Here is a 56,552-nt window from a genome sequence, read left to right on the forward strand (position 1 = left end):
CCGCGGACGAACGAGATCTCCTGATCGCCGAAGCGGATTAGTCCGCTTTGCTGTGCATTATCGCCAAAGATCACGTCGGTAATCTGGGTGGCTAACGACGAAAGCAGTCTGCTCTGCAGCGTCCGAAGAAACTGCGATGCGGGATCGCTTGAGTTCAGCGCGGTGGGATCTTTGTACTTACTCTGTGCAGTGGCGACGCCAAGCAGATGTGCCGAGTTGAAAGGATTACCGCCAAATGAGGGATTGATAGGAGTATAGACGAGTTCAGATGCTGAGGCGGGAATCGGCGCCACTGACAATCCTATTATGGACGTCGCCGCAACGAGATGTCTGGTCCGCATCGCTCTCTCCCTGTTGCGAGCTGGGCTACTCCCGCTTTTAATCGGCGAAAATCCGTGTGATTACGGATGCCGGTACGTCCCACATTCGTATTATTACGGACTGTCGTGGTTCACCTATCCGCGGCTACGTTAGCTCACCTGCTCGGCAGCGCCCGATCCTCGAGCATCGCCGGCTAACGAGGAGATGGTTAGGTGGATGCGCGGCACTCTGACCGATCCGGCCTTACCCCGCCTGTCGAACCTTGGGTCGGGATTGCCTTATCGGATATCTCAATCCCCGCTCGACTGCTCGATGGGGCGGACCAGGTGATCTGGCGTACATCGGGGTCAATTCCGGCGCACAACGCCGCAGCAACGATCCCCGCGTTTGGTCTTGCCGGCGAATCCTTAAAGCTATGCCTCGAACTGACGACCACCGATTCTTCAGTTGATATGATACGCGAAGTTACCAACCGGGAGGGCGAGCATCGCGCGCGCAATATCGTCGCATTGGCGTTGGCGATCGCTCACCAGTCGCTTGGGAAGCTAATCGACGATCCCGTGGTAGACCGCTTCCTAGATCGTCTGCGAAGTTTAGATGCAGTAGCTAGGGTTGGATGTGAAGTTGAAGGCGATCGCTGTGCAATCGGTGTCATTGCTCGGCAGGTCATGAACCGGTTCGACGATCCGCAACAGCCCAGGATTCATCATTCTGGTTCGCCCGTATCAATTCCGGCGCGCTGGGCGCATCTGGTTGCGATCATACTGCATGAGCTTGGCGCAAACGCGATCCGACACGGCTCGCTGCGCGGACGATTTGGCGAAGTTCACCTCCGATGGTGCGTTGTATCAAATCGAGATTTAGGGAGGTGCACCCTGCAACTGTCATGGCGTGAAACTGGTGGCGCACCGGTGCATGCGATGGGTCCAAAAGGTTTCGGTAGTCGCATCCTGCGCGACGTCGGATCGGTGAATCGCCGTTGTAACGCGGTTTTCAAACTGCCTTCAACAGGGCTCGATTATCAACTTTCAATTGAGTTCGAAGACAACGAAGTGTCCTATGGCTGACGTCAATCGATGTGCACCTCAATGCCGAAACGCACGAGCTGTGAGAGGCTGGTGGCGCCTGTCTTCTCCATTAGGTGCTGACGATAGGTTTCGACTGTGCGTGGGCTGATTTCCAGTTCGATGGCGGTCTGCTTGGCGGTCAAGCCGCGGACGATATGCTTGAGCACCTGACGTTCGCGCCGAGACAGGGATGCCATGCACTGTTCGCGGGTGGACAAGCGCATCACGACATCGTGTACCGCATTGACCGACTCCAACAGCCTAGCCGCTTCGAAAGGCTTCTCAATGAAGTCGGCAGCACCGGACTTGATGGCCGTCACAGCGAGTGGGATGTCGCCGTGCCCTGTGATGAGGATCACGGGGTCGGTACGGTCGAGCGACGGCAAAGCCTGCAATAGATCTAGACCGCTCATTTCCTTCATCGCGATGTCGCTGAGAATGATACCGACCGGAAGGTGGGGCATCTGCTCGACGAATGCCTCGGCGCTGGAGAAAGAGCGAGTTTGGAAGCCTTCGATAGCGAGAAGCAGCTCGATTGACCGGCACATTTCTGGCTCGTCGTCGATGATGTAGACGATGTGCTCACGCTGCATAAGCCATCCTTTCAGGCGTCGCGCGTCGTGGCAGTGTGAACCAAAAAATTGCACCACCTCCCTCGTTTGTCTCGCCGGCAATCGTCCCATGGTGAGCTGTCACGATTGTCCGTGATATGGACAATCCGACGCCCAAGCCGTCAGGTTTGGTCGTACGGAACGGAACGAAGACGTCGTCTTCGAATCCGGGCGCAATTCCCGCACCGGTATCGATTACCGTAATCGTGCATCGGTCCGGTATGTCGGCTGTCGCTCTCAATTCGATGCGTCGTATCTGGGCATCGGTGACCGCCTCCGCCGCATTGGACAGGAGGTTGAGGACGACCTGCTGGATCTGCGTCGCGTCAATAAAGACTTCGCCGAGATCGTCAGCAATCAAGAGGGTTAGCTCGGCATCCGCACGTCGAACCGCCATAGCTCCAATCCTTGTACTATCCATAATTACTTGGCGAGCATCGACCCATTGTGGCTGGAGCGGGCTGCGCTGAATGAAGTCACGGAGCCGTCGGAGAACGGCAGCAGCGCCGAAAATCTGGCGTAGGGCGGCATCGAGCGGCTCACGAACTTCTGCTTCCGGGCACCCGCGCTCAAGAGCGACCTGCGCAACTTTCGCATAGTTGGCGGCAGCGGCAAGCGGCTGGTTCACTTCGTGCGCAATTGCCGATCCGAGTTGCCCCAGCGCCGTCGCACGCCCCAACTGGAGTAGCTCGGCCTGCAGTTGGGCAAGCTGATCGGCTGCCGTGATGGCTTCCGTCTCGTCGTGAATATAGATTGTCTGCAGTTCCGACGTATCTAACGCTATTGCCACGCTGGAAACAGAAAGTGTTAGACGCCGCCCATCACCGCGATCAATGACGCGAGATCCGCTAATGTTCGTTTGGTCGCCTGGAAAAACATTTGCAAGACGAAGATTAGTACCTTCGTTCATATCAATGCCAAGTATCAAGCGTGCACTGGCGTTGATGGCCACGACCTCGCCTTGTGTGTCCGCAATCAACATGGCGGCTGGCGTTGCGCTGAAAATCGACTGGAGAAAAACTTCGCGCCGGCTGCAGCGCTTTGCTTCAGCGTCAGCACGACTGCGCAGCGTGGTTATGCGGCCGCCGAATATTATCAGCACGGTGGAGAAGAGTGCTACGGCGACGGTGTTGGCTGGCGTCACGAAGGGGTGATCGGCGTTGAGTACCACAGCGGCGGGTATGGTCGTCATAGCAACTACGCTCGCGTTCAGCGCGCCGTACCAAAAGGCGCCAAAAACGACGGTGACAAGAGCGAACGCGAAGGGCAAATCAATGCCTGCGAGCCGACTGCCGATTGTCGATAAGCCGATGCAGCAACCGCTCAGAAGAACAGCGGCGAGCATCCTGCTTGGTCGTTCCGGAACCTCAAGCCGTTGGTCGACGATGCCCAAAAGACGGTGCATGGTGTCCCCAGTTCCTCTACCTGCAGGTCTTTGATTGTGACCCATTTTTTCGGCGAGTTTACGTGAACGACGCGTCAGGTCTATGCGTATAATTACGGAGTGTGAGTAGCCTCGCCTACACTGCGCCGCGGCCACCTAAAAAGGGACCTTTAGCTGGATTGGCACCTAGCCGGAAACGGCGGGCCGATCATAAACATGCTGGCGCGTACAAGGCGGTCGGCACGCCGTCAGGAACTGGTGGCGTGATCAATCAGAGGAGAGCGCTCGCGGGAGCAATCGACTTTCGGGAATGTCCAAGCTGGAGAGTAAAGCGGACTGGTTGCTTTCGATCAACGCTCCCCGTAACCACACAATCGCCTGGGACGCGGGGAGCTGGGTTTCAGCGCCTGCCGGACGCGTAGCGCTACGATGCCGTACGAACAGCATTTCGGCCAGCTGCCTTAGCGGCGTAAAGGGCTTGATCGGCGCGGCGGGCAAGGTCGGCAAATTTCTCGCCTTGCAATGCCGCGGCGATACCGATGCTTAAGCTGAGCAGTGCAACCGAAGTCTCATCGATCGCAAACGGCTCGTCACGAGCCGCGTCGCAGATACGCCGGCCAATGATATCCGTCTGACGTAGATCGCTGTTCGGGAGAAGTATCAGAAATTCGTCGCCACCTAGCCGCGCAATTACGTCGTTTGAACGGACCTGCGCTTTTAGGATGCCGGCAAGGTGGCATAAGGCAAGATCGCCCGTGTGATGCCCCCAACGATCGTTAATCGACTTAAAATAGTCGAGGTCGATAGCTATCAGGCTAATTGGAACAAATTCATCACGGCGGTGGAACTGGTGATTTACCATCAGGTCGAACCCAGCGCGATTGAAAAGTCCGGTCAGGGGATCTGTAATAGCCTTTTCCATCATTTCCTTATCATGCTCGGCAAGCGCGGCGGTGAGACGGGCACGCTTCGTCACCTCGGCAGCGACCGGAAGCGAAGTGACTAGGAGGACTGCAATAAACGCTTGGAACAGCTGCGCCTGCGCGATCGGACCATCAGCGATCATGGCGATCGGCCCTTGCGCCGCCATTGTGGCGGCGCCGCCGATCAGCGTGACAATTACTAGCGCTAACTTAGTTCCAAGCCGACCAGCGCGGAATGTCACGAGCATGATTGGCGGGAAGAGCGCAAATAGGAGTGGCCGGGCTGCGATGAAAAATACTGCGTACGCGATGAGACCAGTTAGCAACAAAAGTGAAATCATCTCAAATCGCAGCCGCCATGTTTTGCTGCGAAAACATTCGATGAACTCGCGTCGAAAGGCCGATAAGAAGATTGGCGTAAACACAATTAGCCCAAGTCCGTCACTAACGACCCAGACCGGGAAGGATTTGCCGATCGCTTCGCCGAAAACGAAAAAGGCGGTGGCGGCGCCAAGTAGGCCGCTAATACACGGCGCGATTAATCCCGCTGCAATGAGAAATCGCAGCGTAGCCTCAGTCGATCCTAACAAGCCGGCCTTTGCACGAGCAGGACCGATCAACTGTGTTGCGATCACAACTTCAACAAGATTGGCAACTGAGAACATAAGTGGCGCAGCGAGCGTGCCGCGCGTCAACATATTCGCGGCGACGTTGCCAAAAAAGCCTGCAGTAAGGATGGGTAGCAAGCGTGGCTCGTCGTCCGCCAGTAGCAGCGCGAGCAGAATTGCGTTGGCAGGCCAGATGGTCGCGATGTCGCGACCGTCGCTTGTCAGGTGAATCGTAGCGGTGGCAGCAATCAAATAGAGTGAGAGGGTTACAAGCCAGGACCGGACAGAAGTGCTGTCGAAGTGCTTGATAGACCAAGGTTTGTGAGCCATCATCCGTTGATGCGGCCGGATCGGTTTCAACGTAGTTAAGAGGATCGCTGCCGCATTTCGATCGGGGGTGCGCCGGCAAAGATCACAACCCTACTTGGCTCGACCCTCAAAAATCTGAAGCTGAACGAATTGCCGTTGTCGGGGGCCGGCTTACCAGCCTGAGCGTCGGGTTGTGGGCGTCAGCGGTCCGGCCTCTTTTGAACTGCCCGCGCCGCCCTGTCGCAAAACACACGATAGTCGCCACTCTGGGTTAGCGACGGCGTTTTTCGACGATCGACATGATACCGTCCGAAATCACCCGTTTGTCGTGCATCCAGGATGGCGACAGGGTTTTCCGCCGTAATCGATGCCTTCAGGGACAAAGGCGTCGTCCCGGCACGGTCTGCTGAACAACAGCTACTGCCAGATCCGGCCGCTCGTGGGCGATGTCCCGTCCTACTATGGCGCAAATCTGGTGGAGTGCGGTCAGACAGGTTTCAGCAAGGAGATGGCGATCGCGGGCGGTCCCACAAAGGATGGCGTTTTGAGAATGCCGATGCGTACCTACCGCCGCTGCAACCCGATCACGTCCAACAGCGCATCCGCGGCTTTCGTGCGATAGCGTTCCTTATGCCGCAGCCCGAAGAAGGGGCGAGGAGCGAATGTGATCGGTGCGACGTGCAACAGACCTGCCTTGATGGCCGGGTCGACCACCAGCGCCGACAGGACAGCAACGTCCACCCCAGCCTCCACGGCCGTTCGGACGCTTTCATTAGACGGCATCGTCAGCGCCACGTCGAGGGCAGCCGGATCGACCCCAAGCCGCGCAACTCGCTATTCAACGTCGATCGCGTGCCTGATCCAGGCTCCCGTTGCACCCAGCGCGCTCGTCGCAGCCATGTCGCGTCGATGTCGATGTCGGCGAAAGGTTGTGCTCCGACGAGCAACAGCTGGTCTTCGCCGATCGGCCAATGCGCCAACGCTGGATCTTCGATCTCGCCCTCGACAATACCCAGATCGGCCTTGCCGTCATTGACGTGTACCGCGGCCTGCCCGGTGTTGCCGATCGACAGTTCGATACTGATCGCCGGATAGCGCTCATGGAAAGTTGAAAGGATGGGCGGCAACCAGCAGACGGCGATGGTCTGGCTGGCGACGAGGCGCAGCGTGCCCCGCTTCAGTCCGCCAAGCTCCTCCAGCACCGTCTCGGCCGCGTCGGCCCGCGCAAGAACTCCGCGAGCCTCGGTCAGGAACAGCCGTCCGGCCTCTGTCAGAGCGATGCCGCGCCCGACGCGGTGGAAGAGCTTGGTTGCGTGTCGCTCCTCAAGCGAGGCGATGGCTGCGGAAGCCTCTGACTGCGTGACGTTTAAGGCCGCGCCGCGACGGTCATATGCTTGCGCTCGGCCACGCCGACGAAGATGCGCAGTTGCTCCAGTGTCACACCGCACCTGATATAGAAACCGATCACGATTGACGATCGGAATGACAACAAGGCTAAGTTGGAGCGATCGGTAGGCAGGGTTTAGATCGTGCGACGGAAGGAACACCGCCGTGGCCAGTTTTGCCTATCCCGATCGTATATTCCCGACCGTCCAGACTAGCAGATTGCCCGCGCTGCTGCCCGGCGTCGGCCTCTGCCTCGCCGTCACCGGCTCGGCCTACGCGCTGGAGGTGGGCGAGCGCGCACTGGCCGGCAAGGCGTGGCTGGAGGCGCTGGTGCTCGCCATCCTGATCGGCACCGCCGTGCGCAGCCTGTGGACCCCGGATGAAAGGTGGCACGAAGGCATCGCATTCAGCGCCAAATACTTACTGGAGGTGGCGGTCGTCCTGCTCGGTGCTTCGGTCAGTGCCGCGACCATCTTGGCGGCCGGGCTGCCGCTCCTCGCCGGTATCGCCGGCGTGGTCGTGAGCGCAATCCTGCTCAGCTTTGGGATCGGCCGATTGCTCGGCTTGCCAACGCGGATGGCGCTGCTGGTGGCTTGCGGCAATTCAATCTGCGGCAACTCCGCCATCGCGGCCGTGGCACCGGTAATCGGCGCCGACAGCGACGACGTAGCTGCCTCGATCGCGTTCACGGCGGTACTGGGTGTGGTGGTAGTGCTTGGCCTGCCACTGCTCGCGATTGCGCTCGGCATGGGCGGGCTCGCCTTCGGGGCGCTCGCCGGGCTCACTGTCTATGCCGTGCCGCAGGTGATCGCAGCCGCCTCGCCGTTGGGCGCCACCGCCGTGCAGATGGGTACGCTCGTCAAGCTGGTGCGCGTGCTGATGCTCGGGCCGGTGTGCCTTGTTCTGTCGCTGGTGGCGCCTCGTCTCGCGCCGCAGTCGGTTCCCGAAGGCGAGTTCGTCGCCGGTGCGCCTACGGCCAAGCGGATGGACCTCGCCCACCTCGTGCCCTGGTTCATCATCGGCTTCCTCGCACTGGTCGCCTGCCGCTCGCTAGGTCTGGTGCCGACCGTCGCCATCGCGCCGATCGGCCGGAGCGCCACGCTGCTGACCGTCGTTTCCATGGCGGCGCTCGGGCTCGGCGTGGACGTCCGCACCGTCGCCAAGGCCGGGGGCCGCGTGACCATGGCCGTCGTGTTGTCGTTGCTCGGCTTGGCCGCGATCAGCCTGACGCTGCTGGCCGCGCTGCACATCGCATGATCGGGCAAGATAGTGAGGATGAGGCCGAGGCCAAACCGATTGTCAGGCGTTACAATAGCATGAGCGAGCTGATGATAGAGCGGAACCCCGAGCCCTACAACGCCGAGCCGGTGCCCGGCGCCTTGATCGAGCGGTTTTTGACGCCACAGAACCTGTTCTATGTGCGCAGCCATGGGCCCGTGCCGGACCTGCCGGCCGATCACCGGATTGAGGTGGGCGGGATCAGTGTGGGCGAGTGCTCCATCTCGATTGCGGAGTTGAAGGCGCGCTTTCCGGTCCGGACTGTCACGGCTGTGCTTCAATGCGCCGGCAACCGCCGGACCGATCTCCAACAGGTGGGCAAGACTTCAGGCGATCCATGGGACATAGGCGCGATCGGCAATGCCGAGTGGACGGGCGTGCGGCTCGCAGACCTGTTGAATGCAGTTGGAGCATCGGACGCGTCCAACCTGTTCGTCTGCTTCACCGGCGCTGACGAGGTGGATGTGGAAGGCGAGGTGGCACCGTTCGGCGTCTCGATCGCTATGACCAAGGCGCGCGCGCCCGACGTGCTGCTCGCCTGGGCGATGAACGGCGAACCGCTGGCATCCGAGCACGGTGCGCCGTTGCGTCTGGTCGTGCCAGGCTATGCTGGCGTGCGTAGCGCCAAGTGGCTGACCCGGATCGAGGTCAAGGACACGCCCTCCGAGGCGCCGATCCAGGCGCACGATTACAAGCTTTTTCCGGCCGACGTGACCAGCGAGACGGCGGACTGGACGCAAGGGCTGACGATCAACGCCATGCCGCTCAACGCCGCGATCTGCTCGCCTGGTTCGGGCGAGAGCCTGCCCGCGGGCAAGGTCCGGATCAAGGGCTATGCCGTCGCCTATGAGCGCGGCGTGTCGCGGGTAGAGGTGTCGCTGAACGGCGGTCGAGACTGGCGGCAGGTCGATTTCTCCGACGATCCGGACGGGCAGTGGAGCTGGCAGCGCTGGTCACTCGATGCGGAACTGCCCAAGGGGCGCCAGCACCTTGTGGTGCGCGCGTTCGACGATGCGGGTCAGGGTCAGCCCGAACTACCCGATACGATGTGGAACTTCGCCGGATACCTCTGCACGGCCTGGCACCACGTCCACGTGCTGGTCGAGTGAATCCGCCGCCTTTGTCGGTCGATCTCGCCTTCTGGGTCGACGCGATCGGCAGGATGATCGTGGCGACGGCGGCCGGCATGACGCTCGGCTGGGAACGGTCACGCGAGAACCGACAGATCATGGGTCTGCGGACGCTAGGGCTGGTCGGGCTCGCGAGTTGCATCGCCGTCCAGGCGATCGTCCACAGCGGCTTGCCGAACGTGAACGCCGATGCAGCAGGTCGGGTGATGCAGGGCATCCTATCCGGCGTCGGCTTCATCGGCGCGGGCGCGGTCCTGCGCGTCGGCAGCGGGCAGGAGGTGCATGGGCTGGCAACGGCGGCGTGCATCTGGGTGTCAGCGACGCTCGGAGCGGCAGCGGGATTGGCGGTGTGGCCACTGCTTGTGGGCGGTCTGCTGCTGGCGATGCTCGTGCTGTTCGTCGGCGCACCGCTCGAACGCCGTATCCGCGAACGCGCCCGGCAGACCCCGGCCGAAGCGGACCGGCGGGACGCCGAGCAGAAACCCTGAATAATCCTTGGCGCGAAACGGTGTACCAGTAGTTTTGCAGACGGAGGACTTCATGAGCGACATCGACAAGAAGAAGCCCACTACGCAAGGATCGGCCGAGATTCTTGAGCTGGAGGAGTTGGCCCGCGCCAAAGACAAGGCGAAGGTTGACAACGTCAAGGAAGATGATCGCTCCTGAGCCGGTTGGCGCCGTTAAGCCGGGCTGAAGGAGCGAACGAGAGCGAGGCCGCCGAACAGCGCGAGCACGCCCAGCCCAACCGATCCGACAACATAAAGGGCGGCTTGCCCGACTTCGGCTCTCTCCTAAAGCACGGCCGCTTCCAGCGAGAAGGTCGAGAAGGTCGTGACGCCGCCCAGCCCGCCGGTGGTGAGGAACAATCGCCATCCCGGGCTCGATCCGCTCCGCAAGCCATCACGCCGGGTGCTGGTGATCGGCGGAGGCGTCACCGGCCTGTTGTCGGGGCTGGTTGGAAGCGCCGGGCTGCTTGGTGCTGCGGTCTTCCTAAGTCTCGGCCTTCCGCCGCTCGCTTATGTCGCGAGCGATGCAGTCGCATCTGTAGCCATGCATGGTCCCAAGACGGTCGTCTACGGTGCGACATTCGACCTCGGGCCGACCTTCTGGCCGTTGGCGATTGCGATGGGCCTGGCAATGATCGCAGGCACCTGGGCCGGACAGTTACTCATCAAACGTTTGCCGGTCGACCGCTTCCGCCAGTTCGTGATGGTGCTACTCGCGTAGATAGCAGTCGAAATGATCATTATGGGGTGACAGGGTAGAAAGGGAGGCTCTCTGCCAAATCGACCTTCCCGAAAAAGAAGGTCAAACAGGACAAGGCCGTTGATACACGCGCTGCACGTCTCTTCCGGGTACGGTTTCCCAAAATCTGTTCCCGATTGGATTTTTCCGAATTGCCGGTCGGACATGGGAAAACGCGAATTGGACGAGCGGTTTGAACGGCCGGTTTTGGGAATGCATACCGATCGAGTGAACGGCCCAAATGGGGCGCGAGCGGCAATGATGCGCTCAGTGTCACAACCGAACGTGGCTGTTGATAAAGTCGATCAATCACCGACGCGGCCCAATCGGTTGATTGTCGCTATTGTTGCGCCTCTGGCTCAAAATTCACTGATTTGCGTTAGAACCTGAAGGGTGGAAATTCGGCCACCCTGAACAGGGGTCAGCCATATGGATCAAACCGCCTTCATGATCGGCTTTACGGTCATGTCGCTCGCCTCGCTGGCGATCTACGCGAGGGGGAGCAAGGCGCCCCCGTCACTTCACCACACGCTTCTTCACGCAGCCGTGCCGTTCATCGCGGCGACGGCCTATCTCGCTATGGCTTTCGGGATTGGCACCCTCGTCAATGCCGATGGCTCGGCGACATATTTTGCTCGCTATGCTGACTGGACCTTCACGACGCCTATCCTGCTGTCGAGCCTGGTGCTTCTTGCGTTCCACGAGCGCGGCAAGACGGGTGAGGTAGGCGGCTATCTCACCTCGATCATCGTCCTGGACGTGCTGATGGTGGAAACCGGCCTAATCTCGTCGCTGGCAGAAACGCCTTTGGTCAAGTGGGTCTGGTTCCTGTGGTCGTGCGTCGCCTTCCTCGGCGTGCTGTACCTGCTCTGGGGGCCGCTCCGGTCGATGGCGACCGAGCGCGGTGGTGCGTTGGGCCAAGCCTATGGCAAGAACATCGTCTTCCTGACCGTTGTCTGGTTCCTCTACCCGCTGGTGTTCCTGATCGGCCCCGAGGGCCTGAAGATCATCACCGATCCGGCATCGGTCTGGGCGATCCTCGTCATGGATATTGTCGCCAAGGTGATCTACGCCTTCTATGCGGCTAGCAACCTCGATAAGGCGCTGCACGAACACGATCGCCGTTCGTGAGCCGCAGCATCGCACTGTTGGTAGTGGGAGGCGCGCTTGCCGCTGCCGCCGCCTTGCCGGTCCAGCTGGCCTTTGCGATTTCGGGCATCGGCGTCGTGGGCATGGTCCACGGCGCCGGTGACCTCGCCGCCGTCCCGAGAGGACGGTGGCCCTTATTTCTAGCGGCCTACGGCCTGGTCTCTCTGTCGACCTTGCTTTGGTGGATCAACGATCCGGCGATCGCGCTGCCAGCCTTTCTGCTGGCGTCCGCGATCCATTTCGGCATCGAGGATGCTCGCGATGGAACAGCGGCGGAGCGAGTTGCACGAGGCCTAGCTCTAATCCTGACGCCAGCGGCGCTGCATTCCGCACACTACACGAGCCTCCTGCGATTGGCGGGCGGTTCGGCGTCTACGTTGGCGGCGTTGACCCCTATGCTTGCTATCATCGGCGGTCTAGCCGGTACGGCTTTGCTGCTTCTCGCTTGGCGTCGGCATGATTTCCACCTCGCATTGGGTATCGGCGCGCTGGTACTGCTCCCCCACTCATCGGCTTCACGATTGGCTTTTTGGTGCTGCATGCCTTGCCACAAACCACGGAGCGCCGTGACCGACTGGGGTGCGACAGCACCTTGGTCTATCTGAAGATGGTGATGCCGATCTTCGTGGCTGCCGTGCTCCTGGCCGGCGTTGTCGAAGGGTTGCTCCTGCAGTTCGATCCGAGCGGTGTACGTGGCCTCTTTGCCGGTATCGCAGCACTCGCCGTGCCTCACCTTCTGGTTACGCCTTGGTTCGAGGCCCGATCACCGCTTTCAGCGCTAGCGGCCTCCCACGGCATCAAGGCTCAAGTAAACGCATGACGTCGGTCATTACGCGCGAAAGCAAAGGAGCTTTGTGTGAGGTCCGTTGACCTTCTGCCCGGCAAGCTGCTTCGGCGTTCTGGTGCCATTGAGCATGCCGATCACTTCCGCGGCTGCCAGATCGATGACCCCCGGCTTGCCGAGGTTCTATCGCCAGATGCACCCTTGCTCGTGCTGCATGAGGGCGCAATTCATGCCGAGGGGCCTGCCTGGCAAGGAACCCATGGTCGTCTCCTCTTCTCGGACGTTCCAAACCGCCGATTGAACGCGTGGTATGAAGAGGATGGCCGTGTCGAGGTCGCGATCGATGCAACCTGGTTCATGAACGGTAACGCTGTCGCGCCCGATGGGGCGGTCTGGCATTGCGAGCACGGCCGTCGCTGTATCAGCCGTTCGCCTTCCGACCTGGCAAGAAGTCCTGAACCGATCATCACCCACTATGATGGCAAGCGCCTCAACTCGCCCAACGACGTGACGGTGGCACCTGACGGATCGATCTGGTTCACCGATCCGATCTTCGGCATCGTCATGCCGAGCCAGGGCGCGCTCGCTGAGCCCGAGCTCGATCACCGAAGTGTCTACCGCTTCGATCCCGCAAATGGTGAACTCATACGGGTCGCCGACTTCGAACAGCCCAACGGCGTCGCGCTGTCCCCCGATGGGAAGACGCTGTACGTCTCGGACACCTCGCTGTCGCTGGGCGAAGTGCCGGGCTTTGCGGCAGGTTCGAAGCACGAGGTGTCACGCTTCTACCGCCAACCGAACGGTAGCTGGGGTAACCGAACGCGGTTCTGCCGAACCAATCACGGCTATCCTGACGGGTTCACGACAGACGCACGCGGCTGGTTGTGGGTAAGCGCAGAAGACGGCGTCCACATCTGGTCGTCGGAGGAACGCCGGCTCGGCTTTGTCCCGATCGACGGAACGGTTTCCAATCTATGCTTCGGCGGCTCTGATGGGCGCCGCCTCTTTATCGCAGCGGGCACCCGCCTGCTCGCCCTCGATCTAAAGGCTAATGTATGACCTCTCCCATCGCGGACTATGCTCTGATCGGCGACGGACGCACGGCGGCCATGGTTGCGCGCAACGGGTCTATCGATTTCTTATGCCTGCCGAATTTCGACAGCGACGCTTGCTTTGCGGCAATGCTCGGCGATCAGGGCAATGGCTGCTGGCAGATCGCCCCGACCGGGTTCGTGATGGCTGTGGAGCGCCGCTATCGCGGCGATACATTGATCCTCGAGACCGATCATTCGACCGACAGCGGCGCGGTGCGGGTCACCGACTTCATGCCGTGGCACGACGGCGAACCGATGGTCGTGCGGATGGTTGAGGGTCTGTCGGGCGAGGTCGAGATGGCCAGCCTTCTCCGCCCCCGCTTCGACTATGGCCGCGTACCGCCATGGATGCGGCCGTTCGATGGTGGCCTATGCGCCGATGCCGGGTCACATCAACTCGTCCTGCATGCTCCTTGTGCATTGGAGGCCGTTGACGGTGATGCGCGCGCGACCTTCCGCGTGAAGAAGGGGGAGCGGCTCGTATTCGCGCTCTCTTATGCACCCTCCTATGCCGAGCTGCCAAAGAAGCCTGACACGACGCGGCTGTTGAAGCAGACCGACAAGGCGTGGAGCGATTGGATCGGCCGCTTCGATGCACCCGATCGCTGGGGTGCGCCGCTCAAGCGCTCGCTTCTTACACTCAAGGCGCTCATCGACCGGCGAACCGGCGGGCTGGTCGCTGCGGCCACGATGGGTCTACCTGAGGTGCCAGGCGGCGCCATGAATTGGGATTACCGCTACTGCTGGCTGCGCGATGCAACCTTCACGTTGACCGCACTGCTGAACGCCGGCTTCGGTGACGAGGCAATCCGCTGGCGGGACTGGATCCTGCGCGCGATTGCGGGTGATCCGAAAGACATGCGCATCATGTACCGCATCGACGGTGGGCGTCGATTGCAGGAATATGAAGCGACATGGTTGAAGGGCCACGGCGGTGCGCAACCGGTCCTGGTCGGCAACGCCGCCTCGGACCAGACCCAGCTCGACGTGTATGGGGAGTTGATCGACAGCTTCCATGTTGGCGCCCGCGCCGGTGTGGAGCGCACGCCACGTGACATCGCGGTGGAGATCGCGCTGATCGAATATCTGGAGGGTGCCTGGGACAAGCCCGGTGCCGACATCTGGGAGAGCCGCGGCGACCCGGGCTGCTATACATATTCGCAGGCGATGGCGTGGGTCGGCATCAACCATTTCGTCGAGAGCGACGTCATGCGGGCCGCCGCAGGCGATGAACTGGTTGGGCGCATGCGTGGCCTAAGGACACAGATCCACCAGACCGTGTGTGAACGAGGCTACTCGGCCAGCGCAGGGCATTTCGTGCAACGCTATGATGGCGAGACGCTCGATGCCTCGCTGCTCCTGCTGCCCCTTGTCGGGTTCTTGCCTGCCGACGACCCGCGTATCGCCGGCACAATCTCGGCTGTGGAGCGCGAGTTGATGGAAGGCGGGCTCGTTCGCCGCAAGGCGGCGAAGGGCGATGGTCATGACGAAGGGGCGTTCCTTGCCTGCTCATGCTGGCTTGCCGACTGCATGGCGATGCAGGGCCGGCGGGATGAGGCAGCGACGATGCTCGACCGGGTGATCGGCCTTAGCAACGACGTCGGGCTACTAAGTGAGGAGTTCCACGTCCCCACGCGCCGGCTGATCGGCAATGTGCCGCAGGCATTGACCCATCTGGGCGTGGTCAACACTGCTCTCTTCCTATCGCGCCCGGTGGTACAGCGTGGCGCAGTCTGATCAGCCGCCGGTCTGATGTAAATGCCCGTCCGGATCTCGCAGCAGAGCCGGCGGGCCCTCATGCCAGACGATCCGCGTCGCTGCGACGTCGTTGACCGCGACGGGCTTGGAAGATGCACCGGGTGGTTGGTGATAGTGCAGCAACTCGACATGAGGAGGCGCCGCGGCGGGCTCCATCGGCACCACATCGGCGACCGGGTTTTCCAGACCGTCGAGCGCCATCTGTTCGCTGCCCTGGTTGAGCGTCGCATCGCCGCAGGTCAGGCCGTGAGCGGTGTAGAAGGCTTGGCTCGCTGAAAGATCGCTCACGACCATTGCGCTGTGATCGATGCCGAGCATCCCGCTGCCGTGCCAGCCCTTCTCTACTGCGTCGGGGAAGCTGATCAGTTCGAGCGGGTGCCCTTCCGGATCACGAAATTTGACCGCAGTGACACCACCTGATGACTCGGGCAGAGTTACCGGTCCAACCTCACTGATCAGCGTCGCACCAGCCGATCGGGCGTCCGACCAAGCCGCGTCCACATCGTCGGTGACGAGGGCGAGATGTTGGAAACAGATGGACGCAGCATTTGCATCGGCGGGATAGGGTCGGCCAAGCAGATCGTAGCAATCGAGCTCAACCGTCGCCCCACCCAGCCACATTGACCACCGCATCCCTCCGCCCACGATGCCGAGCATCGCCAGTTCACCGTCGTCGATCGTTCGCGGATCGCCAATGGTGAAGCCCAGCGCGGCATAGAAGGCGACGAGGACGTCGGGCTGCTGCGTTACCAATCGGAACGCGGCGATGCGGGCAAAGGTCATTTGAGCTCGCACGGTCCGACCGGGTCGCGGTGCAGTTGCACCGTCATCAGGCGACACGGCTCGTCCCCGATCGTACCCGACTTGTGCCCTTTCTTGCCGTCCTTCTCGATGCAATTCTGGTCACCGCCGAACGAGAATTCGCCCGGGCCCTGTTCGATGCGCGTGCCGTCCATCGCTTCGATCCACCAGCGGCCCGAAAGCACCACGATCCACTGGGGAGCGGGGTTCTCGTGCCAGTCGCCGACCCAGCCAACCGGCTGTACGGTGAAGACGACAGTGGCCTCACCGCGATCCATCTTGTCGTTCCATTGGGGATCGGCATCGCCGACGCCCTTCAGCTCGTAATCGGTCAGCGCGCATTCGCTGAAGCGGCTGACGCCGTTCTCGTCGGTGTAAAGATGCTGATAGGGGACGGAGGGTTTGGGTCCGGCATCGGACATGGTATTATCTCCCATAGGGGTGGCTGGAGGCGAACGGCGCGTCGAGGAAAGGCTGGAGCCCTGACCCATCGGTGCCGACGATGAGGAGAAGGAAACCGGCGCCAAGCGACAGGTTCTTGAGGAAGTCCCAGAACAGGGTGCGTCCCTTGCCGCCCGGATCGGCAAAGAAGTCGCCCGGCTTCCAGAACTGCTTGTACAGCACCGCCGTCACGGCGCAGTAGCCGGCAACGACGAAGGCGGCAGCGCGGTCGGCGACGCCTAGGACAATCGCGCCGCAGCAGACGATCTCGATGAAGAGCCCGACCATCAGCACGGCGATGGCGAGCCAGCGAGGAGAAAACCTGCTGTGCTTGGCTGACCGCGTGATCGAACGAGAAGATCTTGTCGAGCGCGCTGAACGGCAGGAACAGCATGACGATGCCATAACGCACGATCAGCGCGGCAACGGCCGCGGTCGTCACAGGCGGGCCTCGATGATGCTGGCGACGCGAAGTGCATTGGCGATGATCGTCAGCGTCGGGTTCACCGCGCCGATTGAGGGGAAGAAGCTGGCGTCGGTGACGTAAAGGTTGGCGACTTCATGCGCACGGCAGTCGAGGTTGAGGACCGAGGTCGATGGATCGGTGCCGAAGCGGCAGGTGCCCGCCTGATGCGCCGTCCCCGACAAGGGTATGTCCTTGCCGAGATAAAGCGAGCGTTCGATCAGCATGGCCGGCCAGCCAATATCGGACAGCACCTGCTCCAGCTTGGCCTTCAGCCGCTTGAGTGATTCTTCGTTGGTCTCGGTCACGTCGAGATGGACCTGACCATTTTGATAATAGACCCGGTTCTCCGGGATCGGCAGGTCCTCGGTCTGCAACCAGAAGTCCATCGAGTGCCGTGCCATCTCAGCAAAGGGCATGTCGGGCAGATGTTTCATGATCGAGGCCAGCGGCGCCTCGCCTTTGATCTGGTCGGCATGGCTGGTGGCGCACATCTGGATAAGGCCGAGCGGATGTGGATAGTCGGGATCGCCACTATTGAAGTAGAAGTCGCTCAGCGCCAGCGTCTTCTGGAACACGGTCTCGTTGACGTGTTTCATCACTGCCATGACGATCGACATCTCGTGGCGCATATAGTTGCGGCCGACCTGATCCGAGCCGTTGGCAAGACCATTCGGGTGCTGCTCATTGGCGGAGCGTAGCAGCAGCAGCGCCGAAGAAAGCGACCCACATGCGACGACGACCGTGTCCGCGCTATAGCGTTCCTGCCGGCCGTCACGCTGGACCAGGATCGACTCCACTCGGCGTCCGCTGGCATCCGTATCCAACCGCTCGGCATAGGCCCCGGTCAGGAGCGTCACATTTGGGTAGTCGCGTATGGTTGGGTCGACGCACATCACCTGCGCGTCGGCCTTGCCGTTGAGCAGGCATGGAAAACCGTCGAAATAGGAACAGCGCATGCACACGCTGGTGGGCGTCGCAAAGCCGTCTTCTTTTTGGTCGAGCAGAATGCCGAGCGGCAGATGGAACGGGTGTAGACCCAGCCCGGTCAGCTTGTCGGACAGCTCCTGCACCTTGGGCTCGTGCTTGACCGGTACGAAGGGGTAAGCGGTGCTGCCCGGATCGAGCGGGTCTTCGCCGCGACGTCCATGAACATGGAATAGGGCTTCTGCCTCGTCGTACCAGGGCGCGAAATCCTGATAGGAGAGGGGCCAGGCAGGAGACACGCCGCCAGCATGCTCGACCTCGTCAAAGTCGCGCTCGCGAAGGCGGAACAGCGCCGAGCCGTATACCTTGGAGTTGCCACCGACATTGTAGTGGAGCTGTGGCGCAAACGTGCCGCCATCCTTGTTCACCCACTTCTCGTCAGCTTGATACTTGCCCTCGACGAACACCGCCTGGCCGCTCCAGTTTGCCTCTTCGCGCGGCAGATAGTCGCCACGCTCGAGGATCAGGATACGCTTGCCGGTAGGCGCCAATCGCTGCGCCAAGGCTGCACCACCGGGCCCGCTGCCGATCACGATGAGGTCGTAGTGAGTGTTCTCAGCCATGTATATGTCCGCTGCGAAGTGATGCCGTTGTGGCCAAAGCCGGAACCCCGTTGACCAAGAGCTGTTCCCAACCTTGATCAATAAGGAATCAAGCATGAGCAAAGTCGTCGTCGTCACCGGAGCCGGGGCAGGAGTAGGGCGAGCTACCGCCGAAAAGTTCGCGAGCGAGGGGTATGACGTCGCGTTGCTGTCACGCGATCCCGATCGGCTGGAGCGCGCAGCCGAGCAATTGCGCCGGCATGGCGTTCGTGCGCTGCCGATCCCGACCGACGTCGCCGACGCCGCGGCGGTAGAAGCGGCTGCAGACCGCACTGAGCGCGAGCTCGGACCGATCGACGTATGGGTCAATGTCGCCATGGCAACCGTCTTTGCGCCCGTCGCCAAGCTGACGCCCGAGGAAGTCGAACGCGGCACCAAGGTCACCTATCTTGGCCAGGTCCATGGCATGATGAGTGCGCTCAAGCGGATGCGAACGCGCCGCGGCACGATCGTCAATGTCGGCTCCGCGCTGGCCTATCGTTCGGTGCCGCTTCAGTCGGTCTATTGCGGCGCGAAGGCGGCGATCCGGGGGTTCACGGACTCGTTGCGCTCCGAAATCATCCACGACAAGATCGATGTGCACCTTACGATGGTCGACCTGCCGGCGGTCAACACACCGCAGTTCGACTGGGCCTTGAACAAGATGGGGAAGAAGGCGCGCCCTGTTGCGCCAATCTTTGAGCCCGAAGTCCCTGCACGGGCCATCTTCTACGCGGCCACCCACAAGCGCCGCGACGTGTGGCTGGGCTTCTCCTCGGTGAAGGCGATCCTGGGCAATCGTGTCGCACCCGGGCTGATCGACCGCTATCTCGCCAAGGCTGGCTACAAGGGGCAGCTGACGGACGAGCCGACGCCGGCGGACGCTCCGTCCAACCTATTCGAGCCGGTGCCCGGCGACTACAGCGCGCACGGTCGCTTCGACGACAGCTCGCGTCGCCGCAGCATGGAGTTCTTCACCGACCGCCACCGCACGGCCTTCTATGCACTTGGACTCGCCGGGCTAGGTTATTTGACGCACCGGGCCGCCAAGCGCCTGGATATCTGACACCCGCAGGGAAGATCAGCGTTTCAGGACGGTGATCTTCCCGCTTGGCTCGAGCGTCACCTGGCGTGCGTCATTCACGCTCGACATCCCAGACTGACGCAGCGCTTCGTCAAGGTCGGCCTTAGACACCGAATGGCGTAGACGGGCGCCATGATCGGCCTTGCCCTCCTTGAAGATCGTGATGGCTTGTCCCTCCAGGAGGCGGGACATGGCCGGGAAGCGCGCAGCCAGATGCGCCAACAGCCAGTGGAGAAGCAGGAACACACTGGTCGCCGCAAGCGTGCTCAGCAACGGCGCGCTTCCGGTCAGCGCCCGGCTGAGGTTCGATCCGATCACGATCGAAACGACGATATCGAGCGCAGACCATTTCCCGAAAATGCGCCTGCCAACCACGCGAACCGCTAGGAGGCCGTAGGCGAGCACCAACACCGCACGCGCGCATTCCTGCGCAACGCTCAGGTCCTTGCCGCTGCCGAACGTCGCTGAGAAGGCGGTTGAAAGCCCCTCCACCGCTACATCATTCGGTCGCGCAGGTTGAACATGATCACCAGCGTGCCCGACACCATCAGCGTGACGATCAAGCTGGCGAACAACACCAGCAGCAGATCATCGCGCGACGACTTGGCAAGGCTGATGTGGAGGAAGCAGCGGAATTGCACGACCATCTGCACGAGCGCCAGGCCGAGGATGATTGCCAGCGTAGTGCTGGCCGCAGCGACCGGCCATTTGACTACCGCGAAGGCGGCCACCGTCAGCACCAGCGCCAGCACGTAGCCGATCAGATACGTCAGTGTTTCGCGGCGACGCTCGTTCACAAGACATGCCCCTGAAGATAGACGACGGTCAGAATGGCGATCCAGATGACGTCGAGGAAATGCCAGAACAGACTGAGGCGCAGGATGTTGATCTTGACCCGCGTGTCGAAGCCATAGGCGAGGACCTGCCCGCCCATCACCAGCATCCAGACGCATCCAGCCAGGACGTGCAATCCATGAAGCGGTACCAGCGCGAAGAACGCCGACAGGAAGGCGCTTCTGGTCGGATAGGCACCGTCCGAGAACATGGTGGTGAAATCATGCATCTCCATCGCCAGGAAGGCGACGCCGAGTAGGAAGGTGATGCCCATCCAGGCGAAAACGGGGCGCCGGGCGGTGTCATATTTCATGGCGAGCACCGCCAATCCGATCGTGAGGCTGCTGGTTAGCAGGAACAGCGTTTCGGCGAAGGCGCTGCCGAGCTTGAACTCGCTGGCGGGGGTTGGGCCGCCCGCTGTTGCCGCCACGGCTGTGCCATAGACAGCGAAGAGCAATGCGAAGATGATCGCATCGCTCATCAGGAACATCCAGAAGCCGAAGATGCCGCTCTCGGCATTGGCATTAGGATCCTGCTCGGTGCCGCCCAGATTGATGCCGGCGTGGCGAAGGGAAGGCTGGGTCATGCCGGGACCTCCGCCAAGCCGGTGTTGCGATGCGTCAGCTCGAGCGGACGCGGTGTCGGATCAGCCGCCTCGATCGCTGCGTGCCAGCGGTGCTCGGTCTCGGTAACGTCGGCCGCAGAGATGGTACGGTCGCTGTCACGCACGAAACTGCGCAGGATGAGCGCTGAGACGACGCCCTGCATCGAGATGCCGGCCAGCCACCACATATGCCAGACGAGGCCGAAGGCGGCAGCCGTTGCACCGATACCGATTATCAATCCGGTGATGCTGTTCTTGGGTACCGTGATCGCGCCGTAATGGGCGTGGCGCTCGTAATACCCGTCCTTGCGCTTCCCGTCGTAGAACGGATCGCGCCCCCCGACATGGGGGATGACGGCGAAATTGTATTCCGGAGGCGGTGCCGAGGTCGACCATTCCAGTCCGCGACCATCCCAGGGGTCGCCCGCGAACACCCGGTTCTCATCCCGCTCGCGGATGCTGACGACCAGCTGGATCACCAACGATGCCAGCGCCGCGAGCAGTATCAGCGCGCCAAAGCCGGCGACGTAGAGCCAGGGACGAAATTCAGGCTGAAAGATCTCGTGCGTACGACGTGCCATCCCGCTGGCACCGAGCACGTAGAGCGGCATGAAGGCGAGATAGAAGCCTGCAACCCAGCACCCGAACGATACCCGGCCCCAGCGCTCGTTCAGGCGGAAGCCGAACGCCTTGGGGAACCAGTAGGTATACCCTGCGAGCATGCCGTAAAGCAGACCGGGGATTAGCATGTTGTGGAAGTGCGCGACCAAAAACAGCGTGTTGTGGAACACATAGTCGAGCGGTGGGATCGCTAGGATGATACCGGTAAAGCCGCCGATGACAAAGGTGATCATGAACGCAAGCGAGTAGAGCATCGGCACGGCGAAGCGCACCTCGCCGCGGAACATGGTCCAGATCCAGTCATAGATCTTGACCCCCGTCGGCACCCCGATCGTCATCGTCGCGATGCCGAACACCGCGTTGATGTTGGCCGACTGCCCCATGGTGAAGAAGTGGTGGACCCAGACGGTGAAGCTCAGCACCGCAATCGCCATCGTTGCCAAGACCAGCGAGACGTAGCCATACAGCTCTTTTGACGAGTAAGTCGAAACGACCTCGGAATAGACCCCGAAGGCCGGCAGGATCAGGATGTAGACCTCGGGGTGTCCGAACAGCCAGAACAGATTGGCGTAGTTCATCATGTTGCCGCCGAGGTCGTTCGTGAAGAAGTGGAACCCCAGGTAGCGGTCGAGTGCGAGGAGCGCGGTTGCGACGGTGAGCGCCGGCATCGCGAACAGCATCAGGATGCTGGTGCAGAGACTCGTCCAGCAGAACAGCGGCATCCGCATGTACGTCATGCCGGGGGCACGAAACTTGAAGATCGTGCAGGCGATGTTGATCGCGGCGAGCGTCGAGCCGATTGAGCCGAGCGTCACCGCCCAGATCCAATAGTCTGGGCCGACGTCGGGACTGAAGGCGAGACCGGTGTAAGGTGGGTAGCCGCTCCACCCGCCGGTCGAGAATTTGCCGACGACAAGACTGATCATCATCAGGATGGCGCCGCCCCCGGTCAGCGACAGCGCGACCGAGTTAGCCCAGGGGAATGCCATGTCGCGCGCGCCGATCTGGAGCGGCATGACATAGTTGATGATGCCGGTGAGGAAGGGCATCGCCATGAAGAAGATCATGATCGAGCCGTGGGTGGAGAACAGCTGCGAGAAGTGATCGGACGACAGGAAGCCCGGATCGCCGACCGCCGCGGCCTGTTGCATGCGCATCAGCACGGCTTCGACCAACGCCCGTGACAGCATCACCAGCGCGATGACGACGTACATGATGCCGATCTTCTTGTGATCGAGACTGGTTACCCATTCGAGCAGCGTGCCCCAGCGCCGATACCGGGTCAGTAGCGTGACGGTGACGACGAAGCCGATGATGACGAGCGATGCGGCGCCGGCACCGATGATTTCGCTGGCAGTGGGGTTCTCCCAGGCGCGGACGAAGGGCAGATCGTGCCAAGTAAAGCGGCCGAGGACCTCGGGCCAGATCGGAGGATGAGCAGTCTGCACAGGCTCAGGGCGCCTTTCGTGTGGCGGGATGCTGACCGGAATGGGGGTGCGAAGCTCCGCCCGTCGCGGTCACGACGTGATTAAAAAAGTTGCGTGGGACCCGGGAGTACGTCTCGAGCCCGGTGGTATCGCGGCGCGAAAGCCTCGCCCAAGTGGCGGCATCGAGCGCCTTGGTCCCCTGCCGGGCGCGGGCCACCCAGGTCGCGTAGGCGTCCGGGGTCATGCTCACGATAGGGAATTTCTGGTGAGCGAACTTGCCGCCGTTGAACTGGACGTTCTCGCCGAGATAGCGACCGGGATGATCAGCTGCGAAATTCAGCCGCGTCCGCATGCCCGCCATCGCATAGATCTGGCCGGCAAGCTGCGGCAGCAGCAGCGACTGCATCACCGTGCCACTGGTCAGTTCGACTGCCACCGGGCGTCCCGCCGGAATGGCAAGCTGGTTTACCGTCGCAATGCCCTGATCGGGATAGATGAACACCCACTTCCAATCGAGTGCGATCGCCTGGACGCGAACCGGCGCCCCTTGTCCGGTTAGCCGGGTATAGGGATCATCCTTCTGCGTCGCCGGCCACAACAGGAAGGCGAGAAGGATGACGATGCCGATCGGCGGTATCCAGATGAAGCCTTCGAGCGGCCAGGAAAACGCCCACTTCGGCCGATAGGCGTCCTTTGCATTGGAATGACGGTAGTGCCACGCGATCAGTGGAACGAGGATCACCACCGGCACCCAGACGAACAGCAATATCCCCGACACGACGAGTAGCAGGTGCCGTTCGTTATGAGCGACCGGACCCTGCGCGTTCAAAATTCCATGGTCGAGCGCGCCGCATCCCGTCAGCAGCAATATCGCGACGATACCAAGCGCAATGCGCCCCCGCGTCAACGTCGGATCCGGATCGTCGCACGCCGGAGTTCCCGATCGTTGCGCGAATAATAGAGCCACAACGCCCCCTCGTTGTCGACCAGCGACGCCGCAAAAGCGATGTCTTTTGGACCGTCAACATCGGTTGGAGCTGAAATCAATGGCTTGTCCGAGCGTGCGACTACCCGGCTTAGGTCGGGTGAAAAAGCGACCCAGCCGATCCCCCAATCGGTGTTCTCGTCAGCGCCATTATAAAACATCACCGGCATCTCGGGATCGCCGCGCCATAACGGTCCGGTCGAGAGGTGAAAGCTGTCCCAGTGCCCTTTGCGGATGCCGAACGGATCGGGCTGTTCGTTCCACGGGCCCGCGACCCCTTCGCCATAAGCAAGGCTGATCAGCGAATGGCCCTTGTGTGCATATTCATACAAAAGCCGCCAAGTGTCGCCGTCGCGCAGGACGGTCGCTTCCTTCACGTTGTTCTCGGTCTTACTATCCGCAAGCGCGACCCCGCGCTTTTCGAGTGACGCTATAGTGGAACCGGTTGCGTAGAGCATGTGCCCGGTGCCGCTGCCGTCAACGCCGGTGTATAGAACAGTGTACCCATCCTTGGTTTGCACGACGGTTGGGTCCTCACAACCACGCACGTCTTTACCGCCGGGCCCCGGCACGATGGTGGGCGCAGCGTCCATCTGGAAGAATAGACCGTTGCTTCCACTCTGCCCATACCAGATGCGACCACTTTCCGTTTTCTGCTCATCCTTGTTCGACGGCACCGCGCGGACAAGCATGTGCAACCGCGCATCGTCCTTCTCCTGCCAGACGAAAGGGCTCATCAGTTGCTTCGACAGCAACTCGTCCGGTGCCGAAATCGAGACGGTATCAATCCGCTCGACCTCAAATTCGATGGGCATGGTGTTGCTCCCAGTGCAGAGGTTAGGCGCCCAGCGCCAGCATCTTGGAAAGGCCGCCATCAATCGTCAGTGTCGAGGCCGTGAAATAATCGCCAGCAGGCGAAGCTAGGAATACAGCGACGTTGGCCACCTCTTCGGGCTGGCCTGGCCGCCCCAGGGGTATAACCTCCCCTTTGACCTTTCGCACGATCCACCAGTCTTCGGCCGCCTTATTCATCGGTGTCAGGATCATGCCGGGCGCGATCGCGTTGACAGTAATGCCATCGGGTGCCACCTCGATGCCCAGCGTCTCCACAAAATTCTTCACGCCGGCTTTTGCCGAGGCATAGACCGAACTGCCCGAACGTACGATTTCGGCATGGATCGAGCTGATTGCGATGATCGTTCCCTTGCGTTTCTTTTCACGCAGGCGACGCACACAGCTGCGGCAGGCGAGGAACGTGCCGGTGAGATCGGTCTTTAGCATGTTCTCCCATTGTTCGAGCGTCAGCTTGGCGACCTCGATACCGTAGGTGTTGATTCCTGCGGACGTGACGAGAATGTCGACGGTGCCAAGTTCCTGCTCGACACGGTCGAAGCTTTGCTCAACCGCAATTTCGTCGCGTGCATCGCTACGCATCGCGAACGCACGACGACCGGAAGCACGTATGGCTTCTACCGTCTGCTCGGCGCCTACGTTATCGTGCAAATACGTGACGGCGACATCAGCCCCAGCCGCTGCAAGCGCCTTTGCGCATGCAGAACCAATACCCGAGTCACCTCCGGTCACCAGCGCTACACGGCCGACCAGCATGCCGGTAAACATCGGCGATTTCGTGTCATCGGCCATGGTGCTCTCCTTGTTATATTTGTCAGGTCTCGCTGGCTGCCCACGCAGCAGCAAAGCCCTGCTTGCAGTCGCTAACTACTTGTTCGAGATCAAGATCGTAAATGGAGTCGGGCACGTTGTCTGAAAAAACTTCTACGACATAAGGCAGATCATAGCCGGTTTTCCGCGTCGCACGGATTAACTCGGCAAGCGGCAGATCCCCCACCCCCGGAACGATGCGATCGGCAAACGAATGGGGCGTCCGCCAGTCACTTGCCTGTACGGTGAAGATTCGCGAGCCGGCACGGGCGATCTGCGCCGCGACATCGGCATTCTGCCAGATATTCCAGTAATCGAGGCACAGGCCGACCGTCTCGCTGCCGGAACGATCGATAACCTCGAGCGCTTGGTCGATAGTCCAGATGGCGCTTTCGATATTGACGGAGCTGGGGTTGAGCGGCTCCAGTGCCAACAGCACGCCATTGTCCGCTGCTACTTTTGCCAGTTCGCCTAGCTTGTCACCGACGACGCGCATGGCATCTGCCATGTCACCTGTCGGATGCGCGCCCGTATTCGTGATGAAGGGCACCCCTGGCGCGTACCGGCTAAGTCGCTCGATCGAGCCGCGCAACGCGGTAATACGGTCGTTCAGCCCCTGCGGATCCGGCTTCATTCGACTGGAGAAAAATGTCCGCACACTCGGCTGCACGCCGCTGATGGCCAAGCCCGCCTTACCGATCGACTGCATCTGTTCTGCAAAGCGATCAGGATCGAGCTTGGCCTCGACAACTTCGATTGTGTCGACCCCCAGCCGCGCATACCGCTCGACATCCTCGTCGAAGGACCATGGCTGCGTCGTGAACTCGCTGATCCCAAAACGATAAGGCGTGGCGATCATCGTTGCAGCTCCTCGTCGGGCGTGATGCTCCGCAGAACGCACGCTACGCCGACTTCCATTTCCAGCCAATGCAAAAGGCGTCGATGGACAATATCTTGATCCGTCTCAACGCGTTACGACCAAGCCACCCCGGCTAGAAAGTCGCTTGTTAACCGTTGATAGATATCAGGGTTGAGAACGAAGAGTTATGCAACAGGTTCGTTCTTTAGGCGACGTAAAACACATGATTGCCGACACCCCCGGGCCTGCACTCTGGCCGAACCACACCCGCCTCCGGTTTAAATGATCGACAAACCCTGTCGCTTTGATAAAGTGTACGAGAATATACTTTCGGGGGTTTGTCGTACATGCTGGTCGGATATATGCGGGTTTCGTCGGCCGACGACCGCCAGACGGTCGATCTCCAGCGCGACGCGCTGGTTGCAGCTGGTGTTGATCATCGGCATCTCCATACCGACAAAGCATCCGGCGCGCGCGACGACCGGCCGGGGCTGAAAGCCTGCCTCAACTATTTAAACGCGGGCGACACGCTGGTCGTTTGGAAACTCGACCGGCTCGGACGCTCACTGCCGCACCTGCTTACGATCGTTACTGACCTGAAGACGCGAGGTATCGCGTTCCGATCGCTAACCGAGCAGATGGATACAACGACGCCGCACGGCGAGTTGCTGTTCTCCCTGTTCGGCGCGTTGGCACAATATGAGCGTGCGCTGACGCGCGAACGGGTAATGGCAGGACTGGCTGCAGCCAAACGCCGGGGACGCCAAGGCGGCCGCCCGCCGATGATCGACGCGGAAACGCTCGAACGGATCACCGCCGCGCTTGATGGCGGAGCCAGTAAAGCGTCCGTCTGCCGGACTTTCAAAGTACCGCGCTCTACCCTGCTTGGCACGCTAGCGCGGATCGGTTGGGCCGCACCGGGGAAGGCCTAAATTTCGCAACAGTGCTCTCGACGGTCGTGTTTCCTCATACACTTATGTCGCAAAAGTCTGTTGCAATACACTTTTGTTTCGATACAGTTATGCGACATGTTGATTGGCTACGCCCGTGTGTCCACCGATGACCAGGATCTCCGGCTGCAACGCGCCGCGTTGAAAGAGGCCGGATGCAAGCGGACGTTTGAGGAAAAGATCTCGGGCGCAAAGCGTGACCGGCCCCAGCTTGCCAAGATGATCGAGCAACTGCGTGACGAAGACACGGTGGTGGTGACGCGGCTTGACCGGCTGGCACGCTCGACCCGCGACCTGCTCGATATTGCCGAGAGGCTGAAGGAGGTCGGCGCCGGTCTGCGCTCGCTGGCCGAGCCCTGGGCGGATACGACCTCGCCTGCGGGCCGCATGGTGCTGACCGTGTTCGCCGGCATCGCCGAGTTCGAGCGCGAGCTGATCCACCAGCGCACCAGCAGCGGACGGGTCGCGGCCAAGGCAAGAGGGGTGCGCTTCGGCCGCCCGCCCAAGCTCACCCCCGATCAGGTCGCGCTCGGCGAACGATTGATAGGCGAAGGCACATCGGTGCGCGAAGCCGCCAAGCTGCTCAAATGCCATCATGCCACACTCTACCGGGCGCTGACCGCAGCGACGGTGGCTCCATGATGCGGTGGGCTGCGCAACCCGACGTTTCGGCAGGGAAGGTCTGATGCCTATCCGCCCCGAGCACGTGTTCCTGTACCCGATCGACTGGGCGCAGCTCTCGCACCAGATACGCTTCGTGCGGGCGGGGGGACACTGCGAGCATTGTGGACGCCCCCACAGGCAGAAGGTCTTCCACCTGGGCGACGGACGGTGGTGGGATCGGAGCCGGCAATGCTGGCGCAATGGCCGGGGCCGGCGCGTGCGAAGGCCTACGGAGAACATCCTGCTACTAGGCCGGTGGACACCGGTGGTCCTGGCCTGTGCGCACCTCAACCATGATCCGAGTGACAGTGCGCTTCACCAGCTCGCAGCGCTCTGCCAGCGCTGCCACATGCTCCACGATGGCCCGGAGCATCGACGCCGGCGCTGGATGAACGCGCACTATCGGCGTGCGCTGGGGGATCTGTTCTACGGTCCCTATCCTATGCTGGGAGGCGACTGGATCACGCCCACCCCGCTCAGCATGCTCGACGATCACCGCGTTGGAACGTCCTCCCGTTGACGCTCGTTTCACTTATTGCGTTTGCGCGTTGCAATCACTAGATGGCCTCCGCCCTGGGAGACGAAACATGGCCGCCGTGGCCTTCAATATCGACGAGGCCTACGAGCCCACCGCACACGAGATCGAGGCTGCCGGTAACGCCGCGCGAGCACTGTCGCGGGTAGACTCCAGCCGCCCCATTCACCTGACTGTAGAAGGTGCAGGCGAAGACGTTATCAGCCTGCCGTCTGGTGTGTTCAACAGCATCGTCAAGATGCTGGTTGAGATCGGCAACGGTCATGCCGTCACCGTCGTGCCAGTACAGGCAGAACTTACAACCAGCCAAGCAGCCGACCTGCTCAACATGTCGCGTCCACACCTTATTAAGCTCTTAGAACGCGGTGACCTGCCGTTCCGGATGGTAGGCACGCATCGTAAGCTGCTCGGGCGCGACGTGCTGACCTACCGCAGCCGCATGGATGCGGCCCGGCATGAGGCCCTGCAGGGGATGGCGGATCTGGATCAGGAAGCCGGTCTTTTCGACGATAACGCGCCCCTCGATCGTCCCTGATGCTGGTTGGCCGCTACACCGTCCTGCTCGATGCAAACGTCATGCACCCCTCCATCGTGCGGGGCGCGCTTTTGTGGTTCGCCGCCAGCCGGCTGTTCCGGCCGCTCTGGAGCGAGGCCATCCTGGCCGAGTGGGAGGAAAGCCTGAGGCGACGGTTTCCCGATCTGGCAGCTGACCATTTCCAACGCCAGCGGGCCTACATGGACAGCTTCGGGGAAGCGCTGGTGGAAGGCTATGAACCGCTGATGCCTGCCCTGACGCTGCCTGATGCCAAGGACGTCCATGTTCTTGCAGCTGCGATTCACGGCAGAGCCGATGCGATCGTCACTTACAACCTCAAGGATTTTCCGGTCGAAGTGGCCGCCCGCCACGGTATCGAGGTGAAGCATCCCGACGACTTCATCGTCAATGTCATCGATCTTGATACGGCCAAGGCTTTGACCGCGATCGGTAGCCAGCGCCGTCAGTTTCGCAATCCCGCTGTAACCGCCGAAGATTACCTCGACCGCTTTCGGAAAAGCGGCTTGGTCCAAGCGAGCCACCGACTGCAACCCCTCGCCGAGCTATTTTGAATAAGGGTTCTGACACCGGTAAGTAGTTGAAAGACGCCGACCCATCTGATGCGTCAAAACCCTCCGGTTTTGACACCTCTGTGTCTCTATGTCGTAACGGGCCATAGGCGGAACTGCGGCTAACCACTCTTCCGGTGTTGAGCTAGAGCGAGGGGCGGGCGTTTGGGGTCAACGGATTGCCTGCCCTAATTTTTGGCAGCGATCTGCTTGAGCTGGCCTGCTACCCCATTCCGGGTTCCAAGCAGCGCTCCCCGTGCCTCCTCGGTCGCAGCACTAAGAGCCAACACGGTTTCGTGAAGCTTCTTGTGCTGCCGGAACGGCGCGGCAAGTTGATCGCCACGGAGCATCACGCCGGTGATCTCAGCGGGCCGGTCCACAAACGTCTTTTCTTTATGGTAGCGCAGCCCGACCCCGTGGATCATCTGCTTCACTTCCCAAATATCGCGCTTCGGCACGTGCTCACCGGATATGGTAACGTCATCGACATAGACCGTGAACACATGCCCGCGTTCTTTGCAGAATGCCGCGATATCGCGCCACAGGTCATAGTATGCGAAGTACGCCATGATGGGACTGAGTGGGCTGCCAGTCGGCAAATGTTGCTGATAGCAAGCGAGCTGCGCGAGAAGGGCCGCAATGCTACGCTCGCAATGCATTACCTTGTGGAAGAACCAATACACCCGCTTTTGCGTCGTGCTGGGGAAGAACTTTTGAAGATCGAGACATTGAACCATTCGGTTGCCACGATGAGTCGCCGCATTTGTTATGTAGCAGCGCCCCTTGACCGGACAGAACAGAAAGTCGGGTGGATCGATCCGCGCCAGCAGCCGAGCCATCCTCGCTTGCAACAGCTTGAGCGGACGCACCGGGTTCTCGACGTGGCGAAAACCGTTGCCCGACTTCTTCGGAATATCGAACTCTTTGTAGAGCGCATCGCCAGCGGCCAGTCGCCTCAAATCGCCGTTCGACACGCCCAGTATGCGCGCCAGCTTTGGGCGGCTCCCTAGCTTGTAGAAGGGGGACTGATTGAGGGGATGGCGTTTCTTAATCGGCATGGGTTCGCCCGGATCGCGCTTCCAAGAACTGGAGCAAGCCGACCATCTTTCCCGCGACAAAGGCACGAGCGCGATCGACGGTTGTTTTGCCTTCCACCGTTTCGGCAAAGAACATGATTGATGAAACCGGAATTCCAAAGGTATCAGAATATCGCTGGATCAAATCGAGCGTAGGCACTTTGTGGCCCTTCTCTATTTCAGAGAGATACTGTGGAGACATCTTGAGGCGCTCTGCGACCTCTTTCTGCTTCAGGTCGTGGTATACACGTATTAACCTGAGCGATTCTCCTAGCATTTGAAATCCCGAATAGAGTTTTATGTGTGAAGCAGGGTGGGGATTCATCCCGTGAACAGCTTAACCAACTCAAGAACCACCTGAACAATTTTCACTGCCAGTTGCCCTGTCGTAAGTACCGTTTTCAGCACTTTCGGGTTCACCATTCGGCTCGCCCAATTATGCCTAGTTCCCGTATTCGTCGCCCGACGTTCCTTGTCGCGGTCTTGATCTAACATTGTAGTCCTCCTTCCACACCGACCATCGGAGATGGTCTGCCACCTTGGCGTGAAGGCGGGGAAGGAACGTCTTGACCCTGATCACCTGGCGCGGTCCCCGCCATCGGGGCCGCGCCGGGGCCACTCGCGCTCTCGCACAAACGGCCTCGAATGTAGGAAGCTTTCGCGTCCCGCGAGGTTTTACCCTCGATGTGTGGTGGCTATCCCCTTATCCTGACCTCGATGACACTCTGATGCCTCGCGATTGCGGGGATGTCTATAACTTTCTACGCTACAAGCGTACTTTTTAGAATCAGCTCTACTGCTCCCCAAGCACGATGTGGCTGAGCGACCGCTTTTGGGAATGGCTAATTCTGATTGAACGACCTGATGGGGCGCAAGCGACTGATCATCGCAGTGTCAAAACCGAGGGGTTGTGACACTCGCTGAAAGCGTTGCGGCACTGTCTAGCTCCGCATTGACCCTGTGTGACCGGTCGGCGACATTGGCGTCCCAATCGTCGAGGTACTGATGACAGGATCGAATTTCGGCATACCGCGTCCGACCGGCACCGGGCCGACCGAGCAGCCAATCCTCCTTACCCACGCCGCCAGCACTTTTCTCAATGCCCATGCGCGCATCGTGGCGGCAGGCAAGGTGATCAAGGCCAGGATAGACAAACGAGAGACGCGGATGGTGGCCGTGCCGGGGCTGATTGCCCTGGCGACCCTGCTGTATTGCGTATTCCACGGCTACATCGTGTCAGGTGTCATTCTGGCGGCGATCGTCGGATTTGGGGCGCTCTGCCTGGCAGGCATGGTCTCGGCGGTCATCAGCAAGCCGACCGATTCAACGCCTGCGCAGTTGATCGCCATTGGCGTCGAGGAGGTGCAGCGCTTCGCCGCACTTATGAACCGCGGCCGCTACCAATGGGTTCGTCGAGACTATGATTTCGTCGGCGTGTTCCCCGATACGGGGTTCGTCTATTATTTCGGTCCGACAACCCGTTGGCAGCATCTGCTGATGGCCGGCCACCAGACCGTCCGCCAGGTCCGGGTCAATATAACGACAAAAATCAGCCAGACCTCCACCAGCACGACCGAGCACGGCAGGCGTTATGCCTTGGCACCCACCCGCAACGTCGCGGTGCTGTCCAAAGGTAAATCGACCACCACGCACCAGACTTCGACGACCACGCACACCAGCCATGTGCTGGAGATCCAGTATCAGGCGGGGGCAGGAACGGCACCGGCCTGGTTGTCGGTGAACTTCGGCGAAGACGGACGACTTGCCGAGGATTGGCGACTGATGATCGCTCAGACGGCCGGGCTGGCCTAGCTTCAGACTACCATCCTGGTCCGGCAACCGCCCGAATTACTGATCCTGGACGGACGACCGACGGCAAGGTCATCTCGTGCCACCTCTGTCTACCGTTCAGCTTCGCCCCGTTACACAGCTAGGGATACTGTCGCTGACGGAGATACGATGATTACGAAGAACGCGTTTTGCATGCTGGTGCCGGTATTGGGCCTCGCCAGCCTTGGCGCATGTGCAACGACCGGAAGCTCGATCGTACGCCGCATCGCCCCTGGTGATACGACCACGAAGGACTTCCGCGAGGAACGCGTCACGGTCACGATAGTCAACGGTCAGGTGGTTGCCCCCTCCTGTGGCTGAGCGTCACCGGTTGGTAAGAATGGTCCCGACCATGCTGTTTCTCATCGGCTGCGCTTCTACCCGCCCGGTGGAAGGGCCGGTACGCCTAGGACAGATGGCAGCCGTCAACGGCCCGCGGGTCCGGGCGGATCGCGTGATCGAGGACAGCCGATGCCCGACTGACGTGCAATGCGTCCAGGCGGGTCGCCTGATCGTGCGGGTGACCGTATTCGGGGGTGGGTGGTCCCGACAGTTCGATCTTCAGCCCGGCGTCCCCGTCCATGTCGCTGACGGCAGCCTGACGCTGGTCGAGGCTACTCCGCTCCCGCGCACGACGCGGCCTCGAACCAGGATGCACGCGTACAGCTTCACCTTCAATTTTCAGGGAGGGTTGTGACTAGGTGGCAAACTAACCGATCTCCTCGACCTTTACGATCGTGGGAATGGAAGACCCGCCATGCTCGACCGCTTCCTTTCCCAGCGCCGCGTCGCGCGCGCCCTCTTCGGTGGCTTGATGGACCTCGAATACCTTCTCGATCGGCTTTCCCATCGGAAAGAGGCAGCTCACCGTCACCTTCCAAAGCCTGTCCATCATTGTGACTTCTCCCTTGCCAGCTGATCCCGCCTGTCGATTGCAGCCGGTGTATCCAACCGCAACGGGGTAATAGTGCATTTCGTGGATTTGGCGTTCTTGCCCATAGCCCTGCGGCATCCGTCCACCGCATCGCGATTGTCCTGCACGATGACCGCACCCTCCACCATCGTGTCCCAATTGACCGGCAACGCTGCCGCACCGAGCCGCCCGGCCCCGTTCCACATGCCATCTGTACCGAGCGTGCTCGTCGCCATCCGCTCGGGCCATTGCCTGCTCGTTGGAGCAACGTTGCGCGCCACGAACCCCGGCAGCACTGACCATATCCGAACCGATCGAGCGTGTCGCTGTGGCAGGCGTAACTTATGCTTCCGCGTCCCGCGTCGATATCGCCGATATGCCTTCAGTCGGGCAGTGGTGAACCTAGATATCCGTCGAGGGTAGGTATGGATCGCATATATGTACGCGAAGGTGATGGCCTGTTTCTGGGTGCCATCAAACTTGTTTATTTGCCCCTATACTTGCGGTGCCGATTTATGCCGCAGTGCGGGGACGGAACGCGCTCACAGCGTTGCATTGGCATCCGGCCCTGATCGTAGACGGCATTTGTTGCAATTGGCGTCATAACCGCAATTCTGACTGCACTAGCGAACGCCCTGCCCCGCACGACAGCTGGGATCGGCGTTCTCTACTGCACGGCCATGTATGGCCTTGCCGCTTATGTCCCCACCAGCGACCCGATCTGGACAACGGTAATCCCGCTTTTAGCGGCCGTCTTATTGTGGACGCCTGTTGGCGCATTCATCGCACACCGAGCAGCCGGCTAATCTCTTCAGACCTGTGACTTTCCGGCGCGGTCGTATGCCGAGCCCGCGTTGCGCTGCCACCTTTTCAGCTCAACGGCTCCGTGTCGGCAATCCCGGAATACGGAAGGGTTTCAGTCCCTGTCGTTCAACTTCTGACGTAACCATGTTCTTAGTTTGCGAGTCTGTGGTGGTGCGCAGCAGCAACAGGATTTCGACCAGCATGTCATTAAATCCGCCAGTGGTTTGCTGATCTACAGCAGGGGCAACAGACCGCTCGGCTAGCTGATCGCGAAGCTCGTCCATCGTTTCACCCATTTCGATCATGGCCGCGCGGATGCTCGCCAGCTCATCATCGATCCTGTCGGTCTGGTCGAGGCGGTCCCGTATGTAGGCGGCAATGCCGACCCCGCGCTGTTCAGCCTGAGCAGCATAAACAAGCGCCTGTCCCTCCCTCAACCGGACCTTAATGGAATCTGACAGCGCCATATTGCCTCCGACCACAGCCTGGACCTCATATATACCATGGTTATCATTGTTTTACAGTGGCTTATGACGTATTGGGGTCCTCTTAGGGTCCAGCTCGTTAAGCTACACCCGTTAATTATTGCTTTTTATCAATCACTTACTGGCACCGGAAGGTGCGTATGGTGTACGACCCGAAATCACCGATTTAAGGGTCGGAAATGAAGCTCTGGCAGGTCCGAAATGGGCTGGCCGAGCTTTAAGGGGGTCATAACTACCCTGATGAACGAAGTTCAGCAGGTTCTACAGTCGAACCAGGGGCAAAGGACGCACAAAGAATACACAAAGGACGCAACAGGGAGGCAGCGAGGATGCAGAAAGGAGGCACGGAGAACGCATTTTGAGCGAAACTCGATTGACAGCTTTGACACCCCCGACAATACCGATGATGTAGCATGGAACCGGGTCACGATGACGGATCGATTGGAACAGCTGGCCGCGATACCGCCCCGTACCAAGGCTGCAAAAATCCGGGCATTTATGCCTGCGATTGAAAAACGCATTTCGGATGGCGTATCACACCAAGCTATCATCACATGGTTGGCCGATGGTGGAATCGAAGTCACGCTCGGCACATTCAAAAGCTATCTGCAACGATATCGACGGGACGCTCAAACCTTACAGCAACCCGTAAATCAGATCCCGACGCAGGCACCTGCTTTAATGAACACGGATCGCAATACTGGTACCAATCCGGAACCGATGGAGGGCGGCAATCCCCCGTCGGAACTACCAGACCCTGATCCCGAACCCGCTAATAAGCGGGCCCTCGCTGACATTCTGGACGGGGAAAAAAGTGAAGCTTACTTGGATCAATTCTTCATCCGTAAGCCGCTTGTCGGTCGCAATCGCGATAAGCCGTAATGCTGAATTACAATGCGTTAGCTGGCCTCGATCCGTCGGTGTATTTCCCGTCCGTCCCCTACCGCCAGAAGCAGATCGTTGCTGAACCGGTCCATGTCTCTTCGAAAATTGCTTATTATTTTTTCGAACAGATCATGCCGCGGGCCGCGGGACGTTTCCAGTAGCATCGTTTGCGAGATGGAATTGAAGTCCTCCAGTTCGTCGATCACGAACTCGACATACGCATGCTCAGGCTTGGTCATCTGAGATGGGCGGTTCAAGGCAACTTCCAATCCGGTTATCGCTGCTGCATTCTGTTGGTCATCTGGGGCTGATGCATGCTGCTCGCGTTTGCGCAGCTTTCGCAGACCGAGCATAAATTCCCGGGTTCTGTATTCCAAATCCGCAAATTGCTTATCGGGTTTTTCCAGCTTGTCGATCATGCTGCCTCCTCGTTTTGAATGGAGGCAGACCCGGCTGAAGAGCCGGGCGTTCGTAACCCTGCACAAGCACAAGGCGCTGCCACCTTTGGGCAAGCCTTGGACATGCGTGACAGCCGCCCGGCCGAGAAGCTCGACCGGACCACGTGATTGTCGGGGTTTCCACGCCCCACGGCCGGGATTGACCGAACCGCAGGTCTATGGTCGCAGAAGCGAACGCTTCGGACAAGCTGCTGCGACAGAGACGGGCGTTTTGACGATCATTACCCCATCGAAACAGGATATCGTGGCATAAGTGATGACCTTCCGGCTTCTGCACACCTGCCGAGGAAGCCGGCTACGCTGCCATCCTGGCTGACCTGGCCGGTCGCGATCGGGGAGACGAGGCGGTCATGATCTTCCGCGAGCCGACCGATCCGGACGCGGCGGTGACCGCCGATGCCATGACCCGGGCCGGCAGCGTCAGCGACGATGCAATACGCCCGCCTGCTCGCCGCTGCCGATCGCCTCTATGCTCCACCGCCGGTCACCCGTGCAGTCGCATTCGATGCCTTCGGTACGCTGGTCCATATTGGTCGCAAGCGGCATCCATTCGAGCGGCTGATCCGGCAGGTCCGTGACCGGGCAGAGGCCCTGCCCTCGCCGATGGTCCAGCCAATCGGCCTCGCCGACTATGCCGCGGCGTTGGGATTGCGGCACCCGGATGCCGAGCTGGCGATGCTGAACGAGGAACTGACGACGATCGCGCTCTACCCCGACACGCTGGATGCCCCGCGTCGGGTTCGTGAGACGGGAGTGAGGGTCGCCGTCGCCTCTACCTCGCCCTACCCTATGCGGCCCCGCTGAAGGCCCTCCTGGGCGATCTGGTGGATGTCTGGCACTTCTCCTTCGATGCAGGCGGCGATCAAACCTGTCAGGGCGTTCTACGCCGGCCTGACGGCATCTTCTGGGATGCGAAGCCGGTGAACTGCTGGTGGTGGGCGCTACCTGGCGCGATGATATCGTCGGCGCCGTCGAGGCCGGATCACGTGCGCGCTGGATCGATCGCGAGGGCCGCGCTTCCTACGGCCGCCGGTTTATCGCGGTTCGCGAAGTGAGTGACGCCTATCTCGATCGCCTGAGAGCCGGGCAAATGACGGAGCTAGAACTCGTCCGCAGCGGCATCAATGCGAACCTTGAACGACATTCCCATGCCCAGCAGTGGGCGCTCGAGGCGGCACGGTTGCGACAGATCCTTGCGGATGCCTCGGAGCCGGAAAAGGCAACCGTGAAGCAGGCGCTGGATAATCATTACAACACTCGTGATCAGCCTGAAACCAGCCGTGCCGGCCTGATGCGAAACGCGACTGCGACTATTTCCGCACGAAAGCATGCTTGACGGCCACGGAAGACGCAGGAGGAGCGTATTTCGTTTAACGGCCAGCCGGCCCTGGGGAACCTCGGGTCGTTTGATCCCTACCGATGGCGTTTACGCTGCGATTAGATTAATCGCTTTCGACCACCGGGCCACTCCACTCCTAGCGATCTATAGGGAGCCCGGTAATCGGCCTACGCGTCATGCTAAATGCTTGGATACAGGCACGACCCAATCCATTTTTCAAAGATATAGAAACTCGTTGGTTAGAGGGTTTAAACCTAATGTTAATGAGTTAGGTGGCTTTTTAACGGGCCAGACTGCCCTGTTTTCCGTGAGTTAGCTCGATACCGCTGTTCCGGATGTGTCGTCGTCTTGTTCCTGGAGTGTCGATGACTACGTTCCCAAAGGATCGACCTTGCGTTCCCGAAGGATCGAGCCTTGTTCCTGGAGTGTCGAAGGCTCGTTCGATTGTGTAATTTTTTCGGAGCAATTGAATCAGTTCGCTAAGGTTTGTCCGAAGGGACGTTCAATTGCGACAGATACTCAAGCGTCAAGCGGGAGGGACATTCACAAGCACGACACTTCGGGAACGGTTGGGCCAGTCTATAGCGATTTTGACGTACGCGCGGCTCCCTGCCGTCCCGGGACAAAGGCGGTTCGTAAGGCGAAGCAGTGTTAACGCCCAAGTTCGTGGCGGTGCTTTTCATGGTAACGCCGGACAAATCCGATGAACGCCGCCTGATAACTCACCGGCGTTCGGGCGCTGTCTGCCTCAACCCACGTGCGAAACTCATCGTGCAACGTCTGGTAATCCCATCCCGGGCATTCCGCGCGCAGCGTTGCCATCGTTGCGTCGGTAATTTCGCCAGCGGTCGCTCGTGTCGCCAGACTGGTCCGCGACCGTCGCAGCAGCGCTGTTACGTCAATTGTCTCATTCGCTTCGTTGGCCGTTGCAGCGGGGTTGGTTGACGTTGGCCTTGCTGCAGCGTTAGCGCCCCCTGCCCCGTGCGCCGCCACGGTCTTCAGCGGGCGCTCGACATCGCTGCGGCGTTGCATCCGCAGAGAGGGCTCCCGCTTGCCAGCTGGGGTCTCCAAAGCAAGCGCATAGCCCGGCAGCTCGTTGCGCTCGACGATCTTAGCGATCTCGAACTTGAAGCGGCGGTATTGACCTTCGGCGCCCGACTTCTCGAACAGCGTCGGCATGGCGATTGCGAAGCCGACCTCCCCTGCCCCGCCAGCATGCTTGCGCGCGACGCGGTACAGCCAGCGCTCACGCCCGCCGGTCAGGTCGAAATAGGCACGGTCGATCGACAGCACCCCGCCCTGCATCATCACGCCTTCCCAGAACCAGTTCGACACCTCGATCGTCATCCCACGAGACCGCTCGGTTTTTTCGTCGACCAGCTGCGTCCAGCCGTCCAGCCAACTGAACGTCGCCTCTCGGCGGTTCTCGGCGCGAATGTTGGTCTTGATCGTGGTCGACACTAGCCGGTCGAGCGCCTGGCCGAGCAGCTCATACGCGCGTCCGGTCGTAGGCCGCCCGATCGCGCGGAGCAGGTCGTAGGGCATAAGGTGGAGCTTGCGCGGAACGTCGTTGACTCCGCGCCGGGCCATGTCCGCAAGCACGCTCGCGCAATAGATTAATATGTCTGCATCCCAGATCGTCGCCATCCCGTAATCGGGGTTGCCCGAGACGTGCACCCACAGCTTGCCGTCAGGACTATGATAATCGATTGGTTTGACGCGCTTCGATTTGGCGAGGCTGAAGAACGGACGCTCCATCATCTCGCGCTGGTCGCGCAGCGGTAGGTCGGCGAGGTAGGGGAGGAGCAGGTCGAACCGTTCCGACACCCTCTGACGATCGGCGCGGGTCATGCCGCCATGCCCTGAGTGTTTCCCGGGGGAAACATCGTCGGGGCGGTGGCGGCAACCGTCCGCGTTGATATCGAACGCAGCATGTTTCCCCGGGGAAACACGTTCACCGCTGCAGTCCGCGGCCTTCGGCCTCCAGATGCACTAGCGCCTGCCGCAGCGCGTCGACCAGCTCGTCGTTCCCGGCGCCCGACCCGGCATGGAGCCGGATCGTCACGCCCTGTCGGTTGCTCGACTGGATGCTGAGCCCAGGGCGCCCATGCGGCGTGGTCCATGTGAACGGGGGCGCCGCGTCGGCGGGATCGTTCGACGCCTCGAGCAACCGCCGCAGCACGTCGGCAGCAGGGTAGGGGGCGCACCCCGATCGCGTCGTGCGGCCTGTTCACGCGCGAGATCTCGAGCAGCACTTTGAATGGCCTTAGCGGCAACCTTGTCGTCGAGCGCCTGCGCCAATGCATAGGCAGGTTTGAGTTGGACGTCGGCGGGGGAGGCGAACGCGGTGATCACCGCGTCGGGGATCTGTGCGACCTTGACCATCTTTGACAGCCAGCCCTTTGACACTTTGAGACGCTCCGCCATCCGCGTCAGGTGGTTGCCGTAATGCGCCTTGAGCGCCTCGGCATAATTTCGGGCACGCTCGAGATCTGACACATCTTTACGCGCGCGGTTCTCGAGATCGGCAAGCCGGAATGCGGCTTCGTCGTCAAGGTTGGCAACCTGCGCCACGAACTGCATCTCAGGATAGGAGTGCGCGCGGAGCCAGCTGATTGACCAGTGGCGTCGCGTGCCCGCAATTACCTCGAAGTCATGCGTAGGATCGCCGTTGACACGACGTACTACTGCAGGAACCTTTTGCCCGCCCTCGGCGATGATGGAATCGATCAGCTCGCGGCAGCCTTCTTCTGTCAGATGCTGGTAGCTACGCGCATTACCCGGCCAGATCCGTACGCGTGCGGGGTCAAGCAGCAGCTGCGTCACTTGTCGCACTTCCCCGCTGGTCACGCGCGCTAGCGCAGTCTCGCGGTTGAGCAGTGTCGTCCCACGTGTCCGTTCGGGCGCGGGCGGGGCAGGGGCGCGCCGGTGTCGATTTCGGCTGGTTCGTCGGCCAGCAAGGCCGCGAGATAGTCGGATTGCTTACGCGCCATGCGGCACCTCCCGCATTAGACTTGTTAGGAACGTTGCCGCGCAGGACAGCGCCATTTCTGGCTCACGCGACATGGAGTAGATCCTCCTCGCGTGCGGGCTCGACCCGGCCCCAGCCTTGCCGGACGAGCTGCTCGATTTGCCCCATGGCCTCGTCAAGATTGGCACGGCAGCGCTTGTGCGTCTTGGGCGTACCGATCGGGCGTTCAAGTTCGTAGATCGTCATCATCCGCATCGCGGCATGGCTTATCTCGGCGGATTCCAAGATCGGCACCGGGAGTAAGGCTGGACCGAAGCTCTGTTCCATGATCGTGCGGACCATCGCGTGGCTGGGATCGTTGCTGTCAAACTTTGAACATATAAGTCGGAGGAAGCTGTATTCGACCTCTATTCCGGCATGCGCGAGCTGCTGCAGCACCTGGTTCATCATCGACAAAAATTGGACGGTTGAGCAAAAATCGGGCGTCGTCGCGGCAAGCGGGACGAGCAGCGCATTTGCCGCCTGCATCACCGCGAGGCTGATCGTCCCGAGAGCAGGTGGGGGATCGAGCAGTACCACGTCGTAATTGCGCGCGAGATCGGCCAGCCCCTGTTTAAGCTTGCGGAAGCGGGCGGCGAGCACCGACTGCCCGTCCGATCCCGCCGCGGCGAGTTCATATTCGACGTCGAACAATTCGAGGTTCGATGGGATAAGGTCGACGTTGGGCCACGGCGTCGATTTGACCGCATACAGCAGGTCGGCCTGGGTCGGATCGATCGACAGATAGGGGTAGAGCGTTTCTTCTCGTGTGATATTGAAATGGGGGTTAAACCCGAACAGCGTCGTTGTCGTCGCCTGGCTATCGCAATCGACCACCAGCACACGGTACCCCTGCACCGCGAAATAATGCGCAAGGTGGCAAGTAACCGTCGACTTGCCCACCCCGCCCTTGAAATTCTGCACTGCGATGATCGCGGGGATATCAAGCGGCGCGCGGGCAGGAGAGGCGCCAAGCACCTCGCGCATCTGCAGCAGTTCTTCGACCGAATAGCCAAGTCTCCGCCCATTTTCACCCGCCGGGGCAGGGGGAGGCGACCATCATCCTCGGCCATGCGGATCCGGTTAGTAGAACAGCCAAGCAATTGCGCCGCCTCCGCGATTCCGAAGCGGACATTGAGGCCCTTCCGGCTTTCGGGCAGGAATGCCTTGCGCCGTAAGCGTTCGATCATCCGCTCCCCGGCGTCCGCAAGTTCACCGATATGGTTTACGATGGCATTCATTAACCGGTCCGATCGCTCATTTGAAGCTTTCGACCGTATTTATACGCGAATGAAATTCAAAACGTAAGAGTGCGGCGCAAAAGGTTTACGATGAGCCGGTATCGAGCATTAACGTGCTACGCTGCGATCTTGTAGGTACCTATCTGCACAAGAACTTACTCTCACCAGGAAGCAGAGGCGTAAAGCGGATCGCCGTTGGTGATACGTAGCGCGCCGTCGCCGCCTTGTCGCGAACGTGCTGATTTTCGCGACACGGAAACTGCTGCCGCTATTGGATGATATGTGCCGAAAACACCTGTTTGTCGCACAGCTGTGATTACGACTGGGTTTTCCGCGCACATGACCGCTGAACGGCGATAATGGAAAGGACTGCGGACCGTATGGCACTGCGGAACCGCATCCACGTACTCGGGGTAAAGACCGTCCTAGACGGTTTCAGCACCGGCTCCTCGAGCCTCGGCTATTTGCAGCACTGTCCGTTCGATAAGGTCAAGATCGACAAGACGTTTGTCAACGACATAATGGACAATGGCGTGGCGTTCGCCATCGTCGACGCAGTTCTGTTGCGCAACGAGAGCGTGAATATGAGGCTGTTGCACGGGGCGTTGAGACGGTTGATCAGTTCAAATGGCAACGCGAGCTGGGCTGCACCTAGGTCCAAGGCTATCTAATCAGCCGACCCCTGCCGATCGACGGCTTTATCGGGTCGGTGCTGCGGCGGTCCAGTTTTGGTAGATGATCTAACTCCAAAATGCGCTCTCGCGGCTGATGGCGCTCCATCGGTAGCCCTGTGCCCCTACAACCCCCGGCTACTATCCCCGCCCTCATCCATCGCATTCCAGTGGCGATATCAGCCAACGGCGAGTTTCCGCACAATCTGCCTTTTACGATAAAATCCCACAATGCGGAATGATAGTGCAGGTGATGAAAATAACGCTTGCAGAGTCAGAATGCTCGGGTTAGGCCAAGCTCAGATAGCAAAGACTGTCGTGCTAAATCACGTTTAGCCAAATATCGGGGAGCGATGCTGTATGAGATGCATTACCTAGACAAGTTGGCTCGCCGAGCGGTTTGAGCACTTCCAGTTCCATTACTGTTGGAAATAAATACTTCCGCGACGCAGGGATCTGCGCGTGTTCCGAAGACGAGGGGATGTACATGAATACGCGGAATCTCATGGCTACGCTACTGGCGACTAGCGGTATGGCAATTGCCGTACCGGCATTTGCGCGAGCTCAACAGGATGTCCCGGTCAGCGGCCCGTCGGTCAACGCGGCGCCATCGGCTTCGGCCGCGGATGCGCAGCAAGTCGGTCCCCAAGAGGCTCCTGCGCCCACCGAAGAGGCTGCCGACATCGTCGTCACCGGGTCCAGCATTCGCGGTGTCGCCCCCACCGGTTCGTCGTTGGTCAGCGTTACACGTGCGGACATCGTCGCGACCGGCGCCAGCACGACGACCGAACTGCTCCGCACTGTTCCCCAACTTGGCAGCTTTGGGGGAGTGGCGCAAACAACGGCCAAAACTCCGCCAACTTCGTCGATCAGCCTGCCATCCACGGCGTCGGCGTGGGCAACGGTGGCGGCGGGCTGACGCTCGTTCTCGTCGACGGACTGCGACTGCCGGGTGCCGGCATCAACCAGACCGCACCTGACCCCAGTGCCATTCCGCCATCCGCGATCGAGCGTGTTGAGGTCGTGGCTGACGGTGCTTCATCGATCTACGGTTCGGATGCTGTGGCGGGCGTCGTCAACTTCATCCTGCGCAAGAATGTGGACGGCGTGGAGACTGCGGGACGGGTCGGCTTCGGAGACGGCTACCGCACCTACAACGGCAGCATTCTTGCCGGCAAGAAGTGGGATACGGGCTCAATCCTCGCCGACTACGAATATTCGCAGAACACGTCGGTCAACGGCACCGAGCGCGATTATTTCGGCATGAAGACCTTGTCGACGCTGTGCAGCCCGGCAAACGTGACCGTCAACGGCGTGATTTATGGTCTGTCTGCGACAGGCGCTCGTGCCGGTGTGCCGAACCAGTGCGACATCAACAAAGCGAACGACCTGTACCCCGCGCAGCATCGTCATCAGGGCCTGGTCTCCATCCGGCAGGAACTGGGCAGCGGGATCGAAGTGCATGCACGTACGCTCTACTCGGCACGTGAACTGCGCTCGCGTCAGGCGATCTCCGGCGGTAACGTAGCGAGCGGCGGTCTCAACCTGACGGTGACGGGCGGACCTTTCTACAATGCCGTTGTCGCTTCCGGCGTACCTGCCGGCCCTCAGCAAGTGACGTATAACCCGTCGAACGATCTGGGCGCGACCGTCAAGAACCGCATCTCCACCGAGACATGGTCGACGAACGCGGGCATCGGCGCGGATCTCGGTGGCGGCTGGCGCGGTGCGATCGACCTGAACTACGGACGTGAACGCGACGACATCACGCAGCGCGGTATCGATCAGGCGTTGGTCACCAGTCTCGTGAATGCAGGCACCTACAATCCGTATGGTATCGGCGCCGCCAACGATCCGGCGCTGGTGCAGCGGGTAGGTAACTACCGCACACGCTATTTCGGCCAGCAGGAGGTGAAGGAAGCCATCGCGAAAGTCGATGGATCGCTTTTCTCTCTTCCTGGCGGCGCAGTGAAGGCGGCGGTCGGTGGCAGCCTGCGTGAGGAGCGCTTCTACGCCAATACCGATACCGGCCCTGATGGTGGCGCGATCCAGACCGAGGCGCTCGGCAAGCGAAAGAGCTATTCGGCTTATGGCGAATTGTTCGTGCCGATCTTCGGCGAAACGAACGCAACGACCGCGTTCCAGGCGCTTGATGTCTCGCTCTCGGCGCGCTACGACCATTACAACGACGTCGGCGGAACGACGAACCCCAAGATCGGCGTTAATTGGACGCCCGTCCGCGGGCTGGTGCTGCATGGCAGCTACGGCACTTCCTTCCATGCGCCGAGCCTTGCCGACGCCGGGACGGCTATCGACACCCGCGTCATCCGCTTCGCGGACTTCACCGGTTCGACGACGCCAGGGGCGTATTCGATCATTCTGGCGGGCGGGAACAGGCTTGAGCCGGAGACTGCGACGACGTGGTCGTTGGGTGCCGACTTCAAGCCGGCATTCCTGCCTGGCTTCAAGCTCACGGCGACCTATTTCAACATCGACTACAAGAACGTCATCACTTTCCCGGGCTTTAATCCCGTCAGCGAGCCTAACAATCCGCTGTTCGATCCCTATCGCACCTACGCGCCGAGCGTCGCGCAGGTCTTGGCTGCAACCAACGGGATCAGGCATGACGGTCTGTCCTATCCGGACGTCGCCGCACTGCCGACCGCGATCTACGATCTACGTCGCCAGAACTTCGCGCGCCAGAAGATCGACGGGCTCGACTTTGATGTCGGGTATGCACGCAGCACGTCGGCCGGAGACTTCAACGTCGGCGCATCGGGCACGTGGCTTTGGGGTTTCGATCAGCAGATCAACGGTAGCGACGTCGTCACGAGCCGCTTGCGGACCGGCTATGCCATCAACTTCAAGGCACGCGGACGGGTCGCCTATGCAAACGGCCCCGTCGATGGCGCAATCTTCGTCAACTACATCAACAAGTACCGCAACGTCGTCGATAACAGCCGGGTGAAGGCCAATACGACGGTCGATCTTCATCTCGGTCTGAAACTGCCGCTGGGCAACATCGTCGAGGACCCGCAGATCACGGTCGACGTGACCAACCTATTCGACAAGGACCCACCGTTTTTCTACGACGCCAGCACGTCTGCCTACGGGTTCGACCCAGCGAATGCGTCGGCGCTCGGTCGCATCGTTTCGGTCGGGCTACGCGGAAAATTTTAAAGCTCTCCCTTGGGTGGCGACGGTGTCGCCACCCTTTTTTGCGTCGGCGCGGCCGGCGCTACACATTTTTGCCTTCCCGGAGACCCGTATGATCCGCTTCGCCAGACAGTTGCTCATCGGGACGGCGGGTGCGGGTCTGATGCTTGGAGGTGCCACCCTGGCGTTCGCTCAAGCCAAGAGGACGCATCCTGCCGCGGCTGTCGTATCCGATGCCGACGCCCGTGCGAATGCCATCGTGCGGCACATGACGCTCGATGAGAAAATCGCGATGGTGCACGGCACTTTCGGCTCCACGATCCTGAAGACAAGCCCGAACGAGAAGCGCACCGGCGCCGGGCACGTGCCCGGTGTGCCCCGGCTCGGTGTGCCGGACCTGTTCGAAAGCGATGCCAGCCTGGGCGTCGCCAATGGCGGACAGATGCGAAAGGGCGACGTCGCCACGGCGCTTCCATCGAGTCTAATGACCGCGGCAACTTTCGATCCGCCAACAGCCTATGCTGGCGGCGCGATGATCGGGGCGGAAACGCGGGCCAAGGGCTTCAACGTCCTCCTCGCTGGCGGCGCCAATCTGGTCCGCGATCCGCGCAACGGCCGCAATTTCGAGTATCTCAGCGAGGACGTCCTATTGACGGGACGGATGGCGGGCGAAAGCATCCGCGGCATTCAATCGAACGACATTGTCTCCACAATCAAGCATTATGCGCTGAACGCGCAGGAGACAGGTCGCAACGTTCTCGATGCTCGGTTGTCCGAGGCGGCGCTGCGCGAGAGCGATCTGCTCGCGTTCCAGATCGCGATGGAGGTCGGTCGGCCGGGATCGGTCATGTGTGGCTACAACCAGGTTAACGGTCACTACGCCTGCGAGAACGCCGTGCTGCTGAACGACGTGCTCAAGCGCGATTGGGACTTCACCGGCTGGGTGATGTCGGACTGGGGCGCGGTACACTCGACTGCGAAGGCGGCGAACGCGGGTCTCGACCAGGAATCGGGGCAGGAGCTCGACAAACAGGTCTTCTTCGGCGCGCCGCTCAAGGCTGCCGTCACGAGCGGACAAGTATCGGCCGCTCGGCTCGACGACATGGTCCGGCGGATCCTGCGCACGATGATTGCCCATCGTCTGCTCGACAACCCCACACCGGTCGACCCGCAGCCGATCGACTACCGCTCGCATGCCGATGTCGCGCAGAAAACTGCTGAGGCCGGGATGGTCCTGCTGAAGAATGATCGAGGCGTCCTGCCTGCCGCTGCGACTGCGAAGCGAATCCTGCTTGTCGGCGCACATGCGGATATCGGGGTTCTGTCTGGTGGAGGGTCGTCGCAGGTCCGCCCAGCGAGCGGCGTCGCGCTCGAACTGCCAATGCCGGGAGGGGGCCCGCTCAGCGGCTTCATCAAGATCACCTATCATGCGTCATCACCGCTCGCGGCGATACGAGCCCGCGCACCGGGTGCCGAGGTTACCTATCTCGACGGTTCGGACGTTGCCGCGACTGCCGCTGCAGCGAAGCGTGCCGATCTGGTCCTGGTGTTCGCGCAGCAATGGCGGTCGGAAGCGGTCGATGTCGAAAGCCTCGCATTACCCGACGCACAGGACGCCCTCATCTCGGCGGTGGCCGCGGCTAATCCGAAGACGGTCGTCGTACTCGAGACCGGCGGCGCTGTGTCGATGCCGTGGATCGACCGCGTCGGCGCGGTGCTGGCGGCCTGGTATCCGGGCGAGCGTGGCGGGCAGGCGATCGCCCGCGTCGTGTTCGGCGACGTGAACCCGTCAGGGCGCCTGCCGATCACCTTTCCGGCAAGTGACACACAGGCGCCGCGTCCGGATATTCCTGGCCTGCAGCTGGTCAAGGCCGCCGCCGCGGAGGCCGCGCGCAAGCCGGTCAACCCGGACATCAGCACGGTCGACCTGACCGGAGGCGTGCCGAGCTTCCCGGTCGAGTATCCCGAAGGTGCCGACGCGGGCTATCGCTGGTTCCAGGCTACGGGTGCCAGACCGCTATTTCCGTTTGGCCACGGCCTTTCCTATACGACGTTCGCCTATCGCGGCCTTAGAGTAACGGGTGGCGACGCGCCGCGGGTCACGTTCACCGTGACCAACACGGGTCGGGTTCCGGGTGCAGACGTTCCGCAGGTCTATGCGACACGGCCCGGCTTCAACGGTGCGCCTGTTCGCCGTCTGGTCGGCTTCGAGAAGGTGACGCTTGCTCCTGGCGAGAGCCGGACCGTCCAGGTCGATGTCGATCCGCGCCTGATCGCCGACTATGATTCTGCCGGCAAAGGCTGGCATGTTCATTCTGGCGCGATGCCGATATCGGTCGGGCATAGCGTCTCGGACATCGCGCTGACCGGCACCGCCAGCATCAAGGATCGGCGCTGGACTCAATAGCTCATTTTTTGCGTTCGAGGTTCGATATGCCCTTCATTTGTTCGACACGGCCGTTGCTCATCCTGTGCGGCGCATCTGCGCTAGCGATCGCGGCGGGTGTTGCTGCACGAACTGCGCCGAGCGACTATCGTGACCTCAACCACAACGGCCGGCTCGACCCCTATGAGGACAACAAGCTACCGGCCGGGCGGCGGGTCGAGGATCTGCTTGGGCGTATGACGCTGGCCGAAAAGGCAGGAACGATGATGCACGGCACCGCCCCTGGTATCGGGGACGCGGTCGGGCATTCGAACGGTGGCTACGACCTAGCGAAAGCACGAGCGATCATCGTCGACAACGGCGTCACCAGCCTGATCACGCGTCTGTCGATGGCACCTGCCGACCTTGCCGAGCAGAACAACAGGTTGCAGAGGCTCGCCGAGCAGTCGCGGCTCGGCATACCGCTCACCATAAGCACCGATCCACGCAACCATTTTCAGGCCGTACTGGGCGCCAGCACCCGCGGGGGCGGGTTTACGCTCTGGCCCGAGACGCTCGGCCTGGCCGCGCTCGGCGATCCCAGCGTGGTGCGGCAGTTCGGCGACGTCGCACGGCGTGAATATCGCGCGGTCGGCATACACATGGCTCTGTCGCCGCAGGCCGACCTCGCCAGTGAACCGCGCTGGCCGCGCGGCACAGCGACCTTTGGGTCCGATCCGGTCAAGGTCTCCGCGCTCGTGGGCGCCTATATTCAAGGCTTCCAACACGGCAGCGCGGGTGTCGCGAGGGACGGTGTCGCGACGGTCGTAAAACACTGGGTAGGCTACGGTGCGGAGCCGCAGGGTTTCGACGCGCATAATTACTACGGCCGCATCGTCCGGCACGACGACGCCAGTTTTGCCCGCCACGTCGCGGCGTTCGACGGCGCGTTTGCCGCGCATGTCGCGGGCGTCATGCCGACCTATCCGATTATCGCCGGTGTCACTCTGAACGGTCGGCCGCTGGAACAGGTCGGCGCAGGTTTCAGCCCACAACTGCTCACGGGACTGCTGCGCGGCAACAAGAAATTCAACGGGCTGATCCTGTCGGACTGGGGGATCACCAACGACTGCCCAACCGCATGTTCGGCACCGACGCGCGAGCGCCCGCAGACGCCTGCCGCGATTGCAATGCCATGGGGCGTCGAGGCAATGACCAAGGTTGATCGCTTCGCCAAGGCAGTGGACGCTGGAATGGATCAGTTCGGTGGGGTCGACGATCCCGCGCCACTCATCGCCGCGGTGGCCGCTGGCAAGGTGACGCCAGCACGTCTCGACGAGTCCGTCCGGCGAATACTGATGCTGAAATTCGAACAAGGGCTTTTCGACAATCCCTATGTTGACGCGTCAGCCGCAGCGACCACGGTCGGCAATGCCACCGATCTCGCCGCGGCCGAAGCGGCTCAAAGAGCGGCTCAGGTATTGCTGCAGAACAGGAATGCGCTCATCCCGGTTCGATCGGGGCGCAGGGTCTGGTTGTACGGCGTGGATACGGCGATCGCACGGGCAACGGGGCTCATTGTCGTCGACGATCCGACGAAGGCCGAGCTCGCGCTGGTCCGACTGGGCACACCGTCCGAGAAGCTCCATCCCTATGCCTTCTTCGGAAGCCGGCAGAACGAGGGCAGGCTCGATTTCCATGCTGATGATCCCGGCTATGTCGCCATCTTGAGGGCGACAGCAGTGGTCCCTACGATCGTTGCGGTAGACATGGACCGTCCTGCGATCCTGACCAACATCCGCGACCGCGCTGCGGCTATGCTGGCGGTGTTTGGTGCCAGCGATGCGGCGGTGTTGGATGTCGTCACCGGCAAGGCGATGGCGCGGGGCAGGCTGCCGTTCGAACTGCCGTCCTCGATGGCGTCGGTGGCGCGGCAGAACCCTGCGCGATCCGACGATTCCGCCTCTCCGCTGTTCAAAGCAGGAGCCGGAATCGTCGAGTGAGCGCGGCGCGTATATCTCGGTTACGGAAGCGCGTCAGGCGGGCAGGGCGTTGGCTCGCGCGATGGCCGAAAACACGGCAGCGCTCGGTTTCACCGTCCGCATCTGGCTGACGCGATCGACGGCGATCAGTCCGAACTTTGGACCGTAGCCGAAAAGCCATTCGAAATTGTCCATCGCCGACCAGTGCCAATATCCCCGGACGTCGATGCCGGCGGCGATGCAGTCTTGCAGACCCGCCAGCGCCTCGCCGATGTAGCGGGCGCGCAAGGTATCGTCCTGTGTGCCTATGCCGTTTTCGGTGACGAGGATTGGCTTCCGCGCGACGCTTGCGGCGTAGCGTACCGCGCCGGCGAGCCCGGCCGGATAATATTCCTGGTCGAGCTGCGTACGTACGGTCCCCGCAGGCGGCGGGATCGAGCCCTTCGTATCGAAGCGCTCGCGAGTATAGTTCTGCACCCCTACGAAATCGTCATCTCGCGCGAGTTCCAGCCATACGTCGTAGCGTTTCGATCGTTCGGCGATGCCTGCTCCCGGTGCGCCAGGCGCGTCCTGGATGTCGGACATGGCGAGTGTCAGCCCGACGGGCAGGTTTGGCCGGATCGTCTTTATCGCTCGCCGTGCGGCCACGTGGCACGCACGCACGAGCGGCTTCGACCGTGCGCTGTCATCGAAAAGATAGGAGCGGTAGGCTGGGGAACCGCTCGCCTGCTTCGCTGCGTCCAGCATTGGTGCCAGCGCCGTTGCCGGGATGAAGTCCGAGAAGCTGAGATTGGCTTCGTTGAACGTACAGAGCGTGTCGATCAGGTCTCCACAGTGTCGTACCACCGCCTCGGCATAGGCGGTGAACGCAGCCACGGTAGCCGGGTCCTCGAAACCACCGCGCGCGGCCAGCCACGCGGGCGAGGTGAAGTGATGCAACGTGACCACCGTGTGCAAGCCTTGGCTACGGCAAACCCGTAGCATATCGCGATAGTGATCGAGCTGACGGATGTCGTAGTGCCCGGCGGTCGGCTCGATGCGCGCCCATTCGATCGAGAAGCGATAGCTGCCCAAACCCAATTTCGCGATCGTCGCGATATCCTGTGGGTAGCGATGATAATGATCGCACGCTGCCCCGGATGGTTCCTTAATGATCGTGCCGGGGACGGTCTCCAGCAGCCACCAGTCGCTGTTCGTGTTGTTCCCCTCGACCTGATGCGCGGCGGTCGCCGTGCCCCAGATGAAGCCCTTGGGGAACGATCGGCGTGGCGCACCGGCGATCGCAGCGGTGATCGGCGCCGTGATTGAGGCGGTCACGGCCAGTGCGGTGCCGCCCGCGATCACATTGCGCCGGGTCCAGTTGGAGACGGTCATCGCGCTGCTTCGTCCCGGACCGCGATGATGCGGACCGGATCGAGCAGTCCGGACGGGGTCAGTGCAGTCGAGGCGGACAAGCCCTTGCCGAGCATGGCGAAACCGCCGCCCGATGCGGCATTGGTCCAGGCATGCTGGGTTGCGCCTGGCTGCAGATCGCCGACGAAACGGTTCTGCCACGTGTTTGCGACCTTGATCTCCAGCCTGTTTTGACCTCGTCGCAGCTGGTCGGTCACATCGAGGCGATAGGGGGCGCCCACGCTGTTCCCGAAAGGATGCCGTTGATCCGGACCTCCGCGACATCGCCGATATGGCCCAGGTCGAGATACAGGCGCTTGCCCTTGGCGAACCATCCGCCTGAAGCGCTGAAGGATTGGCTATAGGTAGCAACACCCGAAAAGTAGCGAATCTCCGGATTGGCGTTGGCGGTCCATGATCCAACGCTGGTGGTGATCGGGGCGCCTGTCGGGAATTGCACGCTCCAGTCCTTTGCCAACGTACCGACGGTGCGCATTTCCGGGGAGGCAAGGTCAGGCCCGCCGCGTCGGCCGGCGTGCGGAACAGGACGAATACCGATTCATACGCACCGAGCGTCAGCGGGACTCGCGTTCGATCGCCCTCGACGGCATAGCTGACGCGTTCCGACTTGCCTGTATCCGCGTGCCACAGCTCGGGTGCGTGGCCGGAGGTGCGGAACCACGTCGGTACGGTGGCGGCCCTGTCACTCTGGTTCGTCACGAAATAAAGTTCGCCATCGCTAAGACGACGGTGAGCAAAGCGCAGGTCCATCGCTGGATCTGCCGCCGCATAGTCGAAGTCCCGTCCGACCCGTTCCGCCGCAAGTACGGCCTGTACGTCGCGACGCCAATAGACACGCCCCTTGCCGTATGCATTGACGGTCAGTGAGCCGCCATCGGTCTGGCCCCAGAGATCGTCGGCGATCGTGCGAATGGCATCGTCGCTGGAGCCGAGGCTCGGCGAGCCCGTAGGCTTGGGGCCGACCAGCACCGCACCCGCCGCGACCATATCTCGCAGCTTCGTGATCATCGGCAGCGTCATCCGATCGAGTGCCTCGGGAAGCACGAGCAGGCGGTAGCGTGCACCGCCAGGAAACGCGACCTGGCCCTGATCCACCGTTGCCAGCCGCAGCAATGCATCGGCGTTCACATAGTCGAACCCGTGCCCCGGCAGATCGGGCGCGCCGCCCGCGTCGCGATACGGCACCCCCGATGGAGCGCCTTCGCCGTAGAAGTAGAGCACGTCGGCCACCGGCGTCCCCTGTTGCAGCATGTACGAGCTGCGCGAGAGGTAATCGATCCAAGGCTTGGCCAATTCCCCCAGGTTTCATGACGCGTGAACACCTGGCCGAACGGCCCCAGGGTCAAGCCAGGCTTGTGCGTGTCGTCGGGCTGATGTGGCGACGTGTGCAGGACCAGGCGGTTCACACCCATCGCCATGTATTTGTCGACCACCCACTTCAACGACCACGGTGTCGACGTCCATTGCGGCAGCGACGAGGTCAGCGCTTCCGCAGCGACCAACGGCTTGCCATAGACATGGGCCGTCGACCGGGTCTCGATGATGTCGGCTGGGAACTCGTCGCCAACGACGCCCTGGAATGCCGCGGGTTTACCCCCGAATGGCATGGCCCAGAACTCGCCCATCGGAATGTCGGTCTGGCTCTTCGCGAGCATACCGTCGGCTACCGTCGGCCACGCGGCCCCCGTCGCTTCGCCGTAATACCCCAGCTTGTGCTCCTTGGCGAAGCGCGTGATCGTTCCATAGTGGTTCTCCGCGACAAGATCCGCGAGCGTGCGACGGAAATCCCACAGGAAGGCATCGCTGCGCTCCGCACTGTCGACGACATGACCGGCCAGCACCGGTAGCATCCGGGTCAGCGCATAGCCGCGACGACGCATGAACTCGTCCGGCATCGGCTCGGTCCAGTTCTCCTGACCGGCCTCCCAACTGTCGGTCAGCAGATACCGGAGGCCACGGTCGCCGACGAGTGGTCCCAAGGTCTTGATGACGGGCGCCATGTACGCGTCGAGATGTGCCCGGACATGAGTGGCGTTCAGCTTGTCGACTTCCAGCCCGGTGCCCTCTGGCGTGGCAGGATGGTTGACCTCGCCGGTCAGCGACCAGCCGGCCCTCAATATCGTCCAGTTACCGGCGGGTGCCGTCCAGTCGAGTGTGCCGTCTGGGCGCAGTCGGTCGGTCAAATCGAGGATGTCGGCCGATCGGATCGCTGCCGATGACGCGACGTCGGGCGTCCGCACTGCATCGGCATCCGCGATCACACCGAAACCTGCACGATCCTCGAAGAGATCGACACGCGCGCCTGGCACGAGCGCGAGTTCGGCAAGCGTGATGCCGGGAGCCTGCGGCCAGGGATTGCGCGACACTTCGGCGCGGTCGAATACGACGCGGAAATGCCGGGCGGTCGTCGCAGGGAACGCGAAGGTGCGCTGCGGCGCGGGGTTGTGTGCCTGCCCGACCAAGGTGCGGATCGAACGCCATGTCGTGCCATCGTCACTCGCCTCGACCCGACCTTGCGGCCCATCTGCGAAGCGTCCACCGACCGAACCGACATAGGTGAGCGCGCGGATCGTCGCCGGCGCCGCAAAGTCATAGCGCACCCAGGTCGGCGCGCCGGGCGTGGGCGAAGGAAGGGTGATGCCGTGCTCGGTATCACCATCGACCAGCTTCGCGGTTTCGATCGCAGGGGCATTCGTGGTTATGCTGGGCGCAAGCGAGCCAAGCGACACGTCGCCCCCTGGTGTGCGGAAGGCGAGGACGGCGACGTCACGCGCCAACACCGGCCCGCCCGTCTGCGGCTTGCCCGTGAAATCATGCTTTGCCATCGCCTGGAACGGTCCGGCATTGGCGGGAAGCGGGGCAAGCTTACCGGGGCGCCGGCCGCCAGCAATCCGCGTCTCGCTCCAAACGAACTTCTTCATGCCCCATTCGGGTTTGACCCAGGGACCACCGGTCTCGCTCCACCCCGGCGCGGCAGCCATGGCGAACTCCAGGCCCAGCCGGTCGGCCTCCGACGCTGCGAACTGCAGATTACCGAACCATTGCGGGCTCAGCACCGTCACACGCTCGGGCACGATCTTGGGCGCGCCCATGTCCCCGTCGAACATCATGGCCCCGGCGACGCCGATGCGCTTCATCCATTCGAGATCCTTCGTGATCCCGTCGCGCGACACGTTGCCGCTCAGCCAATGCCACCAGACACGAGGGCGCGCCGACTCCGGAGGGGCAAGGAAGCCCTGCCGCAGCGTGTCGCCCGCAGGAGTAGGGGAAGCGGGCAGGGCGACGGGCGTGGGCGACGCCACGTCCTGCGCGCTCGCCGTGCCGGTTAATATCGTCCCTGCGAGCAGCAGGAACACGGGAAGAGAGGAGCGCAGGCGCATGGTTCGTTCCTTCAGGACGCGAGGCTGTTGCCGTAGCCGATGATGACGGTGGCGAGGACGAGCAGGGCGACGCCCGCCCAGACGGTGGCACGAATTCGAGTGGCCGCGTCGCGCCACTCACGCAGGGCAAAGCCCCACAAAGTGCCGAAGATGATGATCGAGGCCATGTGAAGCGTCCATGACGAGAAGCCGAAGCGCCCCATCTGGCTTTCGCCCATCGTGTAGAAGAAGAACTGAAAGTACCAGAGAGTCCCGCCCAGCGCGCAGAGCAGGAAGTTGGCTAGCAACGGAGGTCGAGCGCCTTCGATGGTGGCAGTTGCATCGTCCGGCGCTGCACCGAAGCGGCCGACCCATTGGCCCGCCGAACGATTGCGGACGATCAGGATAGTGCACCATACCGCGTTGGTCAGCAGGCCGCCGAACATGACGAGGCACAGCGTGGGCAGGCCCGTCCACAATGGCCCCGTGCCGGCCGCAGCGGACAGCGCCTTTACGGGCTCACCCGCCGCCAGCCCGAAGGCGAAGCAACTCGACATGATGCCCGAGAAGATGGCGACCGCCACGCCCTTGCGGAAGGCGAACTCCGCGATCGTCGCGGCCTTCTGTTCGGCGGGCAGCGACGCGTCCTTCCACGCCCCGGCAAGCGCGACGACGATGATGCCCGCAAGCGTCACGAACAGACCGACGAGGATGACGTTTCCGGATACCGTATCGAACAGCTTCGCGCTGAGATCACCTGCGAAGATCGGCGGAATGAGTGTGCCGAAGACCGTCGACAGTCCCAGCACGACCGCCATGCCGAGCGACAGCCCGAGGTAGCGCATCGTGAGGCCGTAGGTCAGTCCGCCGAACCCCCACAGCACGCCGAACGCGACGCACCAGAAGATTGTCATGGGCGGCGTCGCGGCGATGACGCCGAGGAGGTCATTGGTCATCACGCTTGCGAACAGCCAGGGCGCGAACAACCATGAGAACAGTCCGCCAGTGAGCCAGAAGATCTCCCACGACCAACGGCGCACGCCGCGATAGGGAACATAGAAGCTCGCAGATGCAAGTCCGCCAAGCCAGTGATAGGCGACGCCGACGAGTGGATTACCCATTGTCGCGATCCTTGAGTTCGAGTCCGAGGCGATAGATGCGATTGGCGTTGCCGCCCCACAGCGCGCGACGTTCGTCCGCCGAAAACGGCGCGAGGATTGCCGCATAGGCGCCCAGGGTTGCGTCGAAGGTGCCGAACAACCCGTCGGTCGGAAAGTCGCTAGCCACGCAGGCGCGGTCCGTGCCGAACATGTCGAGCGCCTCCAGGATCCAGGGACGCGCCTCGTCGGTCGTCCAGGGTCGCTGTACGAACCCGAACCCGGAAATCTTGATCGCGACGTTTGGAAGATCGGCGAGCTGACGCAAGCCTTTTGCCCAGGCTGTGCGTCCGTCCGGATCGCTTATGACGGGCATGCCCAGATGATTGATCACGACTTGCGTGTCGGGCGATCTCGCCAAGGTACGCGCCAGCCCGGCGAACTGTGCGGGGTACGCCTGAAGGTCGAACGACAAACCGTATTTCGCGAGCAGGGCGAACCCGTGCTGCCACGCCGGCTCGTCGGTCATCTCGCGATCGGTGTAGCTGAGCTGCGGGTTCGCGTGCCAGTTGACGATATGGCGCACGCCGCGGACCCGGCCGTGCGCGCAATGGGCTTCGAGCAGCGGTTCCAGGTCGGAATCGTTCAACGCCGCATAGGCGACGATACCGGCAGGGCCGTCGTCGAGCTGCTCCAGCCAAGCAGTTTCCGCGGCGGCATGTGCGGGGTCGGCGCCCGCCTCGACGTGAACGACGCCAGCGACGTTCCACCGGGCGGCGTCGCGGCGATAATCAGCCGGTAGGTAGGTCTGCGCGATCGC

General features: G+C 61.5%; 55 protein-coding genes and 4 pseudogenes (1 of these 59 running past the window's edge). 28 read left to right on the forward strand and 31 right to left on the reverse strand.

What is annotated here, in order from left to right:
- The coding region (locus QP164_RS19310) for a curli assembly protein CsgF (RefSeq protein ID WP_333924317.1) at positions 1-293 on the reverse strand (293 nt) is incomplete at its 3' end.
- A gap of 354 nt (positions 294-647) precedes the next feature.
- On the opposite strand from QP164_RS19310, the gene QP164_RS19315 reads away from it, so the two are divergent.
- Complete coding sequence (locus QP164_RS19315; protein WP_333924318.1) at positions 648-1,388, forward strand: HWE histidine kinase domain-containing protein; 741 nt, start codon at positions 648-650, stop codon at positions 1,386-1,388.
- Between the two features lie 2 nt (positions 1,389-1,390).
- Here the strand turns inward: QP164_RS19315 and QP164_RS19320 are convergent, their stop codons facing one another.
- The 4 genes and pseudogenes from QP164_RS19320 to QP164_RS19335 form a co-directional block, all read right to left on the reverse strand.
- A complete protein-coding gene (locus QP164_RS19320; protein WP_333924319.1) occupies positions 1,391-1,981 on the reverse strand; it encodes a response regulator transcription factor in 591 nt (196 codons plus the stop codon).
- Positions 1,971-3,404 carry a sensor histidine kinase gene (locus QP164_RS19325; protein WP_333924320.1) on the reverse strand — a complete coding sequence of 478 codons (1,434 nt, stop codon included), beginning with the start codon at positions 3,402-3,404 and terminating at the stop codon, positions 1,971-1,973. The genes QP164_RS19320 and QP164_RS19325 overlap by 11 nt, the downstream gene beginning before the upstream one ends.
- Positions 3,405-3,807: 403 nt before the next feature.
- Positions 3,808-5,244 (reverse strand): GGDEF domain-containing protein, encoded by a 1,437-nt coding sequence (locus QP164_RS19330; protein ID WP_333924321.1) that lies wholly within the window; start codon positions 5,242-5,244, stop codon positions 3,808-3,810.
- Between the two features lie 543 nt (positions 5,245-5,787).
- Positions 5,788-6,770: pseudogene (locus QP164_RS19335) on the reverse strand (LysR substrate-binding domain-containing protein).
- Between the two features lie 4 nt (positions 6,771-6,774).
- Here QP164_RS19335 and QP164_RS19340 point away from each other — a divergent pair.
- From QP164_RS19340 to QP164_RS19380, 10 genes are all read left to right on the forward strand, one after another.
- Positions 6,775-7,866: a YeiH family protein gene (locus QP164_RS19340; protein ID WP_181321202.1), complete on the forward strand. Its 1,092-nt coding sequence runs from the start codon at positions 6,775-6,777 to the stop codon at positions 7,864-7,866.
- 59 nt (positions 7,867-7,925) lie between these two features.
- Positions 7,926-8,996, forward strand: coding sequence for a molybdopterin-dependent oxidoreductase (locus QP164_RS19345; RefSeq protein ID WP_333924322.1), 1,071 nt, complete (start codon positions 7,926-7,928; stop codon positions 8,994-8,996).
- Positions 8,993-9,505 (forward strand): MgtC/SapB family protein, encoded by a 513-nt coding sequence (locus QP164_RS19350; protein WP_107963382.1) that lies wholly within the window; start codon positions 8,993-8,995, stop codon positions 9,503-9,505. The genes QP164_RS19345 and QP164_RS19350 overlap by 4 nt, the downstream gene beginning before the upstream one ends.
- A gap of 52 nt (positions 9,506-9,557) precedes the next feature.
- Entirely contained in the window at positions 9,558-9,683 is a 126-nt protein-coding gene (locus tag QP164_RS19355) for a hypothetical protein (RefSeq protein ID WP_333924323.1), read from the forward strand.
- A gap of 165 nt (positions 9,684-9,848) precedes the next feature.
- A complete protein-coding gene (locus tag QP164_RS19360) occupies positions 9,849-10,244 on the forward strand; it encodes a sulfite exporter TauE/SafE family protein (RefSeq protein WP_333924324.1) in 396 nt (131 codons plus the stop codon).
- 447 nt (positions 10,245-10,691) lie between these two features.
- On the forward strand, positions 10,692-11,393 hold the full coding sequence (locus QP164_RS19365; RefSeq protein ID WP_333924325.1) for a bacteriorhodopsin: 702 nt from the start codon (positions 10,692-10,694) through the stop codon (positions 11,391-11,393).
- Positions 11,390-12,016: a Brp/Blh family beta-carotene 15,15'-dioxygenase gene (locus QP164_RS19940; RefSeq protein WP_443027492.1), complete on the forward strand. Its 627-nt coding sequence runs from the start codon at positions 11,390-11,392 to the stop codon at positions 12,014-12,016. Before QP164_RS19365 ends, QP164_RS19940 begins: the two co-directional genes overlap by 4 nt.
- Positions 11,944-12,231, forward strand: coding sequence for a hypothetical protein (locus tag QP164_RS19945; protein WP_443027493.1), 288 nt, complete (start codon positions 11,944-11,946; stop codon positions 12,229-12,231). Before QP164_RS19940 ends, QP164_RS19945 begins: the two co-directional genes overlap by 73 nt.
- Positions 12,232-12,267: 36 nt before the next feature.
- On the forward strand, positions 12,268-13,254 hold the full coding sequence (locus QP164_RS19375; RefSeq protein ID WP_333924326.1) for an SMP-30/gluconolactonase/LRE family protein: 987 nt from the start codon (positions 12,268-12,270) through the stop codon (positions 13,252-13,254).
- Positions 13,251-15,026 (forward strand): glycoside hydrolase family 15 protein, encoded by a 1,776-nt coding sequence (locus QP164_RS19380; protein ID WP_333924327.1) that lies wholly within the window; start codon positions 13,251-13,253, stop codon positions 15,024-15,026. The genes QP164_RS19375 and QP164_RS19380 overlap by 4 nt, the downstream gene beginning before the upstream one ends.
- Here the strand turns inward: QP164_RS19380 and QP164_RS19385 are convergent, their stop codons facing one another.
- The 4 genes from QP164_RS19385 to QP164_RS19400 all read right to left on the reverse strand — a co-directional run bounded on the left by QP164_RS19385 (position 15,027) and on the right by QP164_RS19400 (position 18,398).
- On the reverse strand, positions 15,027-15,830 hold the full coding sequence (locus tag QP164_RS19385; protein ID WP_333924328.1) for a VOC family protein: 804 nt from the start codon (positions 15,828-15,830) through the stop codon (positions 15,027-15,029). It abuts the gene before it with no gap.
- On the reverse strand, positions 15,827-16,270 hold the full coding sequence (locus QP164_RS19390; RefSeq protein WP_333924329.1) for a cupin domain-containing protein: 444 nt from the start codon (positions 16,268-16,270) through the stop codon (positions 15,827-15,829). Before QP164_RS19390 ends, QP164_RS19385 begins: the two co-directional genes overlap by 4 nt.
- A 4-nt stretch (positions 16,271-16,274) precedes the next feature.
- A complete protein-coding gene (locus QP164_RS19395) occupies positions 16,275-16,577 on the reverse strand; it encodes a hypothetical protein (protein WP_333924330.1) in 303 nt (100 codons plus the stop codon).
- 150 nt (positions 16,578-16,727) lie between these two features.
- Positions 16,728-18,398, reverse strand: coding sequence for a GMC family oxidoreductase (locus QP164_RS19400; RefSeq protein ID WP_333924332.1), 1,671 nt, complete (start codon positions 18,396-18,398; stop codon positions 16,728-16,730).
- Between QP164_RS19400 and QP164_RS19405 the strand changes: the two genes are divergently transcribed.
- The gene (locus QP164_RS19405; protein WP_333924333.1) at positions 18,397-19,386 is read left to right on the forward strand and encodes an SDR family oxidoreductase; all 990 of its coding nucleotides are present in this window, start codon (positions 18,397-18,399) and stop codon (positions 19,384-19,386) included. The genes QP164_RS19400 and QP164_RS19405 overlap by 2 nt on opposite strands.
- Positions 19,387-19,401: 15 nt before the next feature.
- On the opposite strand, the gene QP164_RS19410 is transcribed toward QP164_RS19405, so the two are convergent.
- Genes QP164_RS19410 through QP164_RS19445 form a run of 8 tightly spaced genes read right to left on the reverse strand, consistent with a single transcriptional unit; the run spans position 19,402 to position 26,396 of the window.
- A complete protein-coding gene (locus tag QP164_RS19410; RefSeq protein WP_333924334.1) occupies positions 19,402-19,896 on the reverse strand; it encodes a DUF421 domain-containing protein in 495 nt (164 codons plus the stop codon).
- 2 nt (positions 19,897-19,898) lie between these two features.
- Entirely contained in the window at positions 19,899-20,201 is a 303-nt protein-coding gene (gene cyoD / locus QP164_RS19415) for a cytochrome o ubiquinol oxidase subunit IV (RefSeq protein ID WP_333924335.1), read from the reverse strand.
- Entirely contained in the window at positions 20,198-20,824 is a 627-nt protein-coding gene (locus QP164_RS19420) for a cytochrome c oxidase subunit 3 (RefSeq protein WP_333924336.1), read from the reverse strand. The genes cyoD and QP164_RS19420 overlap by 4 nt, the downstream gene beginning before the upstream one ends.
- On the reverse strand, positions 20,821-22,911 hold the full coding sequence (locus QP164_RS19425) for a cbb3-type cytochrome c oxidase subunit I (protein ID WP_333924337.1): 2,091 nt from the start codon (positions 22,909-22,911) through the stop codon (positions 20,821-20,823). The genes QP164_RS19420 and QP164_RS19425 overlap by 4 nt, the downstream gene beginning before the upstream one ends.
- A gap of 4 nt (positions 22,912-22,915) precedes the next feature.
- The gene (locus tag QP164_RS19430; RefSeq protein WP_333924338.1) at positions 22,916-23,758 is read right to left on the reverse strand and encodes a cytochrome ubiquinol oxidase subunit II; all 843 of its coding nucleotides are present in this window, start codon (positions 23,756-23,758) and stop codon (positions 22,916-22,918) included.
- Between the two features lie 35 nt (positions 23,759-23,793).
- On the reverse strand, positions 23,794-24,690 hold the full coding sequence (locus QP164_RS19435) for a glycosidase (RefSeq protein ID WP_333924339.1): 897 nt from the start codon (positions 24,688-24,690) through the stop codon (positions 23,794-23,796).
- A 22-nt stretch (positions 24,691-24,712) separates the two neighbouring features.
- Positions 24,713-25,519, reverse strand: coding sequence for an SDR family oxidoreductase (locus QP164_RS19440; protein ID WP_333924340.1), 807 nt, complete (start codon positions 25,517-25,519; stop codon positions 24,713-24,715).
- A gap of 22 nt (positions 25,520-25,541) precedes the next feature.
- Positions 25,542-26,396 carry a sugar phosphate isomerase/epimerase family protein gene (locus QP164_RS19445; protein WP_333924341.1) on the reverse strand — a complete coding sequence of 285 codons (855 nt, stop codon included), beginning with the start codon at positions 26,394-26,396 and terminating at the stop codon, positions 25,542-25,544.
- 347 nt (positions 26,397-26,743) lie between these two features.
- Between QP164_RS19445 and QP164_RS19450 the strand changes: the two genes are divergently transcribed.
- The 5 genes from QP164_RS19450 (at position 26,744) to QP164_RS19470 (ending at position 29,651) form a co-directional block, all read left to right on the forward strand.
- Positions 26,744-27,328, forward strand: coding sequence for a recombinase family protein (locus tag QP164_RS19450; protein ID WP_333924342.1), 585 nt, complete (start codon positions 26,744-26,746; stop codon positions 27,326-27,328).
- Positions 27,329-27,424: 96 nt separating this feature from the next.
- Positions 27,425-27,988, forward strand: a complete 564-nt coding sequence (locus QP164_RS19455) for a recombinase family protein (RefSeq protein ID WP_333924343.1) — start codon at positions 27,425-27,427, stop codon at positions 27,986-27,988.
- Between the two features lie 238 nt (positions 27,989-28,226).
- Positions 28,227-28,529, forward strand: a complete 303-nt coding sequence (locus tag QP164_RS19460) for a hypothetical protein (RefSeq protein WP_333924344.1) — start codon at positions 28,227-28,229, stop codon at positions 28,527-28,529.
- A gap of 67 nt (positions 28,530-28,596) precedes the next feature.
- Positions 28,597-29,079: a helix-turn-helix domain-containing protein gene (locus QP164_RS19465; protein ID WP_333924345.1), complete on the forward strand. Its 483-nt coding sequence runs from the start codon at positions 28,597-28,599 to the stop codon at positions 29,077-29,079.
- Positions 29,079-29,651, forward strand: coding sequence for a PIN domain-containing protein (locus QP164_RS19470; protein WP_333924346.1), 573 nt, complete (start codon positions 29,079-29,081; stop codon positions 29,649-29,651). The genes QP164_RS19465 and QP164_RS19470 overlap by 1 nt, the downstream gene beginning before the upstream one ends.
- A gap of 185 nt (positions 29,652-29,836) precedes the next feature.
- Here the strand turns inward: QP164_RS19470 and QP164_RS19475 are convergent, their stop codons facing one another.
- Positions 29,837-30,706: a reverse transcriptase family protein gene (locus tag QP164_RS19475; RefSeq protein ID WP_333924347.1), complete on the reverse strand. Its 870-nt coding sequence runs from the start codon at positions 30,704-30,706 to the stop codon at positions 29,837-29,839.
- Positions 30,696-31,001, reverse strand: a complete 306-nt coding sequence (locus QP164_RS19480; RefSeq protein ID WP_333924348.1) for a helix-turn-helix transcriptional regulator — start codon at positions 30,999-31,001, stop codon at positions 30,696-30,698. The genes QP164_RS19475 and QP164_RS19480 overlap by 11 nt, the downstream gene beginning before the upstream one ends.
- Positions 31,002-31,729: 728 nt before the next feature.
- On the opposite strand from QP164_RS19480, the gene QP164_RS19485 reads away from it, so the two are divergent.
- From QP164_RS19485 to QP164_RS19495, 3 genes are all read left to right on the forward strand, one after another.
- The gene (locus QP164_RS19485; protein WP_333924349.1) at positions 31,730-32,536 is read left to right on the forward strand and encodes a hypothetical protein; all 807 of its coding nucleotides are present in this window, start codon (positions 31,730-31,732) and stop codon (positions 32,534-32,536) included.
- Positions 32,537-32,683: 147 nt separating this feature from the next.
- Entirely contained in the window at positions 32,684-32,875 is a 192-nt protein-coding gene (locus QP164_RS19490) for a hypothetical protein (RefSeq protein WP_333924350.1), read from the forward strand.
- Between the two features lie 31 nt (positions 32,876-32,906).
- The gene (locus QP164_RS19495) at positions 32,907-33,251 is read left to right on the forward strand and encodes a hypothetical protein (RefSeq protein WP_333924351.1); all 345 of its coding nucleotides are present in this window, start codon (positions 32,907-32,909) and stop codon (positions 33,249-33,251) included.
- Between the two features lie 12 nt (positions 33,252-33,263).
- Here QP164_RS19495 and QP164_RS19500 read toward each other — a convergent pair whose 3' ends face one another.
- Positions 33,264-33,566, reverse strand: coding sequence for a hypothetical protein (locus QP164_RS19500; RefSeq protein WP_333924352.1), 303 nt, complete (start codon positions 33,564-33,566; stop codon positions 33,264-33,266).
- 776 nt (positions 33,567-34,342) lie between these two features.
- Positions 34,343-34,738, reverse strand: coding sequence for a hypothetical protein (locus tag QP164_RS19505; RefSeq protein ID WP_333924353.1), 396 nt, complete (start codon positions 34,736-34,738; stop codon positions 34,343-34,345).
- A 258-nt stretch (positions 34,739-34,996) separates the two neighbouring features.
- Here QP164_RS19505 and QP164_RS19510 point away from each other — a divergent pair, with 258 nt between their 5' ends.
- Positions 34,997-35,638: a hypothetical protein gene (locus QP164_RS19510; RefSeq protein WP_333924354.1), complete on the forward strand. Its 642-nt coding sequence runs from the start codon at positions 34,997-34,999 to the stop codon at positions 35,636-35,638.
- A 17-nt stretch (positions 35,639-35,655) separates the two neighbouring features.
- On the opposite strand, the gene QP164_RS19515 is transcribed toward QP164_RS19510, so the two are convergent.
- On the reverse strand, positions 35,656-36,060 hold the full coding sequence (locus QP164_RS19515; protein ID WP_333924355.1) for a hypothetical protein: 405 nt from the start codon (positions 36,058-36,060) through the stop codon (positions 35,656-35,658).
- 468 nt (positions 36,061-36,528) lie between these two features.
- On the opposite strand from QP164_RS19515, the gene QP164_RS19520 reads away from it, so the two are divergent.
- Positions 36,529-36,903, forward strand: coding sequence for a hypothetical protein (locus QP164_RS19520; RefSeq protein ID WP_333924356.1), 375 nt, complete (start codon positions 36,529-36,531; stop codon positions 36,901-36,903).
- A gap of 127 nt (positions 36,904-37,030) precedes the next feature.
- A complete protein-coding gene (locus QP164_RS19525; protein WP_333924358.1) occupies positions 37,031-37,435 on the forward strand; it encodes a hypothetical protein in 405 nt (134 codons plus the stop codon).
- A gap of 654 nt (positions 37,436-38,089) precedes the next feature.
- Here QP164_RS19525 and QP164_RS19530 read toward each other — a convergent pair.
- The 3 genes and pseudogenes from QP164_RS19530 to QP164_RS19540 all read right to left on the reverse strand — a co-directional run bounded on the left by QP164_RS19530 (position 38,090) and on the right by QP164_RS19540 (position 41,689).
- Entirely contained in the window at positions 38,090-39,289 is a 1,200-nt protein-coding gene (locus QP164_RS19530) for a replication initiator protein A (protein WP_333924359.1), read from the reverse strand.
- Between the two features lie 103 nt (positions 39,290-39,392).
- Positions 39,393-40,431 (reverse strand): annotated as a pseudogene (locus QP164_RS19535) (ParB/RepB/Spo0J family partition protein).
- A 62-nt stretch (positions 40,432-40,493) separates the two neighbouring features.
- A pseudogene (locus QP164_RS19540) lies at positions 40,494-41,689 on the reverse strand (AAA family ATPase).
- A 380-nt stretch (positions 41,690-42,069) separates the two neighbouring features.
- Between QP164_RS19540 and QP164_RS19545 the strand changes: the two are divergent.
- The 5 genes from QP164_RS19545 to QP164_RS19565 all read left to right on the forward strand — a co-directional run bounded on the left by QP164_RS19545 (position 42,070) and on the right by QP164_RS19565 (position 49,884).
- Entirely contained in the window at positions 42,070-42,360 is a 291-nt protein-coding gene (locus QP164_RS19545) for an EAL domain-containing protein (RefSeq protein ID WP_443027494.1), read from the forward strand.
- 481 nt (positions 42,361-42,841) lie between these two features.
- Complete coding sequence (locus QP164_RS19550; protein ID WP_333924362.1) at positions 42,842-43,279, forward strand: hypothetical protein; 438 nt, start codon at positions 42,842-42,844, stop codon at positions 43,277-43,279.
- The gene (locus QP164_RS19555) at positions 43,255-45,540 is read left to right on the forward strand and encodes a TonB-dependent receptor plug domain-containing protein (RefSeq protein WP_333924363.1); all 2,286 of its coding nucleotides are present in this window, start codon (positions 43,255-43,257) and stop codon (positions 45,538-45,540) included. Before QP164_RS19550 ends, QP164_RS19555 begins: the two co-directional genes overlap by 25 nt.
- A gap of 88 nt (positions 45,541-45,628) precedes the next feature.
- Entirely contained in the window at positions 45,629-47,923 is a 2,295-nt protein-coding gene (locus tag QP164_RS19560; protein ID WP_443027495.1) for a beta-glucosidase, read from the forward strand.
- Between the two features lie 26 nt (positions 47,924-47,949).
- Positions 47,950-49,884 (forward strand): glycoside hydrolase family 3 protein, encoded by a 1,935-nt coding sequence (locus QP164_RS19565; protein ID WP_333924365.1) that lies wholly within the window; start codon positions 47,950-47,952, stop codon positions 49,882-49,884.
- A gap of 33 nt (positions 49,885-49,917) precedes the next feature.
- On the opposite strand, the gene QP164_RS19570 is transcribed toward QP164_RS19565, so the two are convergent.
- From QP164_RS19570 to QP164_RS19595, 6 genes and pseudogenes are all read right to left on the reverse strand, one after another.
- On the reverse strand, positions 49,918-51,237 hold the full coding sequence (locus QP164_RS19570; RefSeq protein ID WP_333924366.1) for a glycoside hydrolase family 1 protein: 1,320 nt from the start codon (positions 51,235-51,237) through the stop codon (positions 49,918-49,920).
- Complete coding sequence (locus QP164_RS19575; RefSeq protein ID WP_333924367.1) at positions 51,234-51,473, reverse strand: hypothetical protein; 240 nt, start codon at positions 51,471-51,473, stop codon at positions 51,234-51,236. Before QP164_RS19575 ends, QP164_RS19570 begins: the two co-directional genes overlap by 4 nt.
- On the reverse strand, positions 51,470-51,751 hold the full coding sequence (locus tag QP164_RS19580) for a glycosylhydrolase-like jelly roll fold domain-containing protein (RefSeq protein WP_333924368.1): 282 nt from the start codon (positions 51,749-51,751) through the stop codon (positions 51,470-51,472). The genes QP164_RS19575 and QP164_RS19580 overlap by 4 nt, the downstream gene beginning before the upstream one ends.
- 170 nt (positions 51,752-51,921) lie before the next feature.
- Positions 51,922-54,656, reverse strand: a pseudogene (locus tag QP164_RS19585) (glycosyl hydrolase); the annotation flags it as partial.
- Between the two features lie 11 nt (positions 54,657-54,667).
- Complete coding sequence (gene rhaT / locus QP164_RS19590) at positions 54,668-55,756, reverse strand: L-rhamnose/proton symporter RhaT (RefSeq protein ID WP_333924370.1); 1,089 nt, start codon at positions 55,754-55,756, stop codon at positions 54,668-54,670.
- Positions 55,749-56,552, reverse strand: the 3' portion of a protein-coding gene (locus tag QP164_RS19595) for an amidohydrolase family protein (protein WP_333924371.1). The gene runs 114 nt beyond the window's last position; the window shows 804 of its 918 coding nt (coding positions 115-918); its start codon lies beyond the right edge, outside the window — the gene reads right to left on this strand; it ends in the stop codon at positions 55,749-55,751. The genes rhaT and QP164_RS19595 overlap by 8 nt, the downstream gene beginning before the upstream one ends.

Origin of the sequence: Sphingomonas sp. LR59 (assembly GCF_036855945.1) — a bacterium.
In the GTDB taxonomy this organism is placed as follows: Bacteria; Pseudomonadota; Alphaproteobacteria; order Sphingomonadales; family Sphingomonadaceae; genus Sphingomonas.

Excerpts from the sequence above, each read along its gene's own strand:
- QP164_RS19400 (WP_333924332.1), bottom strand. The coding sequence starts at position 18,398 with ATGCTTGATTCCTTATTGATCAAGGTTGGGAACAGCTCTTGGTCAACG.
- QP164_RS19515 (WP_333924355.1), bottom strand. The coding sequence starts at position 36,060 with ATGATCGACAAGCTGGAAAAACCCGATAAGCAATTTGCGGATTTGGAA.
- QP164_RS19320 (WP_333924319.1), bottom strand. The coding sequence starts at position 1,981 with ATGCAGCGTGAGCACATCGTCTACATCATCGACGACGAGCCAGAAATG.
- QP164_RS19440 (WP_333924340.1), bottom strand. The coding sequence starts at position 25,519 with ATGGCCGATGACACGAAATCGCCGATGTTTACCGGCATGCTGGTCGGC.
- QP164_RS19455 (WP_333924343.1), top strand. The coding sequence starts at position 27,425 with ATGTTGATTGGCTACGCCCGTGTGTCCACCGATGACCAGGATCTCCGG.
- QP164_RS19405 (WP_333924333.1), top strand. The coding sequence starts at position 18,397 with ATGAGCAAAGTCGTCGTCGTCACCGGAGCCGGGGCAGGAGTAGGGCGA.
- QP164_RS19345 (WP_333924322.1), top strand. The coding sequence starts at position 7,926 with ATGAGCGAGCTGATGATAGAGCGGAACCCCGAGCCCTACAACGCCGAG.
- QP164_RS19500 (WP_333924352.1), bottom strand. The coding sequence starts at position 33,566 with ATGCCGCAGGGCTATGGGCAAGAACGCCAAATCCACGAAATGCACTAT.
- QP164_RS19495 (WP_333924351.1), top strand. The coding sequence starts at position 32,907 with ATGCTGTTTCTCATCGGCTGCGCTTCTACCCGCCCGGTGGAAGGGCCG.
- QP164_RS19545 (WP_443027494.1), top strand. The coding sequence starts at position 42,070 with ATGGCACTGCGGAACCGCATCCACGTACTCGGGGTAAAGACCGTCCTA.
- QP164_RS19505 (WP_333924353.1), bottom strand. The coding sequence starts at position 34,738 with ATGGCGCTGTCAGATTCCATTAAGGTCCGGTTGAGGGAGGGACAGGCG.
- QP164_RS19445 (WP_333924341.1), bottom strand. The coding sequence starts at position 26,396 with ATGATCGCCACGCCTTATCGTTTTGGGATCAGCGAGTTCACGACGCAG.
- QP164_RS19470 (WP_333924346.1), top strand. The coding sequence starts at position 29,079 with ATGCTGGTTGGCCGCTACACCGTCCTGCTCGATGCAAACGTCATGCAC.
- QP164_RS19570 (WP_333924366.1), bottom strand. The coding sequence starts at position 51,237 with ATGACCGTCTCCAACTGGACCCGGCGCAATGTGATCGCGGGCGGCACC.
- QP164_RS19395 (WP_333924330.1), bottom strand. The coding sequence starts at position 16,577 with ATGGTCGGGCTCTTCATCGAGATCGTCTGCTGCGGCGCGATTGTCCTA.
- QP164_RS19380 (WP_333924327.1), top strand. The coding sequence starts at position 13,251 with ATGACCTCTCCCATCGCGGACTATGCTCTGATCGGCGACGGACGCACG.
- QP164_RS19465 (WP_333924345.1), top strand. The coding sequence starts at position 28,597 with ATGGCCGCCGTGGCCTTCAATATCGACGAGGCCTACGAGCCCACCGCA.
- QP164_RS19565 (WP_333924365.1), top strand. The coding sequence starts at position 47,950 with ATGCCCTTCATTTGTTCGACACGGCCGTTGCTCATCCTGTGCGGCGCA.
- QP164_RS19325 (WP_333924320.1), bottom strand. The coding sequence starts at position 3,404 with ATGCACCGTCTTTTGGGCATCGTCGACCAACGGCTTGAGGTTCCGGAA.
- QP164_RS19480 (WP_333924348.1), bottom strand. The coding sequence starts at position 31,001 with ATGCTAGGAGAATCGCTCAGGTTAATACGTGTATACCACGACCTGAAG.
- QP164_RS19385 (WP_333924328.1), bottom strand. The coding sequence starts at position 15,830 with ATGACCTTTGCCCGCATCGCCGCGTTCCGATTGGTAACGCAGCAGCCC.
- QP164_RS19355 (WP_333924323.1), top strand. The coding sequence starts at position 9,558 with ATGAGCGACATCGACAAGAAGAAGCCCACTACGCAAGGATCGGCCGAG.
- QP164_RS19490 (WP_333924350.1), top strand. The coding sequence starts at position 32,684 with ATGATTACGAAGAACGCGTTTTGCATGCTGGTGCCGGTATTGGGCCTC.
- rhaT (WP_333924370.1), bottom strand. The coding sequence starts at position 55,756 with ATGGGTAATCCACTCGTCGGCGTCGCCTATCACTGGCTTGGCGGACTT.
- QP164_RS19510 (WP_333924354.1), top strand. The coding sequence starts at position 34,997 with ATGAACGAAGTTCAGCAGGTTCTACAGTCGAACCAGGGGCAAAGGACG.
- QP164_RS19580 (WP_333924368.1), bottom strand. The coding sequence starts at position 51,751 with ATGCGCACCGTCGGTACGTTGGCAAAGGACTGGAGCGTGCAATTCCCG.
- QP164_RS19475 (WP_333924347.1), bottom strand. The coding sequence starts at position 30,706 with ATGCCGATTAAGAAACGCCATCCCCTCAATCAGTCCCCCTTCTACAAG.
- QP164_RS19530 (WP_333924359.1), bottom strand. The coding sequence starts at position 39,289 with ATGACCCGCGCCGATCGTCAGAGGGTGTCGGAACGGTTCGACCTGCTC.
- QP164_RS19420 (WP_333924336.1), bottom strand. The coding sequence starts at position 20,824 with ATGACCCAGCCTTCCCTTCGCCACGCCGGCATCAATCTGGGCGGCACC.
- QP164_RS19550 (WP_333924362.1), top strand. The coding sequence starts at position 42,842 with ATGTACATGAATACGCGGAATCTCATGGCTACGCTACTGGCGACTAGC.
- QP164_RS19485 (WP_333924349.1), top strand. The coding sequence starts at position 31,730 with ATGACAGGATCGAATTTCGGCATACCGCGTCCGACCGGCACCGGGCCG.
- QP164_RS19365 (WP_333924325.1), top strand. The coding sequence starts at position 10,692 with ATGGATCAAACCGCCTTCATGATCGGCTTTACGGTCATGTCGCTCGCC.
- QP164_RS19435 (WP_333924339.1), bottom strand. The coding sequence starts at position 24,690 with ATGCCCATCGAATTTGAGGTCGAGCGGATTGATACCGTCTCGATTTCG.
- QP164_RS19330 (WP_333924321.1), bottom strand. The coding sequence starts at position 5,244 with ATGGCTCACAAACCTTGGTCTATCAAGCACTTCGACAGCACTTCTGTC.
- QP164_RS19450 (WP_333924342.1), top strand. The coding sequence starts at position 26,744 with ATGCTGGTCGGATATATGCGGGTTTCGTCGGCCGACGACCGCCAGACG.
- QP164_RS19390 (WP_333924329.1), bottom strand. The coding sequence starts at position 16,270 with ATGTCCGATGCCGGACCCAAACCCTCCGTCCCCTATCAGCATCTTTAC.
- QP164_RS19520 (WP_333924356.1), top strand. The coding sequence starts at position 36,529 with ATGCAATACGCCCGCCTGCTCGCCGCTGCCGATCGCCTCTATGCTCCA.
- QP164_RS19560 (WP_443027495.1), top strand. The coding sequence starts at position 45,629 with ATGATCCGCTTCGCCAGACAGTTGCTCATCGGGACGGCGGGTGCGGGT.